The organism is Serratia sp. TSA_7, assembly GCF_052692135.1.
Window position 1 is genome coordinate 1,022,733 of record NZ_JBQZFU010000001.1, and the last position, 57,671, is coordinate 1,080,403.

At 54.8% G+C, this 57,671-nt stretch carries 50 protein-coding genes and 2 pseudogenes (2 of these 52 cut by a window edge); 28 read left to right on the forward strand and 24 right to left on the reverse strand.

The window, feature by feature from the left end; genetic code table 11:
• Positions 1-387 carry the 5' portion of an SDR family oxidoreductase gene (locus tag ACUTQW_RS04995; protein ID WP_321159801.1) on the reverse strand. Its footprint begins 639 nt before the window's first position, so 387 of the gene's 1,026 nt are visible here — the first part of the coding sequence; the start codon lies at positions 385-387; the stop codon falls past the left edge of the window.
• Between the two features lie 121 nt (positions 388-508).
• Here ACUTQW_RS04995 and ACUTQW_RS05000 point away from each other — a divergent pair, with 121 nt between their 5' ends.
• On the forward strand, positions 509-1,126 hold the full coding sequence (locus tag ACUTQW_RS05000; protein ID WP_064799943.1) for a TetR/AcrR family transcriptional regulator: 618 nt from the start codon (positions 509-511) through the stop codon (positions 1,124-1,126).
• 23 nt (positions 1,127-1,149) lie between these two features.
• Here the strand turns inward: ACUTQW_RS05000 and ACUTQW_RS05005 are convergent, their stop codons facing one another.
• From ACUTQW_RS05005 to ACUTQW_RS05050, 10 genes are all read right to left on the reverse strand, one after another.
• A complete protein-coding gene (locus tag ACUTQW_RS05005; RefSeq protein ID WP_445654815.1) occupies positions 1,150-2,577 on the reverse strand; it encodes a hypothetical protein in 1,428 nt (475 codons plus the stop codon).
• Entirely contained in the window at positions 2,558-4,471 is a 1,914-nt protein-coding gene (locus ACUTQW_RS05010) for a hypothetical protein (RefSeq protein WP_006325181.1), read from the reverse strand. The genes ACUTQW_RS05005 and ACUTQW_RS05010 overlap by 20 nt, the downstream gene beginning before the upstream one ends.
• A gap of 10 nt (positions 4,472-4,481) precedes the next feature.
• On the reverse strand, positions 4,482-6,137 hold the full coding sequence (locus tag ACUTQW_RS05015) for a hypothetical protein (protein ID WP_006325182.1): 1,656 nt from the start codon (positions 6,135-6,137) through the stop codon (positions 4,482-4,484).
• Between the two features lie 13 nt (positions 6,138-6,150).
• A complete protein-coding gene (locus ACUTQW_RS05020; protein ID WP_006325183.1) occupies positions 6,151-7,986 on the reverse strand; it encodes a hypothetical protein in 1,836 nt (611 codons plus the stop codon).
• A gap of 67 nt (positions 7,987-8,053) precedes the next feature.
• The gene (locus ACUTQW_RS05025) at positions 8,054-10,195 is read right to left on the reverse strand and encodes a hypothetical protein (RefSeq protein WP_020439010.1); all 2,142 of its coding nucleotides are present in this window, start codon (positions 10,193-10,195) and stop codon (positions 8,054-8,056) included.
• A 21-nt stretch (positions 10,196-10,216) separates the two neighbouring features.
• Entirely contained in the window at positions 10,217-11,647 is a 1,431-nt protein-coding gene (locus tag ACUTQW_RS05030; protein ID WP_198640336.1) for a hypothetical protein, read from the reverse strand.
• Positions 11,647-13,398, reverse strand: coding sequence for a hypothetical protein (locus ACUTQW_RS05035; RefSeq protein ID WP_006325188.1), 1,752 nt, complete (start codon positions 13,396-13,398; stop codon positions 11,647-11,649). Before ACUTQW_RS05035 ends, ACUTQW_RS05030 begins: the two co-directional genes overlap by 1 nt.
• 4 nt (positions 13,399-13,402) lie before the next feature.
• Entirely contained in the window at positions 13,403-15,010 is a 1,608-nt protein-coding gene (locus ACUTQW_RS05040; RefSeq protein ID WP_020439013.1) for a hypothetical protein, read from the reverse strand.
• 85 nt (positions 15,011-15,095) lie between these two features.
• Positions 15,096-15,620, reverse strand: a complete 525-nt coding sequence (locus ACUTQW_RS05045) for a hypothetical protein (protein ID WP_020439014.1) — start codon at positions 15,618-15,620, stop codon at positions 15,096-15,098.
• Positions 15,621-16,246: 626 nt separating this feature from the next.
• Positions 16,247-17,170: a LysR family transcriptional regulator gene (locus ACUTQW_RS05050; protein ID WP_020439015.1), complete on the reverse strand. Its 924-nt coding sequence runs from the start codon at positions 17,168-17,170 to the stop codon at positions 16,247-16,249.
• A gap of 103 nt (positions 17,171-17,273) precedes the next feature.
• Here ACUTQW_RS05050 and ACUTQW_RS05055 point away from each other — a divergent pair, with 103 nt between their 5' ends.
• Together ACUTQW_RS05055 and ACUTQW_RS05060 are read left to right on the forward strand one after the other, a co-directional pair.
• On the forward strand, positions 17,274-18,476 hold the full coding sequence (locus ACUTQW_RS05055) for an MFS transporter (RefSeq protein ID WP_006325196.1): 1,203 nt from the start codon (positions 17,274-17,276) through the stop codon (positions 18,474-18,476).
• A gap of 251 nt (positions 18,477-18,727) precedes the next feature.
• Positions 18,728-19,081, forward strand: a complete 354-nt coding sequence (locus ACUTQW_RS05060; protein ID WP_064799260.1) for an MmcQ/YjbR family DNA-binding protein — start codon at positions 18,728-18,730, stop codon at positions 19,079-19,081.
• 214 nt (positions 19,082-19,295) lie between these two features.
• Here ACUTQW_RS05060 and ACUTQW_RS05065 read toward each other — a convergent pair whose 3' ends face one another.
• Positions 19,296-20,402 (reverse strand): ABC transporter ATP-binding protein, encoded by a 1,107-nt coding sequence (locus tag ACUTQW_RS05065; RefSeq protein WP_004944356.1) that lies wholly within the window; start codon positions 20,400-20,402, stop codon positions 19,296-19,298.
• A 365-nt stretch (positions 20,403-20,767) separates the two neighbouring features.
• Between ACUTQW_RS05065 and ACUTQW_RS05070 the strand changes: the two genes are divergently transcribed.
• The 6 genes from ACUTQW_RS05070 to ACUTQW_RS05095 all read left to right on the forward strand — a co-directional run bounded on the left by ACUTQW_RS05070 (position 20,768) and on the right by ACUTQW_RS05095 (position 27,924).
• Complete coding sequence (locus tag ACUTQW_RS05070; protein ID WP_006325198.1) at positions 20,768-22,003, forward strand: extracellular solute-binding protein; 1,236 nt, start codon at positions 20,768-20,770, stop codon at positions 22,001-22,003.
• Positions 22,004-22,048: 45 nt separating this feature from the next.
• A complete protein-coding gene (locus ACUTQW_RS05075) occupies positions 22,049-23,356 on the forward strand; it encodes a carbohydrate ABC transporter permease (protein WP_006325200.1) in 1,308 nt (435 codons plus the stop codon).
• A 4-nt stretch (positions 23,357-23,360) separates the two neighbouring features.
• On the forward strand, positions 23,361-24,212 hold the full coding sequence (locus ACUTQW_RS05080) for a sugar ABC transporter permease (protein ID WP_037430937.1): 852 nt from the start codon (positions 23,361-23,363) through the stop codon (positions 24,210-24,212).
• Positions 24,213-24,216: 4 nt separating this feature from the next.
• Positions 24,217-25,422 carry a glycoside hydrolase family 53 protein gene (locus ACUTQW_RS05085; protein ID WP_235196181.1) on the forward strand — a complete coding sequence of 402 codons (1,206 nt, stop codon included), beginning with the start codon at positions 24,217-24,219 and terminating at the stop codon, positions 25,420-25,422.
• Between the two features lie 51 nt (positions 25,423-25,473).
• Positions 25,474-27,534: a beta-galactosidase gene (locus ACUTQW_RS05090; RefSeq protein ID WP_235196182.1), complete on the forward strand. Its 2,061-nt coding sequence runs from the start codon at positions 25,474-25,476 to the stop codon at positions 27,532-27,534.
• A gap of 69 nt (positions 27,535-27,603) precedes the next feature.
• On the forward strand, positions 27,604-27,924 hold the full coding sequence (locus ACUTQW_RS05095) for a glucose PTS transporter subunit EIIB (protein WP_006318337.1): 321 nt from the start codon (positions 27,604-27,606) through the stop codon (positions 27,922-27,924).
• Between the two features lie 143 nt (positions 27,925-28,067).
• Here the strand turns inward: ACUTQW_RS05095 and ACUTQW_RS05100 are convergent, their stop codons facing one another.
• Complete coding sequence (locus ACUTQW_RS05100; protein ID WP_020439019.1) at positions 28,068-29,333, reverse strand: maltoporin; 1,266 nt, start codon at positions 29,331-29,333, stop codon at positions 28,068-28,070.
• Between the two features lie 267 nt (positions 29,334-29,600).
• Here ACUTQW_RS05100 and ACUTQW_RS05105 point away from each other — a divergent pair, with 267 nt between their 5' ends.
• Entirely contained in the window at positions 29,601-30,674 is a 1,074-nt protein-coding gene (locus tag ACUTQW_RS05105) for a LacI family DNA-binding transcriptional regulator (protein WP_020439020.1), read from the forward strand.
• A 32-nt stretch (positions 30,675-30,706) separates the two neighbouring features.
• On the opposite strand, the gene ACUTQW_RS05110 is transcribed toward ACUTQW_RS05105, so the two are convergent.
• Positions 30,707-31,321, reverse strand: coding sequence for a TetR/AcrR family transcriptional regulator (locus ACUTQW_RS05110; protein ID WP_020439021.1), 615 nt, complete (start codon positions 31,319-31,321; stop codon positions 30,707-30,709).
• Between the two features lie 198 nt (positions 31,322-31,519).
• Here ACUTQW_RS05110 and ACUTQW_RS05115 point away from each other — a divergent pair, with 198 nt between their 5' ends.
• The gene (locus tag ACUTQW_RS05115; protein WP_020439022.1) at positions 31,520-32,734 is read left to right on the forward strand and encodes an MFS transporter; all 1,215 of its coding nucleotides are present in this window, start codon (positions 31,520-31,522) and stop codon (positions 32,732-32,734) included.
• Between the two features lie 54 nt (positions 32,735-32,788).
• Here the strand turns inward: ACUTQW_RS05115 and ACUTQW_RS05120 are convergent, their stop codons facing one another.
• The 4 genes from ACUTQW_RS05120 to ACUTQW_RS05135 form a co-directional block, all read right to left on the reverse strand.
• Positions 32,789-32,983 (reverse strand): ribbon-helix-helix protein, CopG family, encoded by a 195-nt coding sequence (locus ACUTQW_RS05120; RefSeq protein ID WP_004944384.1) that lies wholly within the window; start codon positions 32,981-32,983, stop codon positions 32,789-32,791.
• Between the two features lie 162 nt (positions 32,984-33,145).
• On the reverse strand, positions 33,146-33,934 hold the full coding sequence (locus tag ACUTQW_RS05125) for a spermidine synthase (RefSeq protein ID WP_006325223.1): 789 nt from the start codon (positions 33,932-33,934) through the stop codon (positions 33,146-33,148).
• A 37-nt stretch (positions 33,935-33,971) separates the two neighbouring features.
• Positions 33,972-34,427 carry a 3-hydroxyacyl-ACP dehydratase FabZ gene (fabZ, locus tag ACUTQW_RS05130; RefSeq protein ID WP_004944391.1) on the reverse strand — a complete coding sequence of 152 codons (456 nt, stop codon included), beginning with the start codon at positions 34,425-34,427 and terminating at the stop codon, positions 33,972-33,974.
• Between the two features lie 260 nt (positions 34,428-34,687).
• Positions 34,688-35,182, reverse strand: a complete 495-nt coding sequence (locus ACUTQW_RS05135) for a TIGR00645 family protein (RefSeq protein ID WP_006325224.1) — start codon at positions 35,180-35,182, stop codon at positions 34,688-34,690.
• A gap of 309 nt (positions 35,183-35,491) precedes the next feature.
• Between ACUTQW_RS05135 and ACUTQW_RS05140 the strand changes: the two genes are divergently transcribed.
• The 3 genes from ACUTQW_RS05140 to ACUTQW_RS05150 all read left to right on the forward strand — a co-directional run bounded on the left by ACUTQW_RS05140 (position 35,492) and on the right by ACUTQW_RS05150 (position 40,565).
• On the forward strand, positions 35,492-36,964 hold the full coding sequence (locus ACUTQW_RS05140; protein ID WP_006325225.1) for a serralysin family metalloprotease: 1,473 nt from the start codon (positions 35,492-35,494) through the stop codon (positions 36,962-36,964).
• A 317-nt stretch (positions 36,965-37,281) separates the two neighbouring features.
• The gene (locus ACUTQW_RS05145) at positions 37,282-39,639 is read left to right on the forward strand and encodes a TonB-dependent receptor domain-containing protein (protein WP_006325226.1); all 2,358 of its coding nucleotides are present in this window, start codon (positions 37,282-37,284) and stop codon (positions 39,637-39,639) included.
• A gap of 107 nt (positions 39,640-39,746) precedes the next feature.
• Positions 39,747-40,565, forward strand: a complete 819-nt coding sequence (locus ACUTQW_RS05150; RefSeq protein ID WP_006325227.1) for a heme/hemin ABC transporter substrate-binding protein — start codon at positions 39,747-39,749, stop codon at positions 40,563-40,565.
• Here ACUTQW_RS05150 and ACUTQW_RS05155 read toward each other — a convergent pair.
• Both ACUTQW_RS05155 and ACUTQW_RS05160 read right to left on the reverse strand, forming a co-directional pair.
• A complete protein-coding gene (locus ACUTQW_RS05155; protein ID WP_004944409.1) occupies positions 40,562-40,855 on the reverse strand; it encodes a SelT/SelW/SelH family protein in 294 nt (97 codons plus the stop codon). The two genes, ACUTQW_RS05150 and ACUTQW_RS05155, sit on opposite strands and share 4 nt — an antisense overlap.
• A gap of 67 nt (positions 40,856-40,922) precedes the next feature.
• A complete protein-coding gene (locus ACUTQW_RS05160; RefSeq protein ID WP_006325229.1) occupies positions 40,923-42,881 on the reverse strand; it encodes a sigma-54-dependent Fis family transcriptional regulator in 1,959 nt (652 codons plus the stop codon).
• 193 nt (positions 42,882-43,074) lie between these two features.
• On the opposite strand from ACUTQW_RS05160, the gene ACUTQW_RS05165 reads away from it, so the two are divergent.
• From ACUTQW_RS05165 to ACUTQW_RS05175, 3 genes are all read left to right on the forward strand, one after another.
• Complete coding sequence (locus ACUTQW_RS05165; protein ID WP_037430941.1) at positions 43,075-44,091, forward strand: Gfo/Idh/MocA family oxidoreductase; 1,017 nt, start codon at positions 43,075-43,077, stop codon at positions 44,089-44,091.
• On the forward strand, positions 44,091-44,870 hold the full coding sequence (locus ACUTQW_RS05170; protein ID WP_004944418.1) for a TIM barrel protein: 780 nt from the start codon (positions 44,091-44,093) through the stop codon (positions 44,868-44,870). The genes ACUTQW_RS05165 and ACUTQW_RS05170 overlap by 1 nt, the downstream gene beginning before the upstream one ends.
• 93 nt (positions 44,871-44,963) lie before the next feature.
• Positions 44,964-45,887 carry a substrate-binding domain-containing protein gene (locus ACUTQW_RS05175; RefSeq protein ID WP_004944421.1) on the forward strand — a complete coding sequence of 308 codons (924 nt, stop codon included), beginning with the start codon at positions 44,964-44,966 and terminating at the stop codon, positions 45,885-45,887.
• A gap of 38 nt (positions 45,888-45,925) precedes the next feature.
• Here the strand turns inward: ACUTQW_RS05175 and ACUTQW_RS05180 are convergent, their stop codons facing one another.
• The gene (locus ACUTQW_RS05180; RefSeq protein ID WP_006325231.1) at positions 45,926-47,143 is read right to left on the reverse strand and encodes an MFS transporter; all 1,218 of its coding nucleotides are present in this window, start codon (positions 47,141-47,143) and stop codon (positions 45,926-45,928) included.
• A 96-nt stretch (positions 47,144-47,239) separates the two neighbouring features.
• Here ACUTQW_RS05180 and ACUTQW_RS05185 point away from each other — a divergent pair, with 96 nt between their 5' ends.
• The 5 genes from ACUTQW_RS05185 (at position 47,240) to ACUTQW_RS05205 (ending at position 51,371) form a co-directional block, all read left to right on the forward strand.
• A complete protein-coding gene (locus tag ACUTQW_RS05185) occupies positions 47,240-48,178 on the forward strand; it encodes a LysR family transcriptional regulator (RefSeq protein WP_006325232.1) in 939 nt (312 codons plus the stop codon).
• A gap of 160 nt (positions 48,179-48,338) precedes the next feature.
• The gene (locus ACUTQW_RS05190) at positions 48,339-49,100 is read left to right on the forward strand and encodes a dimethylarginine dimethylaminohydrolase family protein (protein ID WP_006325233.1); all 762 of its coding nucleotides are present in this window, start codon (positions 48,339-48,341) and stop codon (positions 49,098-49,100) included.
• 27 nt (positions 49,101-49,127) lie between these two features.
• Positions 49,128-49,901 (forward strand): ABC transporter substrate-binding protein, encoded by a 774-nt coding sequence (locus ACUTQW_RS05195; protein WP_006325234.1) that lies wholly within the window; start codon positions 49,128-49,130, stop codon positions 49,899-49,901.
• Positions 49,902-49,956: 55 nt separating this feature from the next.
• Positions 49,957-50,649 carry an ABC transporter permease gene (locus ACUTQW_RS05200; protein ID WP_004944436.1) on the forward strand — a complete coding sequence of 231 codons (693 nt, stop codon included), beginning with the start codon at positions 49,957-49,959 and terminating at the stop codon, positions 50,647-50,649.
• Positions 50,649-51,371 (forward strand): ABC transporter permease, encoded by a 723-nt coding sequence (locus tag ACUTQW_RS05205; RefSeq protein WP_006325235.1) that lies wholly within the window; start codon positions 50,649-50,651, stop codon positions 51,369-51,371. Before ACUTQW_RS05200 ends, ACUTQW_RS05205 begins: the two co-directional genes overlap by 1 nt.
• Before the next feature lie 6 nt (positions 51,372-51,377).
• On the opposite strand, the gene ACUTQW_RS05210 is transcribed toward ACUTQW_RS05205, so the two are convergent.
• Positions 51,378-51,833, reverse strand: coding sequence for an Lrp/AsnC family transcriptional regulator (locus ACUTQW_RS05210; protein ID WP_004944442.1), 456 nt, complete (start codon positions 51,831-51,833; stop codon positions 51,378-51,380).
• Between the two features lie 14 nt (positions 51,834-51,847).
• Between ACUTQW_RS05210 and ACUTQW_RS05215 the strand changes: the two are divergent.
• Positions 51,848-51,997 (forward strand): annotated as a pseudogene (locus ACUTQW_RS05215) (succinylglutamate desuccinylase); the annotation flags it as partial.
• Positions 51,998-52,053: 56 nt separating this feature from the next.
• On the opposite strand, the gene ACUTQW_RS05220 reads toward ACUTQW_RS05215, so the two are convergent.
• Complete coding sequence (locus ACUTQW_RS05220; RefSeq protein ID WP_006325237.1) at positions 52,054-52,962, reverse strand: LysR family transcriptional regulator; 909 nt, start codon at positions 52,960-52,962, stop codon at positions 52,054-52,056.
• Positions 52,963-53,083: 121 nt separating this feature from the next.
• On the opposite strand from ACUTQW_RS05220, the gene ACUTQW_RS05225 reads away from it, so the two are divergent.
• The 5 genes and pseudogenes from ACUTQW_RS05225 to ACUTQW_RS05245 all read left to right on the forward strand — a co-directional run bounded on the left by ACUTQW_RS05225 (position 53,084) and on the right by ACUTQW_RS05245 (position 57,128).
• Positions 53,084-54,013, forward strand: coding sequence for an alpha/beta hydrolase (locus ACUTQW_RS05225; protein WP_004944450.1), 930 nt, complete (start codon positions 53,084-53,086; stop codon positions 54,011-54,013).
• A 66-nt stretch (positions 54,014-54,079) separates the two neighbouring features.
• Positions 54,080-55,179 (forward strand): annotated as a pseudogene (locus ACUTQW_RS05230) (alkene reductase).
• Positions 55,180-55,650: 471 nt separating this feature from the next.
• Complete coding sequence (locus tag ACUTQW_RS05235) at positions 55,651-55,749, forward strand: YoaK family small membrane protein (protein ID WP_020439032.1); 99 nt, start codon at positions 55,651-55,653, stop codon at positions 55,747-55,749.
• 41 nt (positions 55,750-55,790) lie between these two features.
• Complete coding sequence (locus ACUTQW_RS05240; RefSeq protein ID WP_006325255.1) at positions 55,791-56,003, forward strand: hypothetical protein; 213 nt, start codon at positions 55,791-55,793, stop codon at positions 56,001-56,003.
• Between the two features lie 96 nt (positions 56,004-56,099).
• Positions 56,100-57,128 carry a zinc-binding metallopeptidase family protein gene (locus ACUTQW_RS05245; RefSeq protein ID WP_006325257.1) on the forward strand — a complete coding sequence of 343 codons (1,029 nt, stop codon included), beginning with the start codon at positions 56,100-56,102 and terminating at the stop codon, positions 57,126-57,128.
• Between the two features lie 9 nt (positions 57,129-57,137).
• Here the strand turns inward: ACUTQW_RS05245 and adhP are convergent, their stop codons facing one another.
• On the reverse strand, positions 57,138-57,671 hold the 3' portion of the coding sequence (gene adhP, locus ACUTQW_RS05250; RefSeq protein WP_020439033.1) for an alcohol dehydrogenase AdhP. 492 nt of this gene lie beyond the right edge of the window; 534 of the gene's 1,026 nt are visible here — the last part of the coding sequence; the start codon falls outside the window, past its right edge; it ends in the stop codon at positions 57,138-57,140.

Genomic DNA, 57,671 nt, shown 5'->3' on the forward strand with positions numbered 1-57,671 from the left:
ACCGTTGAGCACCGCAATGGAGGAGGTATGAACAAAACGGCGTATGCCTGCGCGGTATGCCTGTTCCAACAGGCGCTCCGTGCCGTCGACGTTGATCGCTTTCAGTTCGGGCCAGTGGCTGCCGCCCTTGTAGTTGTCGCGAAAATAAGCGGCGGTATGAAACAGTACGTCACAGCCTTGCAGATGCGCGGCAAAGGCGGCCACATCGGTCATATCACCGGCAATCAACTCAACGCCTTCGACGGAACCGAACTGCCGGCGGCCTTTTTCCAGCGAGCGTACCAGCGCTTTGACGTGGCAGCCTTTTGCAATCAACTCTCTGACCAGATTATTGCCGAGCAACCCGGTGGCACCGGTGACAAAAGCCGTTTTCATGTTCATCATCATTAAAATCTTAAGTGAGTTTCAAAGTTCATATGATATCTTAATCTAGTGGGGTGCATTTAAAATATCAAGTGATATCTTAAATGCGTATCTATGACGCCAAAGCAGCCTAAAGTCGAAGAAAATGAAGACAGAAAAAAAGCGGTTAACCCGCGAAGAAAGCCAGCAGCAAACCCGTGAGCAGTTGCTTGAAACCGCACGCCAATTGTTTGTCGCCGGCGGTTACGGCGGTACCTCAATCCGGGATATCGCCAGCCAGGCCGGGTATTCCCAAGGGGCGTTTTATTCCAACTTTGCCTCCAAGGAGGCCTTGCTGCTGCAACTGTTACAACGCCATATGGAAGCGGAGGCCACGCAACTCACTGCGCTGGCTCAAAGTGATATCGATACCCCGGAGCGAGTGTTGACGGCGCTGGAGGCTTGGGCGGCAACCCTGAATCTGGAGGCTGACTGGTGCATGCTGTCGGTTGAGCTGCAGTTGCACGCGAAACGCAGCCCGGCCTTCGCCGTGGAGTACAAAAGTATCTGGGACGTGCATCAGGCCAAAATCGGCGCGGTGATCGGTTCACTGTTTCAACGGGTGGGCAAAGCGCCGCCGGCGGATCAAAACGAACTGGCGGCGGCCTTTATGGCGATGGCGCATGGGCTGGCTTTGCAGAAGACCGGCACCGGCGCCGATCCCTCCGGCAAATTGATCATGCTGTTTCTGCGCAGCCTGCTGTTTGCGCCATCGGCAACCTGAAATGTCTATCGCAGGCGCGCCGTTCACGGAACGTAAATGATTTCAAAACTCGAGGTTTTGTCGTAATGGGGCGTCATGCCCCCGTCGACGTAATAGACTTGCAGATCATAATGATAAACCAGCTTTTTATCCGGATTGAGGATCAGTTCCAATACCGAGATCTTCACGTTGACCGAATGAGCGGGATGGTCTTTATCCAACTCGACGGTTTGATTGTCGATATTCACCAGAATACGCTTGATCGGACGCGGGCCTGAGGGATCGTAAGCACCGCTGTCGCTCCTGAATTCAACGGTTTTGTTGATGTCTACCGGGGCGGACTGTTTGATGAATTCCCGTACTTTGCTTTGGTATTTGGCGTCCAGCGCGAGCAGCACCGGGAGGTTGTCCGGGTTAAAGCCGACGAATTGCACCGTCAGATAGCCCTTGAGCAACAGGTTTTGCGGTGAGCGGCCAAATAACGCATCCCAGATCAACGCAAACTGTTGGGCGGGCAGCGTGAAGGAGTCTACGATGCCGCTTTGCAGGTTGATCAGCGCATTTTTCTCCTCGGTTTTTCCATCGGGCAAGCCCAATTGCAGCTTCAGCGTGTCGGCATTGGCGAACGGCGCCAGCTTGCCGTCCAACTGCGTTTGCGCAAACTGTTCAGCGGCATCGGCGATGCGCGCCTGGTTTACCTTGGGTGAGAGAAAATAATCGAAGGTCACTTTGACATCGTCCAGCGACGTCGCGTGTTCTGCGGCGGTGAAGGAAATCGACAGCATGGGTTTGTCGTCGTCGGCGGCATTGGTGGCCAGCAGGAAGGTATCCGGCAGATAGTAAAGGTAATTTTTGCGGACATAGTCCTGATAATAGTTGTACCACACGTCCTTGTAAGGCATTGGGGTGAGAATCAGTTGCAGACGCGGTGGCGGCGGCACAATGCCCTGGTAAATATAAGGGTAATAGTTCTCGGCAAAATAGAAAATTTTAGGCGAGGTAATGGTGTTGAGAATGCCGTGATCGGTGACGATGGCCACCACCAGCGTGGTTTGCGCGTCGTAATCCGACAGGGCGCGCAGCAGGGCGTCGCGCTGTTCCAGCCGATCCAGATCCAACTGCGCGTGGTAGCGGTTTTCCGTGGCGGTCAGCAACACTTTATTGAATATCATTTCGTCGACGTTGCCGAAGGTACTGAAGGTCAGCACCACATAGGGGACTTGCGGTACCTGCCTGCTCAGTGCGAAATCCAGCGTCATGCTCCAACTGGTGCCGTCGGTACTGGTGGCGATCTGGTAACGGGTTTCCCCCGAAACGATCTCGGTGCAGACCTCTGCGGCCAGATCCTCTGCCAATGTGGCCGGCGCGGCGCGATAGCGCAACCGTTTTGCCTCGGCGTCTGGAAACTGTTCGCGCGCGTTGTCCAGAATGATTTTGTTCAGTGTGACCAGATCATTGAGAAAGGTATTCATGGCTATCCTCAGTGCGATGGGTGTGGGCCAGAGATCTGAATGGGTTCAGGCAGGCCGAGGTCCAAAGGAAGCGCCCGTCATGCCGCCGGTAAAGCGGGCTTTCCAACCGGTCGGCGGGCCGTTGCCAGCGGGCCAAAGCGTCAATCACGGGCGTGAGTTGCGGGATCCCGCGCTGTCTGGCGTATTCCAGGGCGACGCGCCATTCGTGGGGATGAGCGTAATAGGGCGTCAGGGTGCTAAGCCTGTCGTAGTACTTGCCGCACCACTGCACGGCCCGGTTCAGCATCTGAAGAATACGCAGGTAGGCCGGTGCCACAACGCCGGTTTCAGCCTTTAGCGTATTGAGCAAGATCAGTGCGTTGGTATTTACGCAGCAATCCAGTTGGCGGATGTCATTGTCGTCCTTCATCCAGGTATGAAAACTTTGGCACTCCGCCCACTGATGTTGCACGGCCGCCAGGCGGGGATCGACCCGGCGGACCTGATAAGCGTTCATGTGCGCAACGGTCTGCCTGAGCTGCGCCAGCGAAATGCGGCCGAACTTGTAAAGCAGTTCGGTAATGATGGCGGTGTCGTCAATGTCTGCGCAGATGCTTTGGTTCGCCATCCATGCAGGATGGGCTGCGGTTGGCCAAAAGCTGAAATGGAACGGCCGGGTTTCGCAGGCGATTAAAAAATCGAGCGCCTTCTCGATATAAGGCGCGGTCTGCGGGGTGTACTTCAGGGTTCGCAACACCTGGGCGGTGACGAAGGCATTTTCATCCCGATGCCAACGGCCATCCGGCGTTCTGACATGGGAAATAAAGGCACCGCTGGCGCACTGCTGCTCAAGCAATGCCGTCAGGTTGGGGCGGACGTCACTCACCGCTGGGGGGGCCGTTCTCAGTGGCAACACCTCGAATTGCGTGTTTTGCGGGCTGAAAGTACAGCTGATGCCGTGACGGCCCTGCATATCAACCGAAAAACCGACCACGTTGAACTGCAACGGGACCTGCGCGGCCATCGCCCGTTGCAGCAAGGGCAGGGTGTGGCCGCTTTGTGCCGACAGCGCTTGCACGGCAGGAAATACCCGCTGGTTATCGCCAAAGAAACCGGGCGCGATGGTGAACAGCGTAAAACTCTCCAGTGCGCCGTTTTGGTCATAGGCCAGGCTAAAACCGTAGGTGGTGGGTGGGAAGCCTTCGTCACTCAACGTGTGTTGCAGTGCGCTATCCAGCAGGGGCGTTAGTGCCGCAAGCCATCCCTCGCAGCCGAAAAAGGCCATGACAGCCGCAATATCTGCGTGGGTGATCAATGCGCTGTGCCATTGAAAGTAATATTCGCGCGGTGAGGCAGGCAGTTCCGGGTAATAGCCGACCATCAGCAACGACAAACCTGCCTGTTGGCAACCGGCAACCGGGTAATCCGCCGCGCCGCCAGGCCATGCGGACGCGTCGGGCACTTCGGAATACACTTTGAACTTGACGGCATCCGGCGCATATTTTCGCCCCAGCCAAGAGCCAAATCGCAGCGGCTGCGTACTTTCGCGCTGCATGCGATTGACCGCGTCAAAACTGGCCTCAGCATTGGCGTGCGGGGGAGCGGCGGTGATTCGTTGGCAATGCCGGTAAAAAGCCGCGATCCCGCGATCTTCCGCGTAACGCGGCAAAAAAGGATCCAGCGTGCAGGAAAGCGCCTGCGGTTTAACCGAGGAGACGGTGAACTCAAGCGGGCAACCGTTATACGCCAGCAGGCTGGTATTAAAGGCGGCGGCCAGGCAACCGGAGGCCAGACGCGCCTGGCTGAAACGGGCGATCTCGGGGGCCAGCGTGGTCCGCAGGTAAGGCGCTTCCTGGCACAGGGCGTTTACCAGGGCGTTCCATGCCGCTGGCAATACTGAGTTACGTTCGACCATCGTCAGTCACCTAGGCCACGGTTGGAATAACGATGGCGGGCGGGTTCTCGGTACCGTCACGAACGACGCTGTCGCCGCCGACCAGGAAGTACGTGATTTTATAGCCAACCTTCCAGGGTTTTTCCGTCAGGCAGCGATATTTGAAGGTCTGTTCATCACTTTTGTCTTCGGTAAACAGGTATTTCTTGGTTTTATGGCTTTGCTTGTCATCCAGATAATTCAGCTCGACGATCACCTGATTGTAATTTTCCCAAGAGAATTTCCGGTCGAGGAAGATGGCTATCTCGTTGAAGGTCAACACCGATCCGGGATCCAGGTTCAGCAGGGTTGAGGCCGATGCCGTCTGCGGCTGATAGCTGCTGCTGCCCTCCCAGCCGGATACGGCTGCAGACCTGAAGACAAACTCGCTCTGGATCCGAAACAGTTCATTGCCGTCGCGGCTGCGGGAGATGACCTTGCTCCATTTGCCGTCATCGGCGACAAAAGGATCGGCGGTGTAAACCTGGTTGTTGTACTCTATTTTGAAGGCTGCGGCTTTAATGCCGTACTCGGCAAAACCGTCCGGCCCCAGCACGGTAAAATCGATTCTTTGGAAGAACGGATCGTTGACGTTAACTTCAATAAAGTAGGGCGGTTCTTTTTTTGCCCGCAGGATGTCGCTGCCGATAAAGTTTTGCGGTACCGCAGACTGGCTAAGGGCCTTCGACGAGGTGTAGTTGAAATTCAGGCTCTTGGTTTCTTCGATTCTCACCAGTTTTATTTCCAGCGAGGCGCTCGGGAACAAACCGCCTTTACCGCCTTCTTCGCCGTCTTTACCGCTGGAAATCAGCGAATCCAAAATCGAGTCGCTGGCCGATTTTGCCTGGGTATTGCTGTCGTCATTGGGTTTGAGCGACGCGGTGAAGAAGCTTTTCAGGATCTCCTCTTTAACGAATTGCAGCGCCCATTCCTTTTCCTTCGCCTCCTCTTCGCTCGGCATGCTCTCGGTCACCTTGATGATCAACTTTTGATCCTGTTGCAGTTTCTTGATCACGCTGTCAAAGCCCAACCAAAAACTGGCGGGGGTTTCCACCGGGATCGGGATATTGGCGCCAAATTTAAGATCGAACTCTTTGTAAAGGCTTTCAAACCTGGCCTCGACCTCGACTTTTAACGCCGGGGTGATGCCGGTAAAACTGAGGTTATAGGCCACGGCGGCCGGTGCCTGCGCCTGATTAAACGCCGCTTCGAGGATGACGGCCTGTTCCGGCGTCAGTTTGGCGCTGAAGATGGCGCTGTTATTGCCAAACAGGCTGGGACACTGCGCGCTGATCAACTCGCCGTTGGCACTGCCGACATCAAGCACAAAAAAGTTGACCGTGCCTTTGTCATACGGCACCTGGGCCTTACGGGCGGTTTTGGGATCAACCTTCAGTTTACGCAGGTATTCGTTGAAGGCGCTTTCCAACTGGGCTTCATCGATCGCGGTATTCACCTCAAAGTTAATGTATCCCCCTTGTTGGTCACTGCCATCTCCGGTGTATTTGATCAGTGAAAATACGGGCTTTTCGCCTTGCTGCGCGATATGAATGTCACCGGGCAAATACCAGAACTGGTTGTCATCGGAGTCATCGGCAAAGAAGGTGATGTTGTTGATGGTGGCGGTTCTTGCTCTGAGTAATAACATGGCGTTTCCTTAATTAATTGAGGTTGGCGATATCAATAGCGTCTTGAGCGGTGGCGGTTTGGACATAGTCGGGCTTATCCCCGCCCTGGCCCGGTAGGTAACTGAACCAGATCTCCAGATTGACAATGAGCCGTTCGGGGTCGACCTGGTCGGCGCTGAATCGCTGGGGGGCGTCATCGGATTCGGTAAACTGAAAAATTTGCTGCAGAGGCGGGGTCTCATCGCCGGGCAAATAGGCATAGCTGGCAGACACCAGCACCGACTCCACCTGTTGCCAGTCCATACTGGCAGACAGCGTTAATACTCGCTGGTGATACAAACTGGAGAAAAGATACACATCCTGACTGGTCGGTTCGTTCAGCTCCGCAGAAATATGGGGAGAATTGACGGCGCTGCTGTACTCCTTGGTGACGTCAAATAAGTACTGGTCGGGGTTGGGCAGCATCACCGGGTAGCTGTCCTGCTGCGCCGTCTGGCTAATCTGAAAGCTTTTCGACAGGCTGGATGCCGGCATTCCAATGTGCCTGCAGCGCAGGGTGACCAACACCGACTGGTACCAGCGCCAGTCAAACAGGTTGGCGGCTTTGATGACAAAATCATAGCGGCCGTAGAGCGACTCAATATCCAGATAGACATCGTTCAATTCGGTTTGCAGCGCGCCGGAACTGACCGATCTTACGCCGCCCACCGCCTGGTTGAGGTAGACGGTGAAGTCATACTCGACGGGCCACAACATTTTGCCGGTTTTAGGATCGGTAATGCTCGGTGACCTGAATAGTTTCGGTTTGGTATCGCCTTCGCGAAAGGTGAATTGCTCGCTTTTCGACCCATAACGAAAACGCGCCATCACCAGTTGAATGTTATCGTCCAGCTCGTCGGACAGCAGACTGATCCGGACTTCCCGGTAGGCGAAGAAATCATCCTGCAGATCGTGTTGGCTGATCACCCGATCGGCTTGATAGTCGGTACCGGCGACCAGTTCGGCAAACAAGGCCTGCGGATAAAGCGAGCGTTTGACTACCGTGGTTTCAGTCAGTTTTCCGCTTAAACGTCGTTGGTCAATATCCTCAACCGACAGCCGTTGCAGATAAAACCCGGCCTTTGGCTTGGATTGCTGCGGGACTTCGGCAAATACCGGGGTAAAAAATTCGCTGATCAGGATCTGCGTCAGTTCGGCCGCGGCCTGCTTGAAGTGGCCATCGGGGTCCGTGTCCCTGACTTTAACAGTGACCACTTTTTCGCTGATGAGACGCGACGAGGTTTCTTCGATATCGACGGAAAAAATCAACAGGTTGAAACCGACCGACTCTTGCAGGAACTGATAAACCTGGTCCCAGCGGGCTTCCAGCTCAAAGGTGGCTGGGGGGAGCTGTTGCAGATAGTCAATTTTGTAGCTGATGGCGATCGGCGTGGAGGCCGGCGCGTTCATCAGGCTCGCCAACAGCGCAATATCGGCGTCCGGCGGCAATTTGGCCAGCAGATAGCAGTTCTGTTGCTCACTCAATGAGGTTTTGCTGGTTTGACCGGCGATAAAACCGGGAATGTCCAGCGTGGCGCTGCAGGCAATGGCTTGTAACGGCAATAACAGCGCATCGCGCGGGATATCCGGGCTGGCGTCTGCGGCCTTGCGTGCCGCCTCGGGGCTGCTGGTCAACTGGGTTTGCAGCGACAACATGGCATAGTAAACCGTGGCCGGTTGACGGCTGTTTCTGAATATCTGCAGTTGGACGGCGGGCTGGTTGCCGTCAATAACGCTAATGCCCGGCGCGGCCGCGCAATAATAATAAATCGGCCTGTCCGGGTCGGCTCGGATAAAACAGATGTTCTGCACTACGACCTGAGTGTTCATAGCGACCATTCCATTTTATAAAGGTGAATCAGGGCAAAGCAGCTTTGCCCTGGGGGATCTCAGCGCATCAGAAAGTCACCACCACGATGGTGCTGGTTCCTGTCACCTCCTTCTCGACGGTTTTTTCCTGATTGTCAGCCCCGTAATACACCGTAGCAACGTAATGGATCTTCACCTCATTCTCTTTATCCGCCTGCATCAGGTCGAAGGTCAGATACTGGGTGAGGGACTTTGAGTCAAACTCGGTCAGGGCCAGGGATTGGGATTGCGTAAAGTCCCATTTCGGGTAATACACCACCATTTCATAGGTGATCAGAGAGATCTCTTTCTGGGTCGGTTTGAAGATAATGGTGTACTTCTGCGATTTCGGCAGGGCATTGGCGACCAGGATCTGGTGGCCACGGATCAGCCCATAGCCCGGTAGCTGCGGGCTGGTCTCAACGCCGCTGGGGATATAGGTCAGGCTGTCACCATCCAGGGCATAGTAATCGGTGGAGAAATAAATCGGTTTATCCACATCGACGCCAATCGGGTAAATAAAGGGTTGAGGCGGGGTCGACTCACTGACTACCTGGCTGTTGGTCTTGAGTTTGACGCCCTTATCCGGATCGGAATATTGCGTTTTGATCACCACCTGGCTGAAAACTTTCCAGCCCATAGGATCGAGCAGCGTAGCAATGTCGGCATAAACGATGCCGCATTCGGCCACGTTGATGGAGATAATCAGATCCTGATCGCTCTGAAGTTCGCCAGAGTGGTAGGGCTTGGCCTGCATACCGGTGAAGTTGACGGTATAGGAATATTTAAATGCACGGCCCAGCTCGGGTTTGATAAACCACTTGCCGGTTTTTTTCGCCTCGCTGTCGCCAGGGGAAAACTGCAGAGTGCTCTGATTGTCTTTGTCGTAGATGGCGGTTACCACGATATTGGCCACGTTGTATTTCGCCAGGTCCTGAGTGACAAAAAACTCGGGCTGAATGTACTGATAGAAAGGATCGTTGAGATCGTACTCTTTAAAGTAATCTTTCAGATTGGCTTCGCCGACGATGGATTGGATAGACGGCAGCTGGGTCTGGGGGGCGATGGAGAAAGAGACCACCGAGTTTTCCTCATAGACGCGGGTAAAACTTTTGGTTTCGCTGAGGCTGGATTTGAATTTATCAAAGCCGTCGGCGTCATTAAGCAACTCGAGGCTCATGTCCAACCCGGTTTGGCTACTTAAAATCTGCTCTACCTGTTTTTGCCCCCAGGCGGCCAGCCCCTCTTTCCATTTATTGTATTGTTCCTGCGTCATGCCCATTTCATCGTAAGAGAGCCCGGTCTGAACATCGACCTTGATCGCGCCTTTTTCGATATATTCGCGTTCAATTTTTTTCTCATCGGCCGACCAGGTGTGGTAGCTGATATCTTGCGTTACCGATTTGGTGATCTCGCTATCGTAGCTGACGGTGACTTTGGCCGCCGGCAGGGAAGCATCCAGATTGAAATCGAAGCGAATGCCTACGCTGGAGTTCGTATCGGTGCCTTTCAACACCTGTTCGAACAGGGTGGCGCCTTCGCCCGTGAGTGAAAGGCTGAAAACGGTGTTGTTATCCCCCAGGCCTGATGGCGATACCGTGGTAGGGATTTGGCGATAGAATTTCTCGTTGCTGTCCAGAATCAATGAAGCCTGTGCCGAGGTGAGTCTCGGGACTTCCAGCTTGATTTTTGTTGGCGTCAATTCAAGCACGAATTGGTCATTGCCTTGGTTGCTGTCATATAACGCGACAAATCTTGCAGCCTGATCGTCATTTAAACCGGTATTGCGCAACGCGGTATCCATGGCTGCTTTTTTGGTCGCATTTTCGGGATCGGCCACCGAGGCCTGCTCGGCTTGAACATACTTGACGATCAGGGTGGATTTCGCGAGCAGCGGCTTTTTAAGCTCGCCGAGCAACTCGATGCTGATCTTGTCTTTCATCTCCGAATCAGGCTGCGGCAGCATGACGGTAAATTGCGCATAGCCGCCCTGGGTGTCTTCACTGCGATACTTGTAGAACATGAAATAGGGGCTTTTGGGATCCCTGGCGACAAACACCGGGATCTCAGGCACCACATAGTAAATATTCTTATCAATGCTGTCGCCATAACAGGTAAAGGCATATTCCTTAATACCCAGATACTTATCCGTGGCGATCTTGACCGATTGCTGCAAAGCGGTGGTTAACATAGGGAATTCCTCTTGTTTATGTCACTTGTTGTATTGCAGTTTGACGGGGCTGACGGTGGCCTGCTGCGGGCCAGAGTCGTAGGTTTTGGGGAACAGCGACGAGGTTTTTCCTTGCCAGCGGTAATCGATTCGGCCGTTTAGTCCGGCTGCATGGGCATTGATCCACCAATTGGCCTGCCATTGCTGGTTGGCAAACGCGAAGCTGAAGTTTTGTTTTTTAACCTGGCCGGCAGGGACATAAGTGGCCGTGCCGTTAATCGATTTAAAGCCGTCCTTCAGGTGCCCGGCTTCAAACAGCACGCTGTAAAAGCCCAGGTCTTGCGGGGTGAGCGCGACCGCGTCTTGCCAGCCGAATTGGCTTTCATAGCTGGAGTAGTCGGAAAACGTCACTTTGAGAGTGATGTCGCTGACCGCCGTTTCGGTTTTTAAGGTCACCGGCGGGAAATTGGGCCACTGCATCGGCGTTTGCTGGCCCGCCCAACGCAGTTCGATAGACATGATGTTGAAACCATTAGGGTTGAACCCCAGGCTGACCAGGCACTGGTGGTGCTCGATGGGTTTGTCCGGTCGGCTGGGTTCCGGCAACGGCGTTGGCGTAAAGGTGATAATGCTGTCGGCGGGCAGTTGGCCGAGCAGGGCAGCGATGTCTTGTTGCTGCGCCAGCAAATAGCGTTGCGGCACGCTGTTGCTGTAGCTGACGTCATAGCTGAGCTTGTTGGGGATCTCACCCACCGAGTGGATGTTGCGTAACGTGTTGCTGACCAGTTGCGACGCGGTTTTCACCAACGAATCCCTTACCAGCTGACGGGTCTGTTCCGAGGGGGCATTGTCAAACTGCTCAAGCAGGGTGATCACGCCGGCGTCAATCTGCTGGTTGAGCAACAGGGCGATAGCCTCCGGTTGGCGCGCCTGTTCGTTGAAGGCCAGGGTTAAAAACGCGACCCAATCCGCATCCAGGCTGGCGGTGGCGCGGCTGCTGACGCTGAACTGACTGTGCGTGACCAGGTAAACCTGGTTTTTGGCCCCGCGAATGGCGTTGTCCAGCAGGCCGGCTTCAGCGTGGGTCAGCGGCATTTTTGATTGTTCGAACTCGACGTTATAGCTGTCTGACTCCGGCTGGCGGACAAAGCGCAGGAATAACGATTGGCGAATATCGCCTTGCGCCAGGCTGATTTTCCCCGGTGCCGGGATGAAATGCTGGCGGATATAGGCTTCGATCGCCGCCGTATCGACCGGCATGTTTGGCGCGATAAAGGTTGCCAGGCCCCCGCCGGGGCTGGTCAGCAAATGCAGCGCGCTGACTTTGCCTGCCGGGGTGTCCAGCACCACCTGCGGGGTAAAGCTGCCGTAGGTGTAACACTCCGATGGCAAGGTTTGATCGTGAAACGCCAAGGCTCTGCCGAGCAGGAAAAAATTCTGTAACGTTTGTTGGGGATTCAAAAAGTCAGTCATTATTTTTCACCCTTGATATCAATCGTTTGATCGCCGGTCACATAGGGTGACCATGAGCCCGTAGAGGTTTTGTAACGAAACCCGGCAGCAAAAATAGAGGTGACATTCCATTGATATTCGAAGCTATCCTGCTGGTGGGTAAAGGTATGCTCCGACGTTCGGGTTTCGTTTTGCGGCTGAAAGGTCACCACGGCTTTAAGCATTTCGGTGGGCAGATGGGCGGTGATCCGCGCTCGCTGTGCACCAAACTGCGGGAAACTGTAGGCACCGATGGTGGTGTCCTGGGTTATTGGCATGGGGAGCGGTACGGCCTCGCTGCCGGACAAGGAATATGCCGTCGCATCGGCATAGGTATCGTCACCGAGGATCGGGCAACTGAAATAGGGCGTTGCCGCCGTTAACGCCAGCTCCTGCAGCCAGCCGGCAGAGTGGTAAAGGCCGCCAATCCGGCTTTGCTGGGTAAACCCCGGGTCAATGCTGATGGTCAGGAAATGGCAGGGCAGCGCGGCGTAATCCAGTACCAGAGCGCGATTATCACTGCACCGCACTTCACTGCTCAGGGTGCAATAAGCGCCATCCTTCGGGTAGTTAACGCGTATTTGGTAGAGGAACGCTTGTTTGTCCAGTGCGCTGTTATGGAACCTGAAGGTCAATCGACTGCTGTCGGGAACCAGTAATTGCGTTTGCGTCTGCTCAAGCGGGTAAATATCGCCCGCCGGCACGGTGAGCTGAATGTCGATAAAGACGTTACTTTTCAACCCAAGCGGGAAGGCGTAAAAGACGTCGATCTCCAGTTCGCCCGCCGGTAATGGCGGGGCGGTGGTGCGATGGATAATGGTATCGGGCGAGACCTTGGCAATTTGCTGGGCGGCGGCAAAAGGATCCAGCAAAAAGCAAAGCGGCCGCCGGCTAAGTACTACCCGATCCAGGTTGAAGATCACCCGGCCGCCTTGCGCCGGCAGGCTCAGGCAGATCATGGCCACGTTACTGGCCGGTGGGCCGGCGTAAGGCGAACCCAGCAGGTTGCAGAGCCGATCAAGAAACGCCTGGCTGAAAAGCAAGGTTTCCTCGGGGGCGTCAATCGGCAGCGGCGGGGTGATTTTCAGCGGCAGCCGCGCGATATTCTGGTACAGGTATTGGGTCAACAGGCCATAGTCAAAGGCTACGCGATCGCCCTCAACGGGATGTGCGCCTTTGACCCCGGCGGCCAACTCGAGCATCAGCGCTTGGGGATCAAACTCGATGGCATAGGCGAGACGTGGCGATACCCCTTCGACAAAGCCGTCCAGCCGCGCATTAAAGCCGAGGGTGTCATCGAGCAGCGTTTTCTCAATGAGTTGGGTGCTGGCAGAATTCAGCAAAATAATAAACTGGATGCACTGTGCCGAATACCAGGTGGCATCATAGCTTTGCCCGCTCAGAGCGCTGTGATACTCGATAGGCACGTCAAACCCCAGGCTGCCGGGCAACACCGGCAGCACCCTTACCGCTTTATCCGGGTATTGCTGTTTGAAGTCCGTCAGACTTTGCTCGCCGGCAAACTGCAGTTCGGTGGTGAAGTTCAGCCAACCATAAATGCTGTCGGTGCTGACACTGCGGACAATATCCAGCGAGAAGGCCAGTGGGTCTGCCGCCAGAATGCTGACGGATTCCGGGTATAAGAAATAGGCATCATTTTGCTGATAGGTGGCGATAAACCTTTGGCTACCGCTGATGATAATTTGCTGAAAATCCGGATATCCCTGGTACATGATATTACTTACCCGCCAGATTGAGATGGTTTTGGTAATCCTGATGCCATTCTTGAGGCAGTTTGCTCAGGATATTGACCGGTCGCCGATGATATTCATCCTCACAAATCCTTTGCATCAGGTTATCGCCGACCAATATGCCATTGGCATAGAACGTATTATTGTCGTAAGGCACCCTGTCTACCGGCGTATCTATCGGTAATTGCAGGTTATAAACCTTAATGTCGCCTTCTTTTTGCACCAGGCTGACAATTTCAGCCTCACCATCCAGCGTAATAACCCGGCTGGCGTGATTGAGTTCCCGCGCCATGACAATGCCTGCCGATGTGATAAAAGGGTGCCCAAGGCTGGCGGTGATGTTTTTTATTTTATTGCCGTTGTCTCTCAGAGTGATTTCAACATAATGGCGTTCATGCCCGGTGGTAATGGCATCAATCCTGAGTGCATGGCCATTACGCGTTCGTATATATTCGCCGGCGCTAATGTCGGCAATGATCTTCTCGTTGCCATCCTGCATCAGGATTTTTGTATTCTCACCCAGGCAACCATAAACAATGCACATGGGTTTTAACGGTGCGGTATTTAAAAAACGTTGGTCCGGTTCAAGGTTCTTGGGGGCATTGGTAATAAATGCAACGATGTTTCTGCCCTCGACGTTCAGATTGACTCTGAATACATAATAAACCCATTCGCCAGATTCAAAATCAACCTGTTTGAACTTTAACCAATTAAGATCCCAGGAGAGGGTATCGCCATTAATTTGGGTGTTGGGCGAGTTAAAAATATTTAAATCGTCATAAGGCGTTACGGGATCGCCGCCGGCACGGGTGCGTATCAGATAAATAACATTCTTTGCGTTTACCGGCTGGCCGGCATTAAGGTCTATTTTTCCGTTATAGGTGATGGCGCCTTTAATCGGCACCCTGACGGTACCGTCGCCATCGTAGCTATAACGATAGTCGCAGTCTGGCGCATCACGGGTTAAACAAATCTTTATGGCGTCCTGGTTATAGAGACTGCGCGGTGAATCATTGTAAATGCTTTTAGGGTAACTTTGCGTAGTAATAATTTCCGCGCCATAAAAGGTATTTTGGTCAATAGTCTGCGCGAAGGTATAAATGACCGTGACCGGAAAATCACCGGTGAGTTGGCTTTGCGGATAATCGCCATTCGCAGTGATTGCGCAATCTGCGGTGTAAACGTAGGCCTTGTTGGATGTCACCTGGCCAACATTGGTCGCCTCGGCGTCAAACAGCCCGAGGGTCTGCGTCACATTGCTGGCAGAAACCGGCAAGGAGCCAATGGCATCTGCGCGATAGCTTCTGCCGTCGATGGAGTCTAACCGCACTATGCTGTAGACCGGTTGGGCGTAGCCGTTGCCGGCCTCGCTCAGCCGGCCTGCGGTGCGTTTACTCTGTTTCGATTGTTGCCAGACTTGGGAGAATTGCGGCGAAGCACCCGGAGTGACCCCCGCAAGTCTTAGTTGGATATCGTAAAAATCGACCAATAATGGATTGCCTGGTTCAATAATAAATATGCCGGTATTGCTATACTGGTTGATAACCGCTTGAACAATACTCTTTTCATATGGCGTATAATTTTGCGTAATCATAATATCAGGCACCCAATAAAATTCTGGCACTGTCGTGCGAAAGTGTCGACGGATAAAATAATTGGCGACAAATAGGGCTGCGGATTTATTTACAGGTTGCTTTGCAATAGGAATAAATGGCGCTCAGACTGTCGGAACCAAGATAGGCTTCAAATTCACCCTCGGTCGGATCGATATTGGGGTCCGCGGTCATACTGAAAAGTTCTTGAGCAAACATATCTTTGGTGGCGGAAGGTTTATTTTGAAAGTAGGCTTTTAATTTCCCTTTGCTCACCTTGCGTATCCATGCGAACTCACCGCCAAGGGTGACCTGGCCGGTGAAGATAAAATCGTTGCTGGTATAAACGCTGATATCATTGGGATAAGCCTGATAACGAACAACCTGATTGACTTCAATATTCTTTAGGGTTTCTTCCCAGGTTTCTCTTTTTATCACGTTTAAGGCAAAGTTTTTGCCGTCAACCGGGCCGTCTTTTGCATCTGCGGTTCCCCCAAATAACATGGGGCAACCTCTGGCGAAACCGGCGGCTTTCAAACCTAACAGAATAAAGTCGTTATTCCCGACAGCTTTTGGATTACTGTCAAGAATGACGTATTTTTTAATGGGCATAGTCAAATCCTTATACGCTTGTGAGTATAAAAATAGAATATATTTGCTGGTCGGGAGCGGTGATTTACTCACCTTCAACAATAGCAATGGCGACTAAAAAATCAACTGACACATAAAAATAAATGAAGTATTTTTTTGTGGCTATCGAGATAACCAAACAAATCACCACGTTAAAAAAACAGATGAAAAATCTTTTAAATAATCAAAAAAAGAGGATGCGATTGTTCCGTTTTTGTTAAATGCAAGCGTTAGACGTATGAAATCAACGTATTGGAAAACGGCTTTTTTTGAAAGCGGCAGGTGGCTTGTCATTAACTGTAATTGTTAGCAATGTAATTAATCTATTGCTTAGGAATTTATTTATTAATGGCATTTATGCAAAGGAAGGTTAACAGAAGAAATAGCGATGAAAATAGATCAACAGTCATATTTATTCCAGGCTAATTATATGCAGGTGCAATGAGCATTCAGATCCTTTCGAACGACCAAAACTCGCTAAGCGAGCCAGATCCCGGCTCGAGCATGTCGAATTTCCCGGCCGTGAAGCCGGGGAAACACTGTGAACGAACCTTCTATAGACAGGGGGCAGTTTGGATATCGAAAATTATTGTACGTTAAGCCTGTTTTTAACCACAATCCGTCGAGGGTATATGACTCAATCTCTGATGTATGAAATCAATGAGCGCTCTTGTTTTAGCGGGCAAGTAACGCCGATCTGAATAAAGTGCGAACAATTGCAATGGGGCTGCCGATTGTTCAAACTCAACCTCGATTAACCGTCCATCGTTAATGTAGGGTTGGCAGGCTTGTTTCGATAGAATTGCAAAACCGACACCTGATACCGCAGCTCGTCCTGCCATCTCTCCGCTGTTTACCCGATAATGCCCTTTAACCTTAATTGTTTCGAATCCCCCCTTTATATTGACAAACTGCCAGGGAGCACCTTTCAGAGCACTTACCGTTGTAATACAGGGTAATTCTTCAAGTTGCTGGATATGAGAAGGGGTGCCATAACGCTGAATGACGGAAGGGGCTGCAACAATGGTGCAAGGGATTGTCACCAGATGACGGGCTATGTAGTCACTGTCATCCATCTGACCACGGGTAATAATGATAGCTAAATCCAGATCATCTCGCAGGGATTCGAAACCTGACAAATTTGTGACACAGCTGATCTCCAGGTCCGGGTACTGACAGGCGAAATCGGCAACAACAGAACCCAGCAATGCAGGACCTATTTCATTGGGAATACAGATACGTAATGGGCCCTTGAGTTGCATTTGCCGCAACGTTAATTCTGTCTCAGTTTGCTCAAGCGCCTCCAGTAATGGCTTCGCTCGGGTATAGAGTAGGTGCCCTGCCTGGGTGAGTTTCATATGTCGGGTGCTGCGCTCAATGAGCTGAAGATTCAGTTTTTCTTCTAACTGAGAAATACAACGACTAACATTTGATGTCGGCATTTCAAGGACTCTCGATGCCCCAACAAAACTTTCTCTTTCAACCACCGCAATGAACACTTTCAGGGTATTAAAATCAAGAGCCGAACGCATCAATTATCCCATATATGATAATAATAAGTGCCATTTTTACCATGTAATGAACACCATTGATAGCAGTTAAACTCGGATATCTTTCATCCATAGGTTGCTTGCTATGCCACTGGTCCCACAGACGTTTAATCATAAAGCCCTCATGCGGATAGCCATTGTAATGGCTTTTATCCAGTTCACTAATGCGCTGGAATATATGGCGTTCAACCCTGTTTTTGCTTTTATGGCAGCAGATTTCGCAGTTCCCGTATCATTCTCAGGCTATGTGTCTGGTATGTACACGTCTGCTGCAGTCCTTTCTGGAGTTATCGCCTTTTACTGGATTGGTCATTTCAATAAGAAACGTTTTTTAATCGCCAATATGACACTATTAGGCCTACTGACGCTTTTGACTACATTCACTTCCAGTTTTAGTCTTCTGCTTACACTACGATTCTGTGCAGGGTTGGTTGGAGGTACGACAATGGGGGTGGGTACAAGCATATTGATAAACAACGCGCCGGCTAACTTGCGTGGAAAAATGTTGGCGACGGTGATTGCGTCATTTTCGATGGTAAGCATTGTAGGAATGCCCACTATATTATTTTTGTGCACAAATTATGGTTGGCATGTTGCTTTGTGGTTAATAAGTACACTGTGTTTTTTTGCATTACCACTGATTGTCTCCATCATCCCTAAAGACCCTGTCTCTTTCGACACACAGCACGCGGTGCCTCTCGATGTGGATACTTTACTGTTCGCCTCCAGTAATGCGCTTGTACAGTTTAGTCCAATGCTGGTCGTTCCTATTCTGGTACCCTTGATGACCCAGCAATTGGGCGCTTCGCAAGACCTGTTGCCTTGGTTGTTCTTCGGCGGGGGTGTTACAGGTTATCTGTCTACAAAAATTACAGGCGTGTTAACCACCCGTTTTTCTGCTTTGATTCTGGCTACAGGTTCAACCATAGTCTTTATACTGAGCTTGCTAATACCCATCCTGGGCTATCAGCATGCAGCGTTATTTATTACTTTATTTCTCGGTGCATCTTACAGTCGTCTGGTTTCATCTTCAGCGGTTACGATTCAGTTTCCTGATGATAAGCAACGAGCTGGATTCTCTTCATTACAGACATCAATAATGTATCTGATTACAACCGTCGCATTTTTCCTGTCCGCTTTTCTATTACCTGATCATGGCATGGCACCACAAAATGTGAATAAGTTGCTGGCGGTATGTGGAATTTCCGCATCAGGGTTCCCAATTATCGTTATCATTCTGCAAAAGAAACTGGCTAAACGTTTTCATCGGTCAGCCATCTCACCTTAACGTTCAGATTTATGGCGTCGTAATGGTTCAGTGGGGTACGGTGTCGGGCACAGAGCGAACACTTTGGGTATTGCATACCTCCAGGCGGCTTGCGGCACCAAAGGTTCGCGCCTTCGTCGATTTCCTGTGCGCCAGATACACGGACATGTCGCTGGTTCTGACGGGGTGATGTTGCAATACTGATAACGCATCACGGACAGGAAAGGCAGGTATCGCACGCTTTGGTGATCTGGATAAATAAGGGAATTATGATGAAGAGAGAGACATTATTCAGTTATGCCCGGGAACATTTTAAATCTGAGCCGGAATATCTCTGGAGCAAGCTGCCGGGCTATGCCGTACTTCGCCATCATGACGGCGCCAAATGGTTCGGTCTCGTGATGAATGTACCAGGTACAAAGCTGGGTCTGAAGACGGAGGATGTGTTAGACGTCCTCGAAGTGAAAGTCAGGCCGGAGTATATCGGTTCGTTGCGTAAAAAAGAGGGCATTTTGCCCGCTTACCATATGAACAAAGAGCACTGGGTCAGCGTGCTTCTTTCCGGGCCGCTAACGCCAAAGGAAATACATGAACTGCTTGCTGACAGCCATGATCTGACATCCTGACAACATCATTCAAAAAACAAGATGCGCGTGCTTCAATGCGCAGTGCGCGTGATATCGCAGACATCGCGGCGGCTGAACGGCTGCGTCGCGACAGGGCGGGCTCGATAGCGTGGCACCGGCTCGGCATAACCGGGCTTGGCACGCTGTGATCGCGGGTTTCTCTCGCTATCACAGCGCATGACCGACAGGATTTCTTATCGGGTGTGGCGACGTCTCAGGATTGCGGAATGACGATATCGGCGCTGATGCGCGCGCCGTCGGCATCAAACACCAGGCATTGCTGTGCCTGGAATCCCGGTTGCAATTTTTGATAGGGCCGGAAATTCGCATCGCCGGGCAACAGCATTTTAAAACCGTCGTGGCCGTGGCATTGGCCGAACAGATAGGTGTTGTTGCCGAGCCGTTCGACCACTTCGCAGTGGAAATCCAGGCGTAACGGTGAATCTGAGTGGGTTGTCAGGTGCTCGGGGCGAATACCCAGCGTCACCGGCTCGCCGGGAGAGATCTGCAGGGTGGAGAGGGCGAGGGCCAGGGTTTTGTCTGCGCCTATGGAGACGGTCAGTAGCTCTGGCGTCCAGCTCACCACGGTGGCCGGCAAAAAGTTCATCTTCGGCGAGCCGATAAACCCGGCGACGAATTTGTTGATCGGGTTGTAATACAGCGCCATCGGCGCGCCCATCTGTTCCACCTTGCCGTAATTCATGACCACAATCTTGTCGGCCAGCGTCATCGCCTCAACCTGATCGTGGGTAACATACACCATGGTGGTTTTCAGCTCCTGGTGCAGCTTGGCGATATGCAAGCGCATATCGACCCGCAGCTCGGCATCCAGGTTGGAAAGCGGTTCATCAAACATGAAGACTTTGGGATTGCGCACGATGGCACGCCCGATAGCGGTACGTTGGCGCTGGCCACCGGAAAGCTGTTTGGGTTTTCTGTCCAGCAGATGGGTCAGCTGCAGGGTTTTTGCCACCATCTCAATCTGATGGCGGATCTCTTCTTTCGGCGTTCCGTTCACCTTTAATCCATAACCCATGTTTTCGGCGACGGTCATGTGCGGGTAGAGCGCATAGGACTGAAACACCATGGCTACGCCCCGGTGAGCGGGTGCCACATCGTTGACCCGTTCTTCGCCAATCAGGATATCCCCGTCGCTGATCTCCTCCAGCCCGGCAATCATGCGCAACAGCGTAGATTTACCGCAGCCTGACGGCCCCACGAACACGGCGAACTCACCGCCTTTAATCTCAAGGTTGATATTGTGCAACGTCACCGTTTTACCAAAACGCTTGGTGACATTCCTCAGTCTTATGCTGGACATCTTGTTGATCCTCGGAAGTTATCAATAGGCAAAGCCTGTCAGGGCGTCTTCTGGCCGTTGTCATCGTTGTTATGTAATACGTATAACAAATATTTTCTCATCGTCGTAACAGCCAGAAAGTCTTGAAAAGACTATAACTGCGCTGGATTTCAAGCCATATCACCGGTTTTCATTTCTGCAATAACGATCACACAATGGTGATAATTGTATAGAGTTGGCGCGGTTCTCAGCGTAGCGTATAACAAGCCGAGACAATGACCCGGTTATCGCATTACGCGTTGTAATACTGAACATTGCACCTGGCCTGAAGCATCTAATCCCAAAGTGATAAAACAAAAATGTAATACCTTCACATGAGGTGGGTAATGAAAACCAAAACAATCACTGCTCTGGTACTGGCCACATTGGCGGCCAGTCAATATTCCGGTTTCGCCCTCGCAGCGGCAGGCCAACAGCTTACCGTCTGGGAAGACATCAAGAAGTCCGACGGCATCAAGGGCGCCATCGCCGATTTCGAAAAACAGAACGACGTGAAGGTTAACGTGCTGGAAATGCCGTTTGCGCAGCAGATTGAAAAGCTGCGGCTGGACGGCCCGGCCGGTATCGGCCCCGATGTGCTGGTGATCCCTAACGATCAGGTGGGTGCGGCGGTGGTGCAAGGCTTGTTATCGCCGATAAAGCTGGATCAGGCTGCAGCCGACGCGTTCACCAAGCCGTCCATCGGCGCGTTCACCATGAATCAAACGCTGTACGGCGTGCCGAAAGCGGTAGAAACGCTGGTGCTGATTTACAACAAGGATTTGCTGCCGCAGCCGCTGGCTAATCTGGATGCTTATTACGACTTCTCCAAACAGCAGCGTGCGGCGGGCAAATACGGCCTGTTGGCCAAGTTTGACCAGATTTATTACAGCCGCGGCGCGATCGCTGGCATGGGCGGTTATATCTTTGGCAACGACGGCAAGGGAGGGCTGAACCCGCTGGATATCGGCCTGAACACCTCCGGTGCGGTTGAAGCCGTCAGTTACCTGAAAAAATTCTATGCCGATGGCCTGTTCCCGGCGGGCATTATCGGCGATGGCGGGTTGAACGCTATCGATTCCCTGTTCACCGAGAAGAAAGCCGCAGCGGTGATCAACGGCCCGTGGGCCTTCCAGCCTTATGCCGACGCGGGCATCAACTATGGCGTAGCGCCACTGCCAACCTTGCCGAACGGCAAACCGATGAACTCTTTCCTGGGCGTGAAAGGCTACGTGGTCTCCACCTGGAGCAAAGATAAGGCGTTGGCGCAGAAATTCATCGAGTTTATCAATCAGCCGGCCTACGTGAAAACGCGCTATCAGGTGACCAAAGAGATCCCTCCGCTGGTGGCGATGATTGAAGATCCGCTGATCAAGAACGACGAGAGGGCCAGTGCGGTAGCCATTCAGGCCAGCCACGCGACCGCCATGCCGGGCATTCCGGAAATGCAGGAGGTCTGGGGGCCGGCCAACGCGGCGCTGGAACTGAGCATGACCGGCAAACAACCGCCAAAAGCGGCGCTGGACGATGCCGTCAAACAAATCAAAATGCAGATCGAAGCGATGCAGGCCAGCAACCAGTAACCGAGCAACGGGAGGTCTCCTCCCGTTTTCAAGAAGGAGCAGTGTGTGATTGTCACTCCAAGTGAAAAGTTGTCCGCCGACCGAGGCCGATACAGCCATTCCGTGGGGGCGCTGATATTGGCGCTGATCCCCGGGTTTGGTCAGTTTTATCATCGCCAATGGGCGAAAGGGCTGATCTTTCTGGTGCTGCTCACCAGCTTTGTCGGGGTGACCTGGCAGTTCCTCACCGAAGGGCTGTGGGGGCTGTATACGCTCGGCAGTGAGGTGCCACGCGATAACTCCATTTTCCTGTTGGCGGAAGGGATCCTCAGCGTACTGGTGATTGGCTTTGGCCTGGCGATTTACGGCCTGTCGATACGCGACGCCTGGGTGAACGGCAGAAAGCGCGATGCCGGCATGGCGCTGAACAGCGTGCGCAAGCAATACCAGATGCTGCTGAGCGAAGGCTTTCCTTATCTGATGATCACGCCGGGGTTTATCCTGTTGGTGTTCGTGGTGATCTTCCCCATTTTGTTTGGCTTCTCTATCGCCTTTACCAATTACAACCTGTATCACACGCCGCCGGCCAAGCTGGTTGACTGGGTCGGGTTCAAGAACTTTATCAATATCTTCACGCTGTCGATCTGGCGTTCCACCTTCTTTGACGTGCTGCAATGGACCGTGGTCTGGACGCTGTTGGCCACCACGCTGCAATGCACGGTAGGGGTGATGTTGGCGATCCTGGTCAATCAAAAGGATTTACGCTTCAAACCGCTGATCCGTACCATTTTCATTTTGCCTTGGGCGGTGCCGGGCTTTGTCACCATTCTGGTGTTCGCCGGGATGTTCAACGACTCGTTCGGGGTGATCAACAATGCCATTCTGGCGTTTTTCGGCATCGCGCCGAAAGCCTGGATGACCGATCCGTTCTGGACCAAAACTGCGTTGATCATGATGCAGACCTGGCTGGGCTTCCCGTTTGTGTTCGCCATGACCACCGGCGTGCTGCAGGCGATCCCGGATGATCTGTACGAAGCCGCGACCATGGACGGGGCGAGCACCTGGACCAAGCTGCGCACCATCACGTTGCCGCTGGTGCTTTACTCGATTGCGCCGATCATCATCACGCAATACACCTTCAATTTTAACAATTTCAATATCATCTACCTGTTCAATAACGGCGGCCCGGCGGTGGCAGGCTCCAACGCCGGGGGCACGGATATTCTGGTGTCCTGGATCTACAAGCTGACGATGTCGTCTTCGCAGTACGCCATCGCCGCCACCATCACCATTTTGTTGTCGATTTTCGTGGTGGGCATCGCGCTGTGGCAGTTCCGCGCCACCAATTCGTTCAAGAACGACGACGCGGCCTAAGGGGATAGCAATGTCAAAGAGCATCAAGAAAGAGAAGTGGGTGCGTTTATCGCTGTCCTGGCTGGTGATTATTCTGGTGTCCGCCATCATTATCTACCCGCTGGTGTGGACCGTCGGCGCGTCGCTCAATGCCGGCAACAGCCTGTTGAGCAGTTCGATCATCCCGGAGAACCTGTCGTTTCAGCACTATGCCGACTTGTTCAACGGCAAGGTCAATTACCTGACCTGGTATTGGAATTCGATGAAAATCAGCTTCCTGACCATGGTGCTGACGCTGATCAGCGTCAGTTTTACCGCCTATTCATTTTCACGCTTTCGTTTCAAGGGGCGGCAGAACGGCCTGATGTTGTTCCTGCTGTTGCAGATGATCCCGCAGTTCTCGGCGCTGATTGCGATTTTTGTGCTGTCGCAGCTGCTGGGGCTGATCAACAGCCATATGGCGCTGGTGTTGATCTACGTGGCGGGGATGATCCCGATGAACACCTATCTGATGAAGGGCTATCTGGATGCGATTCCGAAGGATCTGGACGAGTCCGCCCGGATGGACGGCGCTGGCAACTTCCGGATTTTTATCGAAATCATCATGCCGCTTTCCAAGCCGATTATCGCCGTGGTTGCGCTGTTCTCGTTTACCGGCCCGCTGGGGGATTTCATCCTCTCCAGCACCATTTTGCGTACCCCGGACCAATATACGCTGCCCATCGGCCTGTATAACCTGGTGTCGCAAAAGATGGGCGCCAGCTACACCACTTACGCGGCGGGAGCGGTGTTGATCGCGCTGCCGGTCGCCATCTTATACCTGGCCCTGCAAAAGTACTTTGTTTCCGGCCTGACCTCTGGCAGCACAAAAGGATAATGCGATGAAAACATTCAAACCGGCTTTATTAAGCCTGTGTCTGGCGGCCGGGCTGCTGTCCGCCACGGCGTTTGCGGCAGACAGCGTCATCATCAAACCGCTGAACAATGTTCCGGCCGGCTTTATCAAGGGCGTGGATATTTCTACCCTGGCGGATGTGGAGCAGCACGGCGGCAAGTTCTACGACCAGAACAACGTTCAACAGGATCCGCTGGTCATCCTCAAACACAACGGCGTGAACTATGTGCGTCTGCGCCTGTGGGTCGATCCGCAAGACAGCGCAGGCCAACCTTATGGCGCCGGCAATAACAATCTCGCCACCACGCTGGCGCTGGCCAAGCGCGTCAAGGCGCAGGGCATGAAGCTGCTGCTGGATTTCCATTACAGCGACTTCTGGACCGATCCCGGCAAGCAGTTCAAGCCTAAAGCCTGGGACAAAATGAGCTATGACCAGTTGAAAACGGCGATCCATGATTATACCCGCGACACCATCGCCAGCTTCAAGCAGCAAGGCGTGTTGCCGGATATGGTGCAGATCGGCAACGAGATTAATGGCGGCATTCTGTGGCCGGAAGGCAAAAGCTGGGGTCAGGGCGGCGGGGAGTTTGATCGCCTGGCCGGGTTGCTGAACGCGGCGATCGTCGGGCTGCGGGAAAACCTCGATTCGCCTTCACAGGTGAAAATCATGCTGCATTTGGCCGAGGGCACCAAGAATGACACTTTCCGCTGGTGGTTTGACGAGATAACCCGGCGCAATGTGCCGTTCGATGTCATAGGTTTGTCGATGTACACCTATTGGGACGGCCCTATCTCAAAGCTGCAAACCAATATGGACGACATCAGCAAGCGTTATAACAAAGACGTGATTGTGGTTGAGGCCGCTTACGGTTATGGCCTGGAAAATTGCGACGATACCGACAACAGTTTCTCCGCCAAAGAAGCGCAGGATGGGGGGTATCCGGGCACCGTTCAGGGGCAGGCCGATTTTATTCGCGATCTGATGCAAAGCATCATTAACGTGCCGGATAACCGTGGCAAAGGCGTGTTTTATTGGGAACCGACCTGGATCGCCGTGCCGGGCGCCGGCTGGGCTACGCCGGCCGGAATGAAATATATCGGTGAATCCGGCAAGGATGGCAACGCGCGTGAAAATCAGGCGCTGTTCGATTGCCGGGGTAAAGTGTTGCCTTCATTAAAGTCATTTAATTAATTGCGTCGTCCGTAATAAAGAATTTCAGTGATTATTTTCTAAGGAATTATGATGAATAAATTTCCTCCTTTGAGTGCAAAGGTGCCTGGCCTATTGCATGGAGCAGACTACAATCCGGAACAATGGGTTAATTATCCGGGCATGGTGGAGAAAGATGTAGAACTGATGAAGCAGGCTAGCTGCAATATTATGTCGGTGGGGATATTCAGCTGGTCGAAACTGGAACCTGAAGAGGGGAAATATCAATTCGCCTGGTTGGACGAGGTGCTGAATAAGTTATATGAGCAGGGCATTCACGTATTTTTGGCTACGCCAAGCGGCGCGCGCCCGGCGTGGTTGTCGCAGAAATACCCGGAGGTGTTGCGTGTAGGGCGCAATCGGGTACCGGCGTTGCACGGCGGTCGACACAACCATTGCCTGTCATCCCCGGTGTACCGCCGCAAGGTGAATGAGATCAACCTGGCGTTGGCTCAGCGCTATGCGCACCACCCGGCGGTGATTGGCTGGCATATTTCCAACGAATACAGCGGCGAGTGCCATTGCAGCCGTTGCCAGAGTGATTTCCGCGTGTGGCTGCAGCAGCGTTATCAGACGCTGGAGCAATTGAACGAGGCCTGGTGGAGCGATTTCTGGAGCCATACCTACAGCGACTGGTCACAGATTGAATCGCCTGCGCCGCAGGGCGAGGTGTCGATTCACGGTCTGAACCTGGACTGGCGGCGTTTTTGCAGCACCCAGGCCACCGATTTCTGCGCGCAGGAAATTGCGCCGCTGAAGGCGGCCAATCCGGACTTGCCGGCCACCACCAATTTTATGGAATATTTCTACGATTACGATTACTGGCAGATGTCGAAAGTCATCGATTTCATCTCCTGGGACAGCTACCCGATGTGGCATAACCGGCAGGACGAAACCGGCCTGGCCTGCTATACCGCCATGTTCCATGACCTGATGCGCAGCCTGAAACAGGGCAAGCCTTTTGTATTGATGGAATCGACGCCGAGCGTCACCAACTGGCAGCCGATCAGCAAGCTGAAGAAACCGGGCATGCATATTCTCTCCTCACTGCAGGCGGTTGCGCACGGTGCGGATTCGGTGCAGTACTTCCAGTGGCGCAAAAGCCGCGGTTCGGTGGAGAAATTCCACGGCGCGGTGATTGACCATTCCGGGCGGCTGGACACCCGCGTCGGCAAGGAAGTGAGCGAACTGGGCCGATTGCTGGCCGCCATGGCACCGGTCGCCGGTAGCCGGGTCGAGGCGCAGGTGGCGATTATCTTCGACTGGGAAAGCCGCTGGGCGATGGATGATGCCCAAGGGCCGCGCAACGCCGGGCTGCATTACGAGCAGACGGTGGTGGATCATTATCGTCCGTTTTGGGAACAGGGCATTGCGGTGGATATCATCAACGCCGATTGCGATCTTTCCGGCTACAAGCTGGTGATTGCGCCAATGCTGTATATGGTGCGCGAAGGCTTTGCCGCGCGGGCAGAAGCCTTTGTCCGGCAGGGGGGAGAGTTTGTCGCCAGCTACTGGAGCGGCATCGTCAATGAAAGCGATCTGTGCCATCTGGGCGGTTTCCCGGGGCCACTGCGGCCGTTGCTGGGGATCTGGGCAGAGGAGATCGACAGCCTGACGGATGACGAAACCAACAGCATTCGCGGTGTGCCGGGCAACGAGCTGGGCTTGCAGGGCAGCTATCAGGCGCGCCACCTGTGCGAGTTGATCAACCTGGAAGGCGCCAGCGCGCAGGCGGTCTACGGCGGTGATTTCTATGCCGGCCGCCCGGCGTTGACGGTCAACCGCTTTGGCGACGGTAAGGCGTGGTACGTCGCTTCGCGCAACGATGCCTCTTTCCAGCGCGATTTCTTTATGGCGATAGCGCAAGAGCTGGCGTTGCCGCGCGCGCTGGACACCCTATTACCGCCGGGCGTGACCGCACAGCGGCGCACCGACGGCGAGTCCGAGTTTATTATCGTGCAAAACTACAGCGACAAGGCAAAAACCGTCGAGTTGCCGGCGGTGTATGTCGATATGTCGGATGCGGGTACCTTGCAGGGCGAAATGGCTCTGGCACCCTGGGGCTGCCGCATATTGACCCGCAAGTTGGCATAGTTTCTTCCCCTTGCGCCCGTTCAGTCGAACGGGCGTTTTTTTACGCCTGTATCTTATGAGGAAATAACCATGGTCAGTTTGAAAGCCTTTACGCATTATTTCTCGCACCCGAAATTGCCGGTGGAAGATAATAGCGTCGATATGTCTTTTTTAGAAACGCTGATGCAGCATCTGGGCGGCCGAGAAAATATCCGGCATGTCGATGCCTGTATTACCCGCTTGCGCGTGACGGTGACGGATTTAGCCAAAGTCGATACGGAAGGCTTGCAACAGTCGGGCGCGTTGGGGGTGATTATTATTGGTCAGGAGGTTCACGCGATATTTGGCAAGCAATCAGATAATTTGCGTAAATTATTGGCGGAGCGGTTTTCGGTTAATCATCAGGAATAAAAAATAATTGGTAACCACCCTTGGGTGGTTACCAATGGACGACAGCAACCGGAGAGCGTCGTCAAAGACACAGGAGATAATGATGAGAGAATTAAGGTACTGCCAATAAACCAGGAGCCGTTATTTACCCTGGGGCATGCCTGTTACCACCATGCTTCGACCTGCACGCCAAAGTTCCAGGTATTGCTGGCGGTGCCGTCCTTGAATGAATTGCCTTGCTCCGAATCATTGAGATAGGAGGCATATACGCGCAATTCAGGGCGGGACATGAATTCCGGCCCATCCGCCAACCCCAGCGCCAGCGTGTACTTCTCGCCGCCTTGCTTGTAGTGGCTGCCGTCTTTGTGGTCATCTTTCTGGTAGAAAGCGCCGGCTTCGCCAATGCCGCGCACGTACTGCGTGAACTGGTACTGCGCCCGGCCCACCAGAGAGATCAGGTTACTTTTGTCGATCGCATCGCTGAGGTCGTTGGCCGAACCCCAGGTCAACACGTGGTTGAGGGAGAACTTATCGGTAATCGGGATCAGCCCGGTATTGATCACCCGATAACCGGTGGCATCGCGGGTATCGTTCCAGACGTCATACCAACCGCCGCCCTGGGACACCATGTTCTGCGCCAGACCTTTGGTGGCGTACTGCAACACCATTTTGTTATAGCCGCCCAGCATGTCCTGACTGATCTCGCCGGTCAGCATCACGCCGTTTTCCGCGTCATACAGGCCGCCGTACTCTTTTTGCTTGTTGGTCGGGTTCGGCATCGCATAGTCGATACCAAACTCGGTCCAGGCGCCGGTCCACGGCTTCCAGCCGGCATAACGCAGGTCGATATAGTTGATGTTGAGGTCGTTATCGTTGTCGACACGGTAGTCCACGTCGTTGCCGTCACCGCGGATCCAGGCGACGGAGATGGCACCCGGCCCGAAGGAGAGGTTTTCCACGCCGGCGCCGGCGCCTGATATGTTCCAGTATTTGGTATCTATGATGTGCAGGTCATGGCGCTGATAGTAGCGCTTGCCGCCCCAAATCACCGCGTTCGGGTCGCCCGGGATCAGCCCCTTGATTTGCAGATTAAGCTGACGCAACCCGAATTCGGCGTCATCCCCCAGCGTGGTTTCGCTGTCGTTGGAGCCGTCCGATACCATGCTGACCATAGTGTCGAGATAGAAGCTGACGTCGTTCTTTTTGTAGACTTCACTGCCCAGTTCGATTTCACCGTAGGTATCGGATTCGTTGCCCAGGCGGCCAATTTTGTTTTTCTGCCATTCTTCTAATCCACCATCCTGAGAAACGCCGACCCCGGAACGCAGGTAGCCATGGAAATCGATCCCAGGGGTCTCGACGGCAAAGGCGACCGGTGAGGAAAGCGCCATCGCCAAAGCGACAGACAATGTGCGTAGTCTTGTTTTCATGTATGCCTCATTATGTTTTTTGTATTACGTTCACATCCACACGGCAATAGAATGGCTAATCATGACAACAAACAATCGCGTTGTTGATTTATTGTGATTTAGTGCAAATAAAACAGCAGGATTTGTAACGGTTAGTGAGAGAGATCACTAAGGCGTGATATGTGAACGAATAACTTTTTTGGAAATTTGATGGATGTGATCGGGGTAACTATGCGGTGAGGGGGGGGCCTGTTACAATCAGTCCAGAGCAATCACAGGGAACGGATTATGAAGTCGAAAAGCACCACGTTAGAGGATGTTGCCCGTCATGCCGGCGTGTCTTACCAGACGGTTTCACGCGTGTTGAACAAGTCAGCCAATGTCTCTGAAACCACGCGCCGCAAGGTTGAACAATCTATTGAGCTCCTCAGGTATGTACCCAATCGCCTGGCGCAGCAGTTGGTGGGCAAACAGAGCCGAACGTTGGGGCTGGTCACCGTCTCCCTGGCTCTGCATGCGCCTTCGCAAGTGGCGGCGGCGGTAAAACGTTACGCCAATGCGGAAGGCTATCAGGTGCTGATTTCAATGATTGATGAGAACGTCAATCATGGCATTCAGGACTCGATCAACGATCTCAAGTCGCAGCGGGTAGAAAAGGTCATCATCAACGTACCGCTGGAGACGGCGGTGGCGGAAAAAATCGCCGCGGACAACGATGACATTACCTGCCTGTTCCTCGACGTTGACCCTTACAGTTCAGTGTTTAACGTTTCTTTCAACCCGGCGGACGGCACCCGCGCCAGCGTCAAATACCTTTACGAGCTGGGGCACCGCGACTTTGCCTTGCTGGCTGGGCCGCAATACTCCATTTCGGCCAATTTGCGGCTGAAGAACTGGCAGGATGCGCTGCAGGATTATGGCCTGACGCCGGTCACGGTGCTGCACGGCAACTGGGACGCGCAAAGCGGTTACGCCGGCGCATTGCAGATGCTGCGCGAGACCCCGCATTTCTCGGCGGTGTTGGTGGGGAATGACCAAATGGCGCTCGGGCTGCTAAGCGCCTTCCATCAGAACCAGCTGCCGATACCGGGGCAAAAGTCGGTGATTGGCTATGACGATGCTTACGAAAGCGCCTTCTTCTATCCGGCGCTGACCACCGTCTCGCTGGATCTGGATTTGCAGGGCAAGGAAGCGGTCAGGAAGGTGCTCAACACCAGCGAGAGCGAGCTGTCGCGTGCGTCATCGATTCTGTCGGCAAAGTTGGTGATCCGCAATTCCACCGGGCCGCGCGAGCATAATGACAAGGATTTGAAGCAGATTGCCGAACAGCTGCGCCTGTTGGCGCAACGCCTGGATCAGTGATCGCGCTCCGGCGCTGTTCGACATCGGTATTGTCAGGCTCCGGCGTTTGCGTCCCAAACCGCCAGCAAGGCCGTGACGGCGCTATCGAGCACCGAGTGACTGACGCCGTCGCGTGCCAACGTCGAAACGCCCAGCAGGAAGCTGTCGAACAACGCGGCGATGGCGGCAGCGTCGGTATCCCTGGCCAGTTCGCCGCCGGCAATGCCTCTTTTGACGCAGTGAATAAAACCGTTCAGCGTACGCCGGCGCGAATCGGCAAGCGGTTTCAGGACCGCTGAATGCTCCTCAGCACCGCCTGACATTACGCCCAATGCGACCATGCACCCCTTGGGGTGTTGATCCTCACACTGCATCTTCACCGAGCGGCGCAGCGAGGTTTCAATCGCTTCTCTGGGGGGCAGGGAGTCATCCCAGAGCGCATCATTGACCCGCCCATAGCTGTTGAGATAGCAGGCTACCGCTTCTCTGAACAGCGCTTCTTTCGAACCAAAGGCGGCATAAAAACTGGGCGCGGTAATGCCGCCGCCAATGTTCGCCTTAAGCTGAGCCAGAGAAGTGGCTTCATACCCGTGCTGCCAAAACAGATACAACGCCTGCTGAATGGCCTCGTCGCGGTCGAACCGGCGAGGACGGCCCATTTGTGCCATGGTCGTCTCCATGTTTATAAGTTATATACTGATCGGTATAAATATCATTGACACTCAGATGATACCCCCTTAGCATTATTATACCACTCGATACATAAATCAATTCAAGTGACGTAGCGACCGAGATGCAGCCGACTAAAACTGGCGCAGATCGCTGTCGCCCATATTTATACCGATCGATATATAAATGGATGAACTGTGAGCCAAACAAATATCAACTGCAGTAATGCCGGGGTGATGCCCGAAGAGGCACCACGTTTGCCGATAGCCGCCTTGCTGGCACTGGCCATGACGGGGTTTATTTGTATTGCTACCGAAACCCTTCCCGCCGGTTTGCTGACCCAGATCGCCCCTGGCTTGCAGGTGTCGCCATCGCTTGCCGGGCAGATGATCACCGCCTATGCGCTGGGTTCGGTATTGGCTGCCATTCCGTTGACGCTTGCCACGCAGCGTTGGCGGCGGCGTAACGTTTTGCTGTTGACCATTGCGGGCTTTTTTATTTTTAACTCGATCACCGCCATGTCGGCCAGCTTTGCGGTCACGCTGACCGCGCGCTTTTTTGCCGGAGCGGCGGCGGGGCTGGCCTGGAGCCTGCTCGCCGGTTATGCGCGTCGGATGGTGGCGCCTCATCTTCAGGGCAAGGCGATGGCGGTGGCGATGGTGGGCGCACCGGTAGCGCTGTCGCTGGGCGTGCCGCTCGGAACCTGGCTTGGATCTGTGGTCGGCTGGCGTGCAGCCTTTGGCGTTATGTCGCTGTTGACGTTGGCGTTAATCGTCTGGGTGCTGGCAAAGGTGCCCGATTATCCGGGGCAGACGGGAGCAAAACGGATGCCGCTGTACAGGGTGTTGATGACCCCTGGCGTCAGATCGGTACTGGGCGTGGTGCTGCTGTGGATGTTCGCTCATAACATCCTGTATACCTACGTTGCGCCTTTTGTTACACCGGCAGGCCTTGGCGACCGGGTTGATGCGGTGTTGCTTGTTTTCGGGTTGGCGGCACTGGTGGGGATCGGGATCACCGGTCGGGTGGTTGATCGCCACCTGAGAACTGCGGTGCTGGCCAGCCTCGCGCTCTTTGCCGCCACCAGCGTGTTGTTGGGCATGGGGCTCCAGAATGCGGGGGTGATCTATGTCGGCATGGCGCTATGGGGGTTGAGTTTCGGCGGGGCGGCGACGTTATTGCAGACCGCTCTGGCGGATGCAGCCGGTAAAGGTGCGGATGCGGCGCTGGCCATGAACGTGGTCACCTGGAACAGCGCTATCGCCGGTGGCGGCATTTTCGGCGGGATCTTGCTTGATCGGTATGGCCCGGCGTCTTTCCCCTGGGCTGTATTTGCGCTTTTATTGGGCGCACTGGCCGTCGCGGCTGCGGCTAAACGGCACGGGTTCTCTGCGGGAAGACGCCAGGGCTGAACCCGGCGGTTGCAGATGGCGCATTCCGTGCGCCATCCGGCGTCAATCCTCGGGTCAGGTGTTATCTACCCGGGGATTGGAATGGGTCGGTTGACTGGGGTATTCCACCTGATGTTTGTGCAAGTAGTCCCGTATCAGTTGCCGGATCACCTGAGACGGGGTGACGTCCTGTTGCAGGCACAGCTCTTCAAGGGCTTTTTTCTTATCCGGATCGATGAGTATCGTCAGTCGTGCCGTTTTCTTTTCCATGAGGATTCCTCCAGAGGATGATAATCAAATGATAATGGCATGCTGGGTAATCGGCTATCCGACCCGCATCTTCTAAATAACTGTGTTTAATGCCGCTACACCCCAAGCCTGAGACAGGTGCTCTGCATGCTCCTCACCTGTAGCACGGATAGGCGCAGCTTTTCAGTTAAAATACAGCCGCTCAATTTTGCGCGACAGAAAACCTAAATCACAGCCAAAGGTCGGACCGACGGCGGCGGAAAGGCGGCGCAGCAGGCTGAGCGGCGTCTCAACATGAACCGGTGTAGCGTAAATAATGACGTTGCCGCTGGGTGCCACGCAGTAAAGAACGGTTTTAAACGCGCAGTGCAAGCTGTGATACAGCAGCGTGCTGTCATCGGGCACCTCATGATAATTCAGTACCAACCAACCCTGAGGCGAAAGGCGACCGGCGCATTGCTCCAGAAAATTTCGCGTGCCCTGTTGCGGGTCCATCGCGAAGGCGCTGTAAAGATCGGAAAATATCAGATCATATTGCCGAGTGGCGGGAGCCTGTAAAAAATCGGCGGCATCGGCGGTGTGCAAGGTGACCGTTTCATCGGCGGGCAGGGTGAAATAACGGCGGGCGACAGACACCACCGCCGGGCGCAGTTCCACCACGTCCAGCAGCATGTTGGGATCATAGGCATGCAATGCCCGCACCAGGCTGCCGCCCCCAAGACCGAGGATCAGCGCCGCCGAAGGCGGCTGCCAGGCCACCGCCATCAGCATGGTTTTTATGTAGTTGTGCACCGGCACCTGCGGCGCGCTGATGCACATTTTGCTCTGCTCGCAAATGCCGTCGAAACGCAGGGTACGGTAGTCTTTGTGGTCAGAAACGATAATTTCACCGCAATGGTCTTCCTCCCGGGCGATGACCTGTCCACGGGGAGAAAAATCAAGGCTATTTAGCAACTTATCAACAATAGACATGGTAGCTTCGCTTTGGCTCCTTTAGAAAACGGGGGGCTTATTTACGGGCGCACATAAATTCGGCCGTACAGATGCGGCGGCCATTGACCGTCGCCATCCCGGAAAAACGGGCAATGCCGGATCGTTGCCGGACAAAGGCGACGTCCATGCGCAATTGGTCGCCGGGTTGGGCCGAGCGGTAGAAACGGGCGCGTTGGATGGACGCAAAGTAATAATGCTCGCCTTCTGACAGCGGGCCGAGAAAGTAGTGAGCCAGCAGGCCGGTACTCTGCGCCAGGGCTTCCACCATCAGGATACCGGGGAAAACGGTGGTCTGGTGGTGGCCGGTCCAAAAGGTCGGCTCATTGGCGGTAATGTTTTTGATGGCGCTCAAGCGCCCTTCAGAAATCGACGTGCCGGCGGGCAGAATGCGGTCGACCAGCAGACAGGGGAACCGGTGTGGCAGGATAGATTGAACATCCTGGTACTGTAGTGGATTTCCATTCAGCGGCATGATTGATTTTGGATCCTGTCAGCGGGACGAAGCTCGGCCAGCGGTGGCTTATGTGCCCGGCGGGAATGTAATAGCATTATAATGTTATTATCATCATATGCACTAACTGAAAATCGCCAGGTCGGGCATTAAACGCCACTTTGTGACAACGTAACCTAAAATTGACGATTGAAATTAGCATCCAACAGATTGATGGATAATCATTTTTAATGGAGGGGAAGATTAGCCGCCATCAGAGTGATGACGGCCAGATCGGTCAATCAGCGCTTCTCACGCGTTATTTTATCGAGGTAGCCCATCAGGAAAGCGGAAAGCACGAAGGTGAGGTGGATAATCACATACCACATCAGCTTATTGTCCGGCACGTTCTTGGCATCCATAAACACCCGCAACAGGTGAATGGAAGAGATAGCGACAATGGATGCGGCTACCTTGCTCTTCAGAGAGGTGGCGTCCATTTTCCCCAGCCAGCTCAACTTTTCTTTATGTTCGCTGATATCCAACTGCGAAACAAAGTTTTCATAGCCCGAGAACATCACCATGACCAACAGGCCACCCACCAGCGCCATGTCGATCAGCGAAAGCAGGGTGAGCACCAGATCCCCTTCGGTTATGGAGAAGATGTTCGGCAGAACATGCACTATCTCCTGGAAGAATTTGATCGACAGCGCCACCAGCGCCAGCGACAAGCCAAAGTAAACCGGTGCCAGCAGCCAGCGCGAGGCATACATAGCGTTTTCTATAAAGCGTTCCATAGTCATCTGAGTTTGTTACCAAAAGAGGCGCACAGTATAGCTCAGGACGCCCGGCAGAAGGCAAGCGCGGCACCCTGTACGGGGATGGGTTCCTTCCAGAAAGGCAGGGCATTTTATGACGGGTAATTCCCTTTCACTCAGTACGTGTTCTATGGGGTTATCGTCCATTTTTGGTTATTTTCGCACTATATATTGAGCTATCCACAAATCGTACTAGCATTTAAATGCTGTAGTGAAGAGTTTAATCGGTGTTTTATATCGAAATTGAATTATATATGTCGGAAATAAATCTACCTATTGGAGAACGTCATGGAAACTTCCCTGAATGGAAAAGCAAGCGGTTGGGATAGCGTTAATGATTTACTGAATGAGCACCACAGAGGTAATGGTTTAAACGTCAATAATAAGCCTTCTTTTGATGTGGGGGAGGCAGGCCAGCAAATAGCCCGCAGTGAGCAGACCTGGAATGGTGTGCATATTACCGGCCAGGGCGCGACGGTCACCTATTCCTTCCCTGACTGGGATTATAATCAGACTAATTTAAATTCCGTCTTTTTCAGAGCAGATGACCGCGAGACAGGCTTGAGCGCGTTTACTGCCGAGCAACAGGCGCAGGCCAAGCTTTCGCTGCAATCCTGGGCGGACGTGGCGAACATTACCTTTGTCGAGGTGGCCCCAGGCCATAAATCCGATATTACCTTCGGCAATTACGAAGGGACGGGCCAGGCTTATGCGATTAAGCCCTTTACGCAAGCAGGCAACGACTACAGCGGACAGCATGTCGCAGGGCAGAGTTGGTATAACGTCAATTATGATGTCGCCGATACCGGAGACGGCGTTTACGCCAACCTGTACCCTGATTTAGGCAACTATGGCCGGCTGACGTTCACCCACGAAATTGGGCATACCCTGGGGTTGGATCACCCCGGCGATTATAATGCCGGTGATGGAGCCACCTACAAGTCAGTTCCAACCTATGCCGAAGACACTCGCCAATTCAGCGTGATGAGCTATTGGAATGAATCCTACACCGGCGGCGATAACGGCGGCCATTATGCCGCTGCGCCACTGGTTGACGATATCGCCGCGATTCAGTATCTGTATGGCGCCAATACCAGCACCCGCGCCGGGGATAGCGTTTATGGATTCCATTCCAATACCGGCAGAGACTTCTATACGGCGAATGACAGCAGCCAGAAGCTGGTTTTCTCGGTATGGGATGGGGGCGGCAAGGATACGCTTGATTTCTCGGGTTATTCTCAGGATCAGCGCATCAACCTGACCGCCGGATCGTTTTCCGATGTCGGCGGTTTGAAGGGCAATATTTCCATCGCGGCGGGCGTCACCATTGAAAATGCCATCGGCGGTTCGGGCAATGATGTGATTGTCGGCAATAACGCCGCCAATATTATCAAGGGCGGCGCCGGTAATGACGTTATTTATGGCGGAGGTGGGCAAGATCAACTCTCAGGGGGCAGCGGAAAGGATATTTTCGTTTTCGCCGCCGTGAGTGATTCACCTTATACATCGCCTGACAAGATCCTGGACTTTGAGACCGGTATCGACAAAATCGATCTTTCCTTCTTTAACCATGGCGATAAAGGCAACGACTTTATTCATTTCGTTGAGAACCTCAGCGGCCAGGCGGGAGAGGCATTGTTGTCTTACAACGCGCAAACTCATTTGAGCGAGTTAGCCCTGAATATCCATGGCAATGCCGGGCCGGACTTCCTGGTGCACATCGTCGGACAGGCGAATGCCGCCACGGACTTTATTGTTTAAGCCTCATGCGGTGGGTTATGCCCACCGTTCTCTTATGGTTTTATTCGCTCCCCTTATGACGCTCCTTTCGCACACTGACTGCCTGAACCGCTTTGTAAGGATTTCGTAAGCGGTTAGGAAATCTCTCACCAATGCAAATAATAGGGTTTTAATGATATTGCTTATGATAAGCATTATCATTAACATGCTTTTATTAAGTCTACGCAGAAAGACCATTCTTATAAAATTGTTAATTTTCGTTAATACCCTTGATCCCGATTAATTACCGGGGCGAAGCAACTGCGAGCAAATACCAATAATTATTGCAGGGTTAATACATGTGCAAAACTTTTAATTACCAGGGAATTATCGGGCATTCCATCCTGTGGGGGACGTTGATCGGCAGTTCCCTTAACGCTAATGCTGAAATAAATAAAACGCCATTAGAAAAGACCACGCAAAATGAAGAGGAAATAACGGTTGTCGCGCCCGTGATTGAGAAAAAGGCCGGGACAATAACCACGATTAGCGCGCAAGACATGCAGAAAAAAGGGGGAAATGATTTCGGTTCGATCATGCGTTATGAACCGCTGATTAGCGCCACGGGCGTCAGTGGGGGATCGTCCTCGGGCAAAAGCGGTTTCGATCGCAGCGGCTACACCGGGTATAACATTCGCGGCCTGGAGAGCAATCGCGTCGGCCTGGATGTCGACGGCATTCCGCAGCCAGACGCCACCGGGCGCAGCTATGTCAGCCGAGCCGGCCTTAACACCTTTGGCATCGGCAGGGACTATATTGACCCTTACATGTACGGCCAGGTGGAGATCGAATCGGGAGCGACCTCGATTGAACGTAGCAATACGTCTATCGGCGGCGCTGTTTCGTTTTCGCCGAAGTCGGCAGATCAGTACCTGTCGCCGTCCAAACAGACTTACTTTGGTTACCAGAGCGATTACGACTCGTCCAACCGCAGTTGGCACAACGGCATTACCGCAGCTGCGGGCGATGATCAACTTCGCGGGGTTTTCGTTTATAGCCGCCGCGACGGCCAGGAAACGCGCAACAACAGTGGCACTTACCAGGCTTACCCGGCCAACTGGCATTCCAATGCGCTGATGGCGTCCGGTATCTGGCAGCCAAATGACGAACACAAACTCACCGGCACGGTGGATTACTACGATAAAGTCAACCATACCCATTACGACAGTTGGAACTCGGCCGGCAGCGCCATCCTGGGTACCGCCCAACAGCAGAGCAATACGCGCCGTTGGGGAGTGAGCCTGAAAGATGAATGGACACCGTACAATGATTTCGTCGATACCCTGACATCAAAAGCCTATTACCAACAGACCCAGGCGCATGACAACACTTACATGCCCACCAGTACCGGCAGCATGGAGCGGGTTTACTCCGACTACAACGTCAATACCTACGGCTTTGAAACGCTGATAACCAAAACGCTGGGGCGTCATGCGTTGAGCGGAGGGTTAAACGCGAGGTTAACCGAGACCGAGCGGCCATTCCGTGAAGAGCCGGCTCCCAGCGCGTTCACGGCCATCATGCAACCGGAATCAGACAGCCGCAGCTACGCGTTGGGCGGTTTTGTGCAGGACAAGATCCAATTTGATCTCGACGGGCACGGTTTTGCCGTGGTGCCGGGCGTGCGCGTGGCTCACCAAAGCACCAAGCCGCAGAACCTGACCAGCCTGACCACCGGCAGCACGGTGTTGACGGAGTCCGAGCTGGAAACGTTATACGGCAAAAGCAACACCGACACCCAGATATTGCCGTCTCTCAGCGTCGAGTACGATATTACGCCGGCGCTGATGACCTATCTGCAGTACAAGCGTGGCGCACAGTTCCCGAACGCCAGCCAGCTGTACGGCTCATGGAATCTCGGCTCCAGCTATGCGGGCACGGCGCAGTATGCGTTGATCGGCAACGCCGATCTGAACACTGAGACCAGCAACAATCTGGAATGGGGCATGAAGGGAGACGTCGTGGACGGGGTGACAATGCGCACGTCGCTGTTCTACAACACCTATAAAAACTTCATTGCGTATACCCGTTATCAACGGGCCAGCAGCCCGGACAAGTTCGCTAATGTGCCTTCCAATATCTACACCATTTATCAAGCGGAAAACCGTGATAAAGCCTATATCTACGGCGCTGAAATCAGCACCAGGGTGAATTTTGGCACCTGGTTTGAGCAGGTGAACGGGCTGAGCGCGAATTTTGCGCTGGGATATAACCAGGGCAAATCCAAGTCCAGCTATTCCGGCGATAAATATGTCGATATCGACAGCGTAGCGCCAATGAAAGCCATCGTGGGCGTGGCGTGGGACGATCCGGCGAAACGCTACGGCGCGGCGGTAACGGCAACCTTCGTCAAAGGCAAGCAGGCGACGGCGACCAACCGTGAAAGCTACAACAACGCCAGCGGCAGTACGCTCACCGACGCCACCACGGAATATCTGCGCGTGCCGGGTTACGGCCTGGTGGATATGTCCGCCTATTGGCAGGTTGCCCGCAATGTGAAACTGAGCGGCGGCGTGTATAACATCACCGACAGGAAATACCGCGATTACCTGAGCAGCCGTGAACTCACGGACTCAACCCGTCAAGATGCCTACGACAATGCGTTGGCCGTCATGCCGGGAAGAACCTTCCAGCTTGGCGTCAACGTGGATTTCTAACTACCGCATTTTGATCAACCGCTAGCGTTTATGCCGCCTTTCGTCAATGAAAGGCGGCTGTCGCGTTTTAATGAGGCCGGCCATTCCGCGCTAAAAGGAGACTTCGGATGAAATCATGGGTTATCGGATTACTGGCGCTGCCGTTTTCGGTATTTGCCGGCGAACGTGTGATCGCGATTGGCGGAGACGTCACGGAAATTATTTATGCTCTGGGCGCTGGGCAAACGTTGGTCGCGCGCGACAGCACCAGTCAGCAACCGCCGCAAGCCAAAGCATTGCCGAATGTCGGTTATATGCGCCAGCTCAACGCCGAGGGGATCCTGGCGATGAAGCCCTCGTTGGTGATCGCCAGCGAACTGGCGCAACCCTCTTTGGCGTTGCGGCAGGTCGAACAGGCTGGGGTGAAAGTCGTGACGGTGACGGGCAAACCCGAGCTTGGCGCGATCGACGAAAAGATCGCCGTTATTGCCGCCACCCTGGGGCGAGAAAAAGAGGGGAAAGCCCTGCAGGCCAAACTGGATCGTCAGATCGCCGCCGTACCGACTCATAGATTGCCGGTCAGAGTGTTGTTTATCATGGCGCATACTGGCATAGCGGCAATGGGGGCAGGTAACGGCACCGCAGCAGAGGGGGCCATTCGCAGCGCCGGGTTGGACAATGCCCTGACTGGCGTGACGCGTTATCAGCCGCTGACTCAGGAAGGGCTGGTAGCCGCCGCGCCGCAGTTGCTGGTAATAGGCAAGGCCAGCCTGCAACGGATGGGCGGAGAAGCGAATCTCTGGGCATTGCCGGGGTTGGCGTTTACCCCCGCGGGCAAGCAGCGGCAGTTGCTGGTGATTGATGACAACGCCTTGCTGAGTTTTGGCCTGGATATGCCGACGGCCATAGGGCAATTGCGTCAGGCGGCCGAGGCCGTCACGCCTTAACTTTTAACGCCTTTGTTATCCACGTGGCCTAATGCCCGCTCAGGGAAGCATCGATCGCGCAAACGCTGTTTGAGCGCGGCCGCGTCGGGGAAGCCGCCTTCGGTTTTGCGATCCCAGATGACGAAGCCGTCCACGGTGACCTCATAAATGCCGCCGGTGCCGGGAACCAGCGTCACGGCGGCCAAATCGGTGCCGAAGGTATGGAGCAATTCTTGCGCCATCCACGCGGCGCGCAACAGCCAGTTGCATTGCGAACAATAGTGAAGGGTGACGACGGGGGACGTTTTCATTGAGCAGGCCTGGGCGGTAAGATTTCCTCATCATCGGATGCCGCCGCAGCCCTGTCAAGCCGGCCGATCAGGGGCGCAGCAGGGTCAAATCGATCTGCCATTTATTGATTTTATTGTACAGCGTGGTGCGCGATAGCCCGAGCAGCCGTGCGGCCTGCCGCAGATTGCCGCCACTGGATCCAATGACCTGCATGATATGGGTACGTTCGTTATCTTCCAGCCTGGCGGAAGGTGCTGCGTCAGGCTCAGTGAGATCACGAGTGATTTCCTCCGGCAGGTCGCCCACGTCGATCTGCAGTCCTTCGCACAGGTTCACCATTCGTTCCACCAGGTTTTCCAGTTCGCGCACGTTGCCCGGCCAACGCCAGGCGCTAAGGCAGGCCATCGCCTGCGGTGACACCTGCGGCGGGATTTTTTTCATGCGCGTACAGAGTTTGTGCACAAAGCCGTTAACCAGCCCGGCGATATCTTCCCGTCGTTCGCGCAGCGGCGGAACCGAGAGGGAGATGACGTTCAGGCGGTAATACAGATCGCGCCGGAAAGCGCCATTCTCCACCGCCTGCGCCAGATCGCAATTGGTGGCCGCCACGATGCGCACGTTGACCTTCACCGGGTGCGTGGCGCCGATCCGCAGCACTTCACTCTCCTGCAGCACGCGCAGCAGACTGGTTTGCGCATCCAGCGGCATTTCGCCGATCTCATCGAGCAGCAGAGTGCCGCCATCCGCCAGCTCAAATTTCCCGGCGGAACCGCCCCGGCGCGAGCCGGTAAAGGCGCCATCCACGTAACCGAAAAGCTCGCTCTGCACCAGATCGCGCGGCAAGGCGCCGCAGTTAACGGCAACGAAGGGTTCATTGCTGCGTGCGCTGCCGTTGTGGATCGCCTGAGCGAACAGCTCTTTGCCGGTTCCGCTCTCGCCGGTCAGCAGAACGGTGCTGTCGCTGCGGCTACTGCTGCGCGCCTTGGCGATGGCTTCCCGTATGCGGCTGGAATGGCCGTATATCATGTCAAAGGTATAGCTGGCGCTGACTCCCATCACGCGGCGGGTGATGGCGCGAATGCGCTGGTTCTCGCGCAGGGAGAGCACCCGGCCGTCATCCGGCGCGGGCATCAGCGAAATCACGCAGGAGAGGGCCGCTTTGCCTTCGGGCATAAAAACCATTTCACGATCGTTGCAAAACGGCATGGTCAGCAGCGAGCCGGACTGCGGGCGCAGCAGCTGATCGAGGGTCAGGTCGTTTGGTTCCAGCCCGTCAAAAATCTGGCGTGCATAGCGGTTGACGGTTTTCAGCCTGCCGTGGCGATCGCAGACAATAACGCCTTCATTCAGCGTTTCCAGAATGGACTGTTGTTCCGCCAGCAGCCGATGCAACTGCAACTGTTGGCCGACGGCCTCCGCAGCCGCCTGCACGGTGCCCAGGGTGTGGGCGTTGAAGTTATCCGGCGTGGCGGTGAGCGTCAGCACGCCGATCATCACGCCTTCAGCGTTACGCACCGGCGCCGCCGCACATTGGCGATGGCGCTGACGCAGGCCCATTTTCCAGTTTTCACCGCTTAGCACATACACCAGACGCTGTTCCCGCAGGCAGCGCGCGGTGCAGTTGGTGCCCTGAACGTCCTCGCGCAGAATGCTGCCGACCGGCGTCAAATCCGCACCGCAGTAGTGAAGGGTGACGCCGTTGGCGTCGGTCAGGTTGATGTGGCCGTCAGGGTTGTAGGCCAGCAGGTTTTCCATGATGCCGTGCGCCACCTTAATCAGCTCGCTGTTTTGCGCCAGAATCATCTGCAACCGGTCTGCGGGCGGCGAGTGATAGACAAACTCCTCGGGGTCGATGCCGTTTTCACGCGAACGCTGCCAGGATTGCAGGATCGACTTGCGGATCCAGCCGGGTTGCCCGCCTTCATTAAAAACCTGCCAGCCTTGCCAAAACAGGCTATCCCATTCACTGGCCTCCGGGCCTCCGGGGAGGCTGAAAATCGGGTCGCTCTCGTCTTTGATCGGCATCAGTCCGGCGGCAGTGTGCATGCGGCTCTCCAGTTTGGAATGTAATGTTCATTTTATTGTCATGTGAAATTGACATGTCAATTTAGTTGTCACTCTGTTGCGGTTATCTGTGCATCCCCTCACAAATTCCTCCCTTTTCGAGCTGGCATCCCCTTTGCAATACACAGTGAACTCCGTAGCCCGACAAGGGCGTTAACTCACATAAGGAATCACTATGAGTCATTCACCTCACAACTTGCGCGTTGGCCTGATCGGTGCCGGCAGAATGGGCACTTTCCATGCGGAGTCATTGGCGCGGCGCGTGCCGGGCGCCGTTTTGGCCGCCGTGGCCGATCCGCTGCCGGGTGCAGCGCAGCGCCTGGCAGACAGGCTGGGCGTCAGCGCCTTCAGCGATTTGCAAAGCATGCTGGATGACAGCGAAATCGATGCGGTCGTCATTGCTTCCCCGGCGCGTACCCATGCGGAATGGGTGATTGCCGCCGCCCAGGCAGGGAAGCACGTGTTTTGCGAAAAACCGATGGCTATCACGCTGGACGAGGCGGATCGGGCCATCGCCGCCGCCAAACAGGCGGGTGTCGTGCTGCAAGTGGGGTTTAATCGCCGCTTTGTCAGCGGCTTTGCCGCCGCCATTGCCGCCGTGAAGGAGGGGGAGAATGGCGTTACCCAGCTTTCCCGGTCGGTAACCCGCGATCCGCTGTTGCGCGATCCGGCGCCGATCCCCGCCTGGACCATTTTTTTGGAAACGCTGATCCACGATTTTGACACGCTGTTGCACTTCAACCCGGGCGCCAGGCCGGTTGAGGTATACGCACTGGCAGATGCGCTGGTGCGCCCGGACTTCAAGGATAAAGGGTTACTGGACACCGCCGTGGTGACTATCCGCTTTGATAACGGCGCTATCGCCACCGCAGAAGCCAACTTCCAGGCGGTTTACGGCTATGACGTGCGCGGCGAGGTATTTGGCAGCAAGGGGATGTTGCAGGCGGGCAATATCAACCTGAATAACTGCGTGCGGTATCACGCCGGCGGCATCGCCATCGAAACCTCGCGTCAGGATACCGATCTGCTGCATGACGCTTATGTGGCGGAGCTGACTGAATTCGCCCGCTGTGTCCAGCAGAGGGAAACGCCGCGCGCGACCGGACAGGATGCCCGCAATGCGCTGGAGATTGCATTGGCCTGTATCGAGTCGGTGAAGCAGGGCAAACCGATCGCGCTGGGGAGACAATAATGGCCGGATATCAGCTGTCTGTGTGCGCCGAGATGGTGTTCCTCGATCTGCCGTTTGTCGAACGCGTAGCGCGTATTCATGCGCTTGGCTTCGGTGTCGAGATCTGGAACTGGGAAAATAAAGATCTTGATGCGTTGATTGGCACTGGCGCACGTTTTACTTCAATGACCGGTTATCTCGCCGGCAACCTGACCGACGACGAGGATATCGCCCAGCTGTTGCAAACGGCGGAACAGTCGCTCGCCATCGCGCAGCGGTTGAACTGCCCCAGCCTGAATCTGCACGGCACCGGCCTGGATCCCAACGGCTTGCCGGTGAAGCCGGTGGAGGTGGTGACCGGTGCCATGTGGCTGAAAGCGGCCGATACCTTGGGCAAGCTGGCGCAGCAAGGGGAGCGCGCCGGCAAGGTGTTCACGCTGGAAAACCTCAACCTGCCGCGGGACCACCCGGGCACGCCCTTCGCCAAAGCCTGCGACACGCTGGCCTTGGTTGAGGCGGTCAACAGCCCGGGGCTGAAGATGAACCTCGATCTTTACCATGCGCAAATCGGCGAAGGCAATCTCATCGAGCTTATTCGCCGTTGCGGGCCGGCGATAGGCGAAATTCAGGTGGCCGACGTACCGGGGCGGCAACAACCGGGAACCGGTGAAATCAACTATCGGGCCATCGCCCGCGCGTTGGACGAGATCGGCTACCGGGGCGTAGTGGCATTGGAAGGATGGGCATCCGATGACAGCACCGCGGCGCTGCAACAGTTCCGCGACCATTTCACTTTATAACCGCAGTAAACCCGGGCTGTGGTCTGTTGCCCGGGATGAAGAGTGATGCATTGATTTTAATAATAAATTTATCTCAACCTACAGGATGACATCATGAAAATCAGAAGCTTGCCGTTGATATTGCTTAGTCTGTTTCTGGCCTTTGGCGCCCAGGCGAAAACCTATAAGGTCGGCGTCGCGTTGGCCAATTTCGATCTCAACTTCGTGTCCATTTTACGCTCGCAAATGGTGAGCGAGCTTAAGCAGTTGAACATGGATGGCCAGTTTGTCGATGCCAAAGGCGACGTGGCGCTGCAAGTGCAGCAGGTGGACGATTTTATCAACCTGGGGGTGGATGCCATTATCCTCAACCCGGTAGATACCCAGGGCGTGAAGCCAATGATGGATGCCGCCGAGCGCGCCAACATCCCGCTGATTTTCGTCAACCGCAAACCGGAAGTTAAGTTGGGTAATGCCATGGCATATGTGGGATCGGACTCGGCGGAGGGGGGCAAGTTGCAAATGGAGGCGCTGGCGAAACGGATGAATTATCGCGGTAATGTGGCGATCCTGATGGGGGCGCTGTCCAACGAAGAGGCGCGTGAACGCACCCGCGCGGTGGAAGAGGTGATCGCCAAGTATAAGGACATGAAGGTACTGGAAAAGCAGACCGCCAAATGGCAACGCAATGAAGCGGTGGATGTGGTATCCGGGTGGTTGCTGAACGGCCGCCCGATCGACGCTATCGCCGCCAATAACGATGAAATGGCGATTGGCGCCATCATGGCGCTGAACCAGGCTAAAAACAAAAGCATCCTGGTGGCGGGCATTGACGGTACGCCGGACGGCCTGCAGTTTATTAAAAACGGCGGCATGGTGTTGACCATTTTCCAGGACGCCAAAGGACAGGCCACCGGGGCGGTGCAGGTCACCAAGGCACTGCTGGAAAAGCAAAAGACCGAGGCTTACAACTGGGTGCCTTATAAAACCATCACTCAGCAGAATCTGGCGGAGTTTGTGACCGCCAATCAGCAATAGCCACAGGTTCTGCGGCTATTGCGGGATGATTTTACCGCTCAACCGGCGGTGCGCGGGGCGCGTTTGGCCAGCATTCTCAGCGCCAAACCGCCCGCTGCCGCCAGCGTGGCCAGCAATACGACGCCCGACCAACCGGCGCTTTCGAGAACTTTGCTGCCGAGAGCGGCGCCGCTCGCCATACCGATAAACACCAGGGTAAACAGGATGGCATTCAGGCGGCTGCGGGCTGCCGGGTTGATGGCGTAAATAATGGTCTGGTGCGCCACCAGCGTCGCCTGGATACCGAGATCAAAACCTACCGCGCTCAGCGCGATGAGCGCCAACTGGGCAGGCAGCGGAAGCCAGGGCAGCAGAAACATCAGAGCGAATGAACACACCACCATGGCGGCGCCGATTTTAGTGACGTAGTCCGGCCCGTGACGATCGGCCAGCATGCCTGCCAGGGGGGCTGCCAACGCACCGGCCGCACCTGCCAGCCCAAAGGCGCCGGCTACGGCACTGCCAAGCTGATATTTTTCCGCCAGCATCACCGCCAGCGTCGACCAGAAAGCGCTGAAGGCGACCGACAGCAAGCCCTGAGCCAACGCCGCACGCCGCAGTTCCGGGTAGTCGGCCCACAGTTTCCCCAATGAGCGCAGCAGCGCAGGGTAGCTCAGCGTGGTGTTGGGTTTAAAGCGCGGCAGCACTGCGCCGATCGTGAGGGTGATGACCAGCACCCCCAATGCCGCCAGCATATAAACGCTGCGCCAGCCGAAATATTCCGCTACCACGCCGCTGAACACGCGCGAGAGTAAAATGCCGGCCAGCAACCCGGTCATCACCGTGCCCACCGTCTTGCCCCGGTTGGCGTCCGAAGCGAGCGTGGCGGCCGCCGGGATAATGTCCTGCGCCACCGTAGCGGCTAAACCGATCGCCAGACTGCTGAGCAACAACAGCGGAAATGAAGAAGAAAAACCGCACATCAGCAGGGTGAGTGCCAGCAGCACGCCTTTTATCCGAATGATCTGGCGGCGATCGTGACGGTCGCCCAGCGGAGCCAGCAGCAGGATGCCCAGCGCATAGCCCGCCTGGGTCAGCGTGGGCACCATACCGGTATCGCTGACCCCGGCGTGGAACGTATCCCCCATGATGCTCAGCATCGGCTGGCTGTAGTAAATGGACGCCACGCTCAGGCCGGCGCCGGCGGCCAGTAGGAAAACGATTTTGGCGGAAAGCGCAGGGGCAGGCGCGGTGGCGGTGGCTGAAATCAGGCTCATGACGGTTATCCAGAACGAGTAAAGTGGGGCTATTCTTGCCAGTTTTCGGCGGAAACTGTAGCCCCTGCACGGGTAAAACTGTTATACGTAATACGTATGAATAAAAATCCATTTCCCAATGGCGATCGTATAGCCATGCTGCAAACTCTGGTGCGCATTGTCGACAGCGGCAGCCTCTCGGCTGCTGCGGCGCAAATGAACACCTCGCAGCCCACCATTAGCCGGCGTCTCCAGGTGCTGGAGCAACTGCTTGGCGTTAAATTAATCCAGCGTACGACCCATGCCATGAAGCTGACGGACGACGGCGAGCGTTGTTATCAGCATGCGCGCAAGCTGATTGAACACTGGCAAATCATGGAGGACGAACTGCGCGGCGTGCGCGATGAACCCGTGGGCGTTTTGCGGGTGCGCGCGCCGCATGCCTTTGGCCAGGATCAGTTGATTGGGCCGTTGGGCGATTACCTGCAACGCTATCGTCAAACCAGCGTAGAGTGGACGCTCAACGATCATTCGCCTGATTTCATTCCCGAAGGCGTGGACTGCGCGATCCACGTCGGTGCGGTGACCGATCCTTCGGTGGTTGCGGTGCTGTTGGCGCAGGTGCCGCGCATTGTGGTGGCCGCGCCTGAACTGCTGGCGCGCCATACGCCGCTGGCGCAGATCGGTGATTTGGCGCAGTTGCCCTGGCTGGCGCTAAACAGTTTTTATCGCAATGAAGTGACGTTGACGCATACCGCCAGCGGCGAAGATTACCGTTTTGACATCGTCCCCAGGCTGAGTACCGACAGCCTTTATGCCGTGCGCAAGGCGGCGCTGAACGGCGTGGGGGTGGCCATGCTGTCATCCTGGGTGGTCAAACAGGATCTGGAGCAGGGGTTGCTTACCCCGTTGATGCCGGATTGGCACGCCGCGCCCTTGCCGATTTATCTGCTTTACCCCTATGCCAGTTATTATCCGGCGCGGTTGCGTAAATTCCTCGAGTTGATGAAAGAAGTGATGCCACGCATCACCGGCGCACAGGCGCCAGTGCCGTGAGGGCGGCGGCTTCGTGCTGCGTACAGCGGAATAGGTCGTCAGCGGAGCGATAAACAGCGTAAATGTAGAGTGCCGGCGGGCGGATTCAACCTGATTGGCGACGGTATCTGTTTGATAATCGAAGAACACCTACCGTCCATTTCACTCGAGAGAATCGCCCATGCATTTTACTCAAGCCATTGCCAGACTCCCTGCCGATAGCTGCGGCAGCGGCCAGACCACCGCTCAATTGGGCGCGCCGGATATCGCCGCCACCGGCCGCCAGTTTTTGGCCTATGTGGATACCTTGCTGCGCCTGGGGCTGAAAGTGACGGTGTTACCGGCGGCCCCGGCCTTCCCGGACGCCCACTTTGTGGAAGATACGGCTGTGGTGATGCCGGAGCTGGCCGTGATCACCCATCCGGGTGCGCCAAGCCGCCAGGGTGAGGTTGACACCATTGCGCCGCTGTTTGCAGGCGAGCGCCCGGTGGTGCGGATGAGCCGGCACGGCCACCTTGACGGCGGCGACGTGCTGCTGGTCGACCGTCAGTTTTTTATTGGCCTGACGGCGCGCACCGATGAAGCCGGCATTGGCGAATTTGCCGCTGCGGTCGAGCCCTATGGCTACCGGGTGACCGCCATTGAAGTCAGCGCCGGGCTGCACCTGAAATCCATCGTCAACTATGTTGGCCGCAATACCCTGCTACTGACGGAAAACTACCGGCACCATCCTGCCTTTAGCGGTTTTAACGCCATCGTTATCCCTGAAACGGAGTCCTACGCCGGCAACACGCTGTGGATCAACGATACCTTGATTACTCCACAGGGTTACCCGCACACGCTGGCCCAAATCGAAAAGTTGGGCATGCCTGTCGTTCAGCTCGACACCAGCGAATTTAAAAAAATGGACGGCGGCCTGACCTGTCTGTCACTTCGTTTCTAGCGCTTTCTTTCACCGGGGATCTCAGCCATGAAAAAAACATTAGCGGTTCTACTGACCAGCCTGGCCCTGGGTGGCCCGGCGGCGGCCCAGTCTTTCGATACCATCAGCTTTGGCGTCGACGGCGGTTACCCGCCTTTTGACGTGCTTTCGCCCAGCGGCGAGATCACCGGTTTTGACATCGATATCGCCAAGGCGCTGTGTACGCAGTTGCATGCCAAATGCGTTTTCGTCAAACAGCCTTTTGAAAGCATGATCGCGGCGCTCAATGCGCGTAAGTTCGATGCCATTATCGCTTCGCTGACCATCACCGACGAGCGTAAAAAGGAAGTGGACTTTACCGATCGCTACTACCGCAGTTCGGCGCAACTGGTGGCGCGCAAGGGCAGCCCGTTGCTGCCGGATGCCGCCAGCCTGAAAGGCAAAACGGTCGGCGTGCAGACCGGCTCCATTCATGAAACCTATGCGAAAAAGCATTGGGCCGGACAGGGCGTGAAGATCGTTTCTTACGCCAACCAGGACAATGTCTATCTGGATCTGATGTCCGGGCGGATTAATGCGTCGTTGCAGGACAATACCCAGGCGGCCAGCAGCTTTATCGATACCCCGCGCGGGCAGAAGTTTGCCTTCGCCGGCCCGGCGATTACGGACAGCAGCATCTCCTCCGACGTGGGCATCGCGGTGGGCAAAGACAACCCGGCGCTGCGTGACGCGCTCAACGGCGCCATTAAGGCCATCCGTGCCGACGGCACTTATGACGCCATCCAGAAAAAATATTTCAGCTTCGACATTTACGGCGGCTAAACCGGCGCGCTGACGCCGGCTGGCCCGGCATCAAGTCAAGTATGGGAGGCCGGGAATGGTCATCGAGTATTTGCCGTTGCTGGCACACGGCGCGGCGCTGTCGTTGTGCGTGATGCTGGTTTCTCTGGCGGTGGCGCTGGCGCTCGGCCTGATCAATGCGCTGATCAAGCTGTTCGGCCCGCGCTGGCTGCGCTGGTTATCGACGGGGTACACCACGCTGGTGCGCGGCATTCCCGAACTGGTGATTATGCTGTTGCTGTTCTTTGGCGGCGAAATGCTGGTCAACGGCTTTCTTGGCCTGCTGGGGTTGGGGCCGCTGCGCTTCAACACCTTTATCTCCGGCGTGCTGGCGATTGGTTTCGTGTTTGGCGCTTACTACACGGAAACCTTTCGCGGTGCTTTTCTCACCGTCGAGCGCGGCCAGCTGGAAGCGGCAATGGCCTACGGCATGCGCCCAGGGCAGGTGTTTCGCCGCGTTCTGCTGCCGCAAATGCTGAGTTTCGCCATTCCCGGGATCAACAATAACTGGCTCGGCTTGATGAAAGCCTCGGCGCTGGTGTCGATCCTGGGGCTGGAGGACATGGTGTGGCTGGCGGAGCAAGCGGGGCGGGCAACGCAAAAACCTTTCCTGTTTTATTTCCTGGTGGCGCTGATCTATATGGTGATTACTGCGATCTCCAGTTGGGGCTTTAGCCTGCTGGCGCGCCGCTACGCTCTGGCTTCCTCGACCGCAGCAGGAGCACGCTGATGACTCTGCAAGATATGCTGGAAGTGACGCCCACTTTTTTGTGGAGCGACGGTTCGGATGTGACGGGGCTGGCGCTGACGGCCAAACTGTTTTTGCTGTCGGTGGTGCCGGGCCTGCTATTGGCGGTGCTGATGGCGATCGGCCAGGTGTATGGCCCGCGCCCGCTGTCCTGGTTAATCCGTTGCGTGACCTATTTTTTCCGCAGTACGCCGCTGTATCTGCAATTGATGCTGATTTACTACGGGCTGTCGCAGTTCGACGTGGTGCAGTTGGGCTGGCAGAACGATCAGCCTTTCTGGTTGCTGTTTCGGGACGCCACCTTTTGCGCCACGCTGGCGTTGGTGCTCAATACCAGCGCTTACGTCGCGGAACTGTTGGCCGGCATGATGGGGACCTTTCCCAGGCAGGAGTGGGTCGCCGGTGAGGCGTTCGGCATGAGTCAGTGGCAGATAATTCGCCGACTGGTGCTGCCGGCGACGTTACGGCGGGGTATTCCTGCGCTGAATAACGAGATGGTCTTTCTGCTGCACGCCACGTCGCTGGCAAGCACTGTGACGCTGCTGGACATTACCGGAGTGGCACGCGCTTTTTACGCCGCCACCTATTCGCCGTTTATTCCCTTCCTGATGGCGGCGGCGCTTTATCTGCTTTGCACCTTCCTGCTGATCTTCCTGTTTTCGCGGGCAGAACGGCGCTGGCTGGCCTTTATCCGCCGTGACTGAGGCGGCTCAGGATCGCTTGATGGATTGCAACTCGGTCAGGGTAACGATTTTATCCACCCGGAATTTTTTGCTGGTCAGCCAGGCGTCGGCCAGCAGCCGGTAGCTTTCCATGCTGCGGCAGCCGATGCGCACCAGAAAATCGAAACTGCCGCTGACCAGCCAGCAATCCAGCACCTCTGGGGTATTGCGCATTTCCTGCTCGAATGCGGGTTGGGAATGGCCATGATCGGCCAGCGCGATTTGCGCCTGTATCACAAAGGCATGCTCCGGTTCCGGCAGTTCGATAATGGCGCTGTAGCCACGGATAATGCCGTCTCGCTCCAGCCCGCGTACCCGTTCCTGGCAGGGGCGAGCGGTCAGGTTGACCTGCTCGGAGAGCTTTTGATAGGAAATGCGGCCATCCCGGCACAGTATTTCAAGGATTTTTTTGTCGATTCGATCAAGCCGGGCTTTCTTTTCCACAGATAGGACGTCCAATGAAAAGTAAACATCATAAGTTACCTGAACATGCCCTGGGTGGGCAGCGCCAATTCACCCGTTTTCATTTCGGCCAGCCCGGCCAGGGCGAAAAGATTTACCTGCAGGCCGGTCTGCATGCCGACGAACTGCCGGGCATGCTGGTGCTCAGGATATCGGCCGCCAACTGAGTTTATGAGGGATTGCGTTGTTTACTGCTACCCATTCATTCCCATGGAAAACCTTGCTCCCAGCTTTCCACAAGCAGGTCTATAAAGGCCCGAATTCGCGGTGATAAATGTCGTTTACTGGGATAAATGAGTCGGACAGGTTCCGGAGGGAAAGGAAACTCCTCAAGCACCGGTATTAACTTACCGCTACGCAAATCTTCTCCAAGCAAATAGGTAGGTAAGTGGACTATACCAAATCCGGCAATTGCCGATGCCCGCATGGCTTCCGAACTGTCGAGGTTAAGCCGCCCGGGTCCTTCATAAACAAAAGTGCCTTCCGGAGTTGCAAACCGCCAACTGCGTCTCTTTTCTGCACTCAGAAGAAAAATAGTGTCATGCCTGGTTAAGTCTACGGGTGTTTCTGGAACGCCCCGTGAGGATAAATACTCGGGAGATGCACAAGTGACAATGTGCTGCGAAGCAATCGTTCGGGTAAGAATGCGGGAGTCATCGCGAGGTTCACCGATGCGAATGGCAATATCAAAGCCTTCTTCAATAAGATCAACAAACCTGTCGCTAAAGGACACCTCCGCACGAAGTTCCGGCCACTTTTTCAGATAAACATCCAGAATGGGGAGGATATGGCGCTGCCCAAAAGAAAGCGGCGCACTCAGCCGGAGAGTCCCCGTTGGCTTACCCCTGCGCATGGCCATGGCTGCATCGACCTCTTCCAGATCATCCAGTATCTGTCGGCAACGATCGAACATGACCCTCCCTTCATCGGTCAGACTCAGACTCCGGGTTGTACGGTTAAGGAGACGAACCCCCATACGCGTTTCGAGCCTGACAATACTCTTGCCAATGGCAGAACGTGTGAGCCCGAGGGAACCCGCGGCGTGGGTGTAACTCCCGGCTTTTACAGCCGCGACGAACGCGGCGATATCACCAATGCTGTTGATCTCCATGCTTTATTTATCTCATCCAATACGGGCGTTAACGTACCCTGATACGGGAAGCACATTCCCTAAATGTTTATATATTATAGGTTCCTGCTATTTTTTAACGCAAATACAAACAGGAATAAAAATGCTGAATAAACAAACCAAGCAAGCCGTAAAAGAATGGTCAGAAAGCCTGGCCGGCCTGGGGCCAATCCTAACGGGTGAGGATACCCTAACGCCTATGAGTGAGGTGCGTGACGCCTATACCCGAATGCTGGCTAATAATCCTGCACCTGCCGGTGTGAGTTTTACTGAGGTCGACATGGGGGGCGTACCGGGAACGCTGGTGACTCCCGACAACCTTGAAACTGATGCCATCGTTATGTACATCCACGGCGGGGCTTACATTGTCGGCGAACCGGCGGGCTATCACGGTATTGGTGGTAACTACGCCAGCATGCTGGGCGCACGGGTTTACATGCCGGATTACCGTCTGGCGCCGGAGTATCCTTTCCCTACGCCCGTTACCGATACCGTTCGTGCGTATGAGTGGTTAATTGAACAGGGCTTTGACGCCAGCAAAATCGTACTGGCGGGCGAGTCTGCGGGCGGAGCGATGGTGGTTACCGTTATGGTTGCTGCACGCAATAAGGGCCTGCCGCTTCCAGCCGGCGGTGTTTCTATTTCCCCATGGGCCAACCTTGAGCACACGGGCGTCTCCATGACCAACCGGGAAGGCCTTGATCCTCTGAACACCAAGGCCGGTCTGGATTTCCTGGCACGCATATTTCTGGGCGATGCGTTGCCTAATCACCCAATGGCATCACCCGTGTTTGCCGATGTAACGGGTCTGCCGCCGGTACTGGTTCAGATTGGCGAAAACGAACTGATGCTGAGCGACGCGATGCGTCTGGCAACTCATCTGGGTGACAACCGCGTTCGCGTAAATCTGGAAGTCTGGCCAGGTATGTTCCACGCCTGGCATTTCTTCTCCACGCTGCAGCCAGAAGCCGTACAGGCTCTGGAGAGCTCTGTCGTCTTTATGAAGCAGGCTCTGCGGGATGCAGCGAAGTAATCATCAATGATGAACTAAAGATCGTTGCTAACAGATTTTTACCATGAAATGGCTTCAGGAGACAGAATGAGCGAGTTATTGAATATCTACACAATGAATGGAATAAGTCTTAATAATCGTGTCGTTATGGCCCCAATGACCCGATCGCGGGCTTATAACCTTGTTCCCACTGACAGTATGGTCACCTACTATCGCCAGCGCGCAACAGCAGGTTTAATTGTTTCCGAAGGTTCACCTGTTTCAATGGAAGGTCGTGGACAAGCGTACACGCCGGGAATTTACACTGACGAACAGATAGAGGGCTGGAAAAAGGTGACTGAGGCAGTACATGCGCAAGGTGGGAAAATTTTCATCCAGCTTTGGCATGTAGGACGTTCCTCACACATTGCTCACCAGCCTGATGGGCAGGCACCGGTCAGCTCCGTCTCACGCGTTGCAGAAGGCTGCACCACACACACATTCCCGGTGATAACTGTCAGTCTGTGCGCGTATTTCACAGCCAGCCACGCGCATTAGCAACGGATGAAGTCCCGCGGGTGACGCAGGATTTCGTTCGAGCGGCTAAAAATGCTATCGAGGCGGGTTTTGACGGTGTGGAAATCCACGCTGCTAACGGCTACATCTTCGAGCAATTTATCAATGGTGGACTTAACGACAGAACAGATCGTTATGGCGGTAATATTGCCAATCGTCTGCGGTTTACGCTGGAAACTGTGGATGCCGTCTCTGCAGCCATCGGGAGTCATCTGACAGGTATCCGTATAGCACCCTTTGGCCGCCTGCAGGATATGCATGGCTTTGATGATGAGCAGGATACCTGGTTATCTTTGGGTATCGAACTACGTCGTCGACATCTCGCATATGTGCACTTGAGCGATCAGGAATCTCTCGGAGCTCAGGCCATTCCTGCTGGCTTCCTGACAAAGTTTCGCAAGGCCTACGAAGGTACCCTCATCGTAGCGGGCAGCTATACACAGGAGCGCGCAGAAATGGCACTCAGGGAGGGTTTTGCCGACTTAATCGCATTTGGGCGTCCTTTCATAGCCAATCCAGATCTCGTTAAACGCATGAAGAACGGATGGCCGATGGCTGTTTCTGATAAGGATACGTTCTATACCGGGCGAGATGCAGGTTATATAGATTATCCCACGTATCACGTGGATTAAGTTCCCTGAAGCTGGAACGTATCCGGAATGCCTCCGATCCTAATACAGCTCCGGTTTTCACGCCTTTGGGAGAGGAGGAATTCTATTAATAGGGAACCAACAAAATAAATATCGATATTTCATATAATTACTTCGTTAGCGTAGTTTTTTACATCATGGGCCTTCAAACCCCTCTATCAGCAGATCGCTGCCGGTAACGAATCCGGTGTCCGGGCCAGGAAAATCAGCCGCCGAAATCGCTTCTTCATCAGGCGGGGCCATCCGTTTGGCGGGAGACGCGGCAATCAGTGTCCGGTACCTTTTGCCAATCCCGGAATCCAGTTCATGTTGCGCCAAAGCGTGGCAACGATCCCCGGGCGGATTGCATTCACCCGTGCCATGAATGAATAGCGGGAAAGATGGCTAGCCGACCACCGTCCATGTTAAATTTGCTTGGTGCTCCATAACGCCTGATGACAAAGAGAATTAAAAATGAAGATCGGCTATTTTTTCCCTATTGCGATTATTGTTGCGGCCCTGGTTCTGCTGACCCTGTTTTTTGTCGGCGGCTATGCCACTCCGGGCGGTTGAGCGCCATCATGTAATCGATCGGGCCAGAGAAGTCAGTGTCTATGAGCACAGCAAAACCGCGCCGCCCGCATGGGCGATGGGTCTATTACATTTTGTATGAAGATATTCTGTGGCCTTGCCCCGTCAAGTGGGAGTGGGAAAGCAGTTACCATGCCTGGTTGCCTTTTTACTACTCGCCAACGCTGGAATTCGTTGCCGGCAATCCCGCCAAAGCGACAAAAATCACCAAAACCAAAGCTAAAACCAAGGCATGAACCGAGCCGATTGACTAACTCAAACCTGCCTGGCTACCCTTAAGCTGTCTCTGGCGCCAGCGCCCACACGTCCTCTGCCGCTAAGGAAGCCTGATCATGCGTAACTTTTCTTGCCCGAACTGCGGGCAGCAGCTGTCGTTTGAAAACTCGCTGTGTTTGTCCTGTTCGAGCTCCCTGGGGTTCGATTTGCCAGGTCGAAAATTGGTAGCGATCGCGGCTCCCGACCTTGCGGGCAACGCTCCCCCGGAACAGGGGCACCTGTGCGCCAATATGCATATTGCACAGTGCAACTGGCTGGTGGAGCAAGAAGGGGAATTGTGCGCCTCCTGCAGCCTGACCCAAACCCGGCCGGCGGATGATGATGCGGAAGCGCTCCCGCTGTTTGCCGAAGCCGAAACGGCCAAGCGCCGTCTGATACTGGAGTTGACCGAGTTGGGCCTGCCGATAGTCAGTAAAAATGACGATCCGAACAATGGGCTGATCTTCGAGCTGCTTTCCAGCGAACGGCGCCAGGTGCTCACCGGCCATGCGAACGGCGTAATTACGCTGGATCTGGAGGAGGGAGATGACGTTCACCGCGAGCAGCGTCGTATCTCCATGGGTGAACCTTACCGCACGTTACTGGGTCACTTCCGTCATGAGGTGGGGCATTACTATTACGATCAACTGATCATTCAGCCCGAACAGCGGCAGGCATTTGCCAATATGTTTGGCGATCCGGATGCGGATTACCAGCAGGCGCTCGATCGGCACTACCGGCAGGGCGCCCCGGAAGGTTGGCATGAATGTTACGTTTCCGCTTATGCCACCATGCACGCTGCGGAGGACTGGGCGGAAACCTTTGCTCATTATCTGCATATTCGCGACACCCTGGACACGGCCGCGGCTTACGGTTTTGCCGCGCCAGACGCCGCTTTCAACCATTCAGATGAAACCCCGGATTTTGATCGCCTGATCGGGCAGTGGCTACCGGTCTCCTGGGCGCTGAATCAGCTCAATCGTTCGATGGGGCATGCCGATCTTTACCCCTTTGTGTTGCCGGCACCGGTCCTGGAGAAAATGCGATTTATTCACCAGACCATTGCCGACGCGAATAAAAAGGGCACCGATCAACCAGTGCCCTGATGCGTTGACTTAAAGCGACATATCCACAACCACGCGGCCGGTGATTTTGCCCTCGCGCATGCGGCCGAAGATGTCGTTGATTTGATCCAACGGCTCTACCGAGATGGTTGCCGCGACTTTATTACGGCCGGCAAAGTCCAGTGCCTCTTGCAGATCCTTGCGCGTCCCGACAATCGAACCGCGCACCGTCGTGCCTTCCAGCACCATATTGAAGATTGAAAGGTCAAAGCTGCCCGGCGGCAGGCCGTTCAATACCATGGTACCGCCGCGTCGCATCACGGTGGTCGCCTGTTCGAATGCCTTTGGCGATACCGCCGTCACCAGCACGCCGTGCGCGCCACCGAATTCCTGATGGAAAAAGCGGCCAGGATCGACGTTTCGCGCGTTAGCCACCACCGAAGCGCCCAGGCTTTTGGCGAAGGCCAGTTTGTCATCGTCAATGTCGACCGCCGCCACGTTCAACCCCATCGCGGTGGCGTATTGGATCGCCAAATGCCCAAGGCCGCCGATACCGGAAATGACCACCCAGTCGCCGGCCTTGGT

Coding starts and splice junctions, on each gene's coding strand:
- ACUTQW_RS05000 (WP_064799943.1), top strand. CDS start 509: ATGAAGACAGAAAAAAAGCGGTTAACCCGCGAAGAAAGCCAGCAGCAA.
- ACUTQW_RS05005 (WP_445654815.1), bottom strand. CDS start 2,577: ATGAATACCTTTCTCAATGATCTGGTCACACTGAACAAAATCATTCTG.
- ACUTQW_RS05010 (WP_006325181.1), bottom strand. CDS start 4,471: ATGGTCGAACGTAACTCAGTATTGCCAGCGGCATGGAACGCCCTGGTA.
- ACUTQW_RS05015 (WP_006325182.1), bottom strand. CDS start 6,137: ATGTTATTACTCAGAGCAAGAACCGCCACCATCAACAACATCACCTTC.
- ACUTQW_RS05020 (WP_006325183.1), bottom strand. CDS start 7,986: ATGAACACTCAGGTCGTAGTGCAGAACATCTGTTTTATCCGAGCCGAC.
- ACUTQW_RS05025 (WP_020439010.1), bottom strand. CDS start 10,195: ATGTTAACCACCGCTTTGCAGCAATCGGTCAAGATCGCCACGGATAAG.
- ACUTQW_RS05030 (WP_198640336.1), bottom strand. CDS start 11,647: ATGACTGACTTTTTGAATCCCCAACAAACGTTACAGAATTTTTTCCTG.
- ACUTQW_RS05035 (WP_006325188.1), bottom strand. CDS start 13,398: ATGTACCAGGGATATCCGGATTTTCAGCAAATTATCATCAGCGGTAGC.
- ACUTQW_RS05040 (WP_020439013.1), bottom strand. CDS start 15,010: ATGATTACGCAAAATTATACGCCATATGAAAAGAGTATTGTTCAAGCG.
- ACUTQW_RS05045 (WP_020439014.1), bottom strand. CDS start 15,620: ATGCCCATTAAAAAATACGTCATTCTTGACAGTAATCCAAAAGCTGTC.
- ACUTQW_RS05050 (WP_020439015.1), bottom strand. CDS start 17,170: ATGCGTTCGGCTCTTGATTTTAATACCCTGAAAGTGTTCATTGCGGTG.
- ACUTQW_RS05055 (WP_006325196.1), top strand. CDS start 17,274: ATGCCACTGGTCCCACAGACGTTTAATCATAAAGCCCTCATGCGGATA.
- ACUTQW_RS05060 (WP_064799260.1), top strand. CDS start 18,728: ATGAAGAGAGAGACATTATTCAGTTATGCCCGGGAACATTTTAAATCT.
- ACUTQW_RS05065 (WP_004944356.1), bottom strand. CDS start 20,402: ATGTCCAGCATAAGACTGAGGAATGTCACCAAGCGTTTTGGTAAAACG.
- ACUTQW_RS05070 (WP_006325198.1), top strand. CDS start 20,768: ATGAAAACCAAAACAATCACTGCTCTGGTACTGGCCACATTGGCGGCC.
- ACUTQW_RS05085 (WP_235196181.1), top strand. CDS start 24,217: ATGAAAACATTCAAACCGGCTTTATTAAGCCTGTGTCTGGCGGCCGGG.
- ACUTQW_RS05090 (WP_235196182.1), top strand. CDS start 25,474: ATGAATAAATTTCCTCCTTTGAGTGCAAAGGTGCCTGGCCTATTGCAT.
- ACUTQW_RS05095 (WP_006318337.1), top strand. CDS start 27,604: ATGGTCAGTTTGAAAGCCTTTACGCATTATTTCTCGCACCCGAAATTG.
- ACUTQW_RS05100 (WP_020439019.1), bottom strand. CDS start 29,333: ATGAAAACAAGACTACGCACATTGTCTGTCGCTTTGGCGATGGCGCTT.
- ACUTQW_RS05105 (WP_020439020.1), top strand. CDS start 29,601: ATGAAGTCGAAAAGCACCACGTTAGAGGATGTTGCCCGTCATGCCGGC.
- ACUTQW_RS05110 (WP_020439021.1), bottom strand. CDS start 31,321: ATGGCACAAATGGGCCGTCCTCGCCGGTTCGACCGCGACGAGGCCATT.
- ACUTQW_RS05120 (WP_004944384.1), bottom strand. CDS start 32,983: ATGGAAAAGAAAACGGCACGACTGACGATACTCATCGATCCGGATAAG.
- ACUTQW_RS05125 (WP_006325223.1), bottom strand. CDS start 33,934: ATGTCTATTGTTGATAAGTTGCTAAATAGCCTTGATTTTTCTCCCCGT.
- fabZ (WP_004944391.1), bottom strand. CDS start 34,427: ATGCCGCTGAATGGAAATCCACTACAGTACCAGGATGTTCAATCTATC.
- ACUTQW_RS05135 (WP_006325224.1), bottom strand. CDS start 35,182: ATGGAACGCTTTATAGAAAACGCTATGTATGCCTCGCGCTGGCTGCTG.
- ACUTQW_RS05140 (WP_006325225.1), top strand. CDS start 35,492: ATGGAAACTTCCCTGAATGGAAAAGCAAGCGGTTGGGATAGCGTTAAT.
- ACUTQW_RS05145 (WP_006325226.1), top strand. CDS start 37,282: ATGTGCAAAACTTTTAATTACCAGGGAATTATCGGGCATTCCATCCTG.
- ACUTQW_RS05150 (WP_006325227.1), top strand. CDS start 39,747: ATGAAATCATGGGTTATCGGATTACTGGCGCTGCCGTTTTCGGTATTT.
- ACUTQW_RS05155 (WP_004944409.1), bottom strand. CDS start 40,855: ATGAAAACGTCCCCCGTCGTCACCCTTCACTATTGTTCGCAATGCAAC.
- ACUTQW_RS05160 (WP_006325229.1), bottom strand. CDS start 42,881: ATGCACACTGCCGCCGGACTGATGCCGATCAAAGACGAGAGCGACCCG.
- ACUTQW_RS05165 (WP_037430941.1), top strand. CDS start 43,075: ATGAGTCATTCACCTCACAACTTGCGCGTTGGCCTGATCGGTGCCGGC.
- ACUTQW_RS05170 (WP_004944418.1), top strand. CDS start 44,091: ATGGCCGGATATCAGCTGTCTGTGTGCGCCGAGATGGTGTTCCTCGAT.
- ACUTQW_RS05175 (WP_004944421.1), top strand. CDS start 44,964: ATGAAAATCAGAAGCTTGCCGTTGATATTGCTTAGTCTGTTTCTGGCC.
- ACUTQW_RS05180 (WP_006325231.1), bottom strand. CDS start 47,143: ATGAGCCTGATTTCAGCCACCGCCACCGCGCCTGCCCCTGCGCTTTCC.
- ACUTQW_RS05185 (WP_006325232.1), top strand. CDS start 47,240: ATGAATAAAAATCCATTTCCCAATGGCGATCGTATAGCCATGCTGCAA.
- ACUTQW_RS05190 (WP_006325233.1), top strand. CDS start 48,339: ATGCATTTTACTCAAGCCATTGCCAGACTCCCTGCCGATAGCTGCGGC.
- ACUTQW_RS05195 (WP_006325234.1), top strand. CDS start 49,128: ATGAAAAAAACATTAGCGGTTCTACTGACCAGCCTGGCCCTGGGTGGC.
- ACUTQW_RS05200 (WP_004944436.1), top strand. CDS start 49,957: ATGGTCATCGAGTATTTGCCGTTGCTGGCACACGGCGCGGCGCTGTCG.
- ACUTQW_RS05205 (WP_006325235.1), top strand. CDS start 50,649: ATGACTCTGCAAGATATGCTGGAAGTGACGCCCACTTTTTTGTGGAGC.
- ACUTQW_RS05220 (WP_006325237.1), bottom strand. CDS start 52,962: ATGGAGATCAACAGCATTGGTGATATCGCCGCGTTCGTCGCGGCTGTA.
- ACUTQW_RS05225 (WP_004944450.1), top strand. CDS start 53,084: ATGCTGAATAAACAAACCAAGCAAGCCGTAAAAGAATGGTCAGAAAGC.
- ACUTQW_RS05235 (WP_020439032.1), top strand. CDS start 55,651: ATGAAGATCGGCTATTTTTTCCCTATTGCGATTATTGTTGCGGCCCTG.
- ACUTQW_RS05240 (WP_006325255.1), top strand. CDS start 55,791: ATGAGCACAGCAAAACCGCGCCGCCCGCATGGGCGATGGGTCTATTAC.
- ACUTQW_RS05245 (WP_006325257.1), top strand. CDS start 56,100: ATGCGTAACTTTTCTTGCCCGAACTGCGGGCAGCAGCTGTCGTTTGAA.